Raw genomic sequence first — 57,671 nt, 5'->3', positions numbered from 1 at the left:
GGCAGCGTGATGCGCTGCGAAGCGGCGTCGATGCCGGCGATCTGCGCGAGCAGCGTATTGACCGCCGAGCGCGCCATTTGCTGGAACGGCTGGCGAATCGTAGTGAGTGCGGGATGAAACTGCTCGGACATGGGAATGTCGTCGAAGCCGATCACGGAAATATCGTCGGGCACGCGCAGGCCCGCTTCCCTGACCGCGGCGATCACGCCGAACGCGCTCTGGTCGTTGGCCGTGAAGATCGCGGTGGGCGGATCGGAAAGATTGAGCAGGTCGAAGGTGACGTCGAACGCCATCATTTGCGAGAGATCGCCTGCGGCAACCAGCGCGTCTTCGCGCGGCAAGCCGAGCTTGGCGAGCGTGTCGCGATAGCCGCGTTGACGGTCGCGCACACCCTCGATGGTTTCGTCGCCGGCAAGGAAGGCAATGCGCTTGTGACCGAGTTCCGCGAGATGTTCGACCGCGAGACAGGCGCCGCCGTAGTTGTCGACGGAGACCGAAGGAAAGCCCGTGAGCGTGCCGCGCTGATCGACCACCACCACTGGCACTTTGGCCGTGGCGAGCGCTTCGAGGCAGAGCGATTCGCGCGGCAGGATGGCGAGAATGCCGTCCGAAAACTGTTGAATCAACCCAAGCAGGTCGTGATGCGTATGGCGGTCTTCGTCGAACACGGTGTACACGAGCATTTCCATGCCCGCGCCGCGTGCCGCGCGGCCCGCGCCGAGCACCAGTTCGCTCGAGAACTGCGTGTCGAGCGTGGGTGTGATGATGCCGATGATGCCGTTGCGCCCGCCGGAGAGTTTCTGCGCGGTCCGGTTCACGACATAGCCGATATCGGAAGCGATTCTCAGCACTTCGTCGCGCGTTTCGCGCGACACGCCCGGGCGTCCGTTGAGCGCGCGCGACGCGGTCATCTGCGACACCCCGGCCAGCTTGGCGACGTGCTCAAGCGTGGGAGTTTGCCTTGCCATGCGTGGTGTGGGCTTACGAGAGGTCATGTCTGCGAAGACTCGCTCGTGACTCGCTGGTTACTCCGCGGGTTAGGCGCTGGTCACGTTAGCGATACCGTTTATGTGCTGGCTATTCTATCAGATGCGCAGTTTTTCAAATGTCCACGTGTACGCAAACCTTGCGCGGGGCGCAAGCTCACGCCGGGGGCTCACCAGGAAAATCCCGCATAGCCGGAGTTCACGTCTCGGCTTAACATCCACTAACGTTAAGGCTAACGTTAAATCCTCAGGTAACACAGGTAGCTCTCAAAATTCCATAAGAGGGGACACAAACATGGCGTACCCAGGTTTCTCCAAGGCGCGGGCGGTAGCCGGCGCCACGGCACTGCTGTTCTCGTTGTCTGCAGTCGTTTCGAACGCCGTTGCGGCGGATTCCAAAACCATCACGGTATGGGATCAGCAGACCAATGCGTCGTCGAGCAAGATCATTCGTGACGCGTCGGATCGCTTCGAAAAGTCGGACCCGGGCTACAAGGTCGAAAATTCGCACGTCCTGAACGAGGCCTACAAGACGAAGCTGAAGGTCGCATTCGGCGCGAACCAGCCGCCGTGCGTGTTCGAGAACTGGGGTGGCGGCGGCCTGCAGGAGTATGTGAAGTCCGGCCAGATCGTCGATCTCACGCCGTACCTGAACAAGGACCCGGCGTTCCGCAGCCGCTTCATGCAGTCGTCGTGGAACGTCACGACGTTCGGCGGCAAGACCTACGGTGTGGCAGCCGAAAACGCGGCGGCCGCCGTGATCTTCTACAACAAGGAAGTGTTCAAGAAGTACGGCATCACGCCGCCGAAGACGTGGGATGAGCTGATGCACGTCGTCGATGTGCTGAAGCAGCACAACGTGGCCGCGTTCTCGCTGGCGAACAAGAACAAGTGGACCGGCTCGATGTACTACATGTACCTCGTCGACCGTATCGGCGGTCCGCAAGTCGTGAGCGACGCGATTGCGGGCAAGGGCAAGGGCTTCGAAGATCCGGCGTTCGTCGAAGCCGGCAAGCGCATTCAGGAGCTCGTGAAGGCCGGCGCGTTCGCGCCGGGCATCAACGGTCTCGACTATGACTCGGGTGCTTCGCGCCGTTTGCTGTATACGGGCAAGGCTGCGATGGAACTGATGGGCGCCTGGGAAGCTTCGACGATCGCGAACGAGAATCCGGCGTTCTCGAAGGATCTCGACTTCTTCCCGTTCCCGAGCGTGCCGGGCGGCAAGGGCGATCCGCGCGACCTGATCGGCACGGTGGGCGACGGCTTCCTGAGCATCTCGGCCGAGTGCAAGACGCCGGACGCCGCCTTCAAGCTGATCCAGGCGCTGACCGACGACCAGGCAATGCAGGCACGCGCCTCGGATGACCACAAGCTCCCGCCGGTCAACAACGTCAAGATCGACGATCCGTTCACGCAGCGTTTGCAGCAGCTGCTGGCCGCCGCGCCGAGCGTGCAGCTCTGGTACGACCAGGCACTGCCGCCTGCGCTGGGCGAGCTGCACAAGGACACGACGCAGGCGCTGTTCGGTCTGTCGGTCACGCCTGAGGCGGCTGCGCAGCAAATGGAAGCCGCTTCGAAGAAGGGCGGCTGATCTTTAGGGCCTGTTATCAATGTGAACAGGCCCTAACACTCAAGAAAAGTCCGGCTGGCGCCGCGAGGCGCCGGCCGGCAGACAAGCTCGTGAATATCGCACTTTCCGCTACACCTGAACGCCGGCTGAAGCTATCGTCGCAAACGCTCGTCACGGTCGTGTTTCTGGCGCCGTCGCTGCTGCTGCTGGCCGTGTTCCTGCTTTATCCGCTCGTTTCCAGCCTGCGGCTGTCGCTGCTCGACTGGAATGGCCTTGGCAATACCGCCCGCTATACCGGGCTCGCGAACTGGGTGCGGCTTGCCCACGACACGGTGTTCTGGCAATCGCTCAAGAACAACGTGATTCTCGCGGCCGCCTCGATCGTGATCCAGCTTCCTGTGGCGCTCGCGCTCGCCGTGCTGCTGGAAAAGGCCGGCCGTGGCTCGCGCGTGCTCAAGGTGCTCTATTTCCTGCCGCTGCTCATGTCGAGCGTGGCGATCGGCGTGCTGTTCAAGCAGATCTACGATCCGAATTTCGGACCGCTGAACGTCGCGCTGCAGGCCTTCGGCCTGGATGGTCTCGCGAAAGACTGGCTGGGCGACCCGCATTTCTCGCTGGGTGCGACGATCGCCGTGATCATCTGGCAGAACGCGCCGTTCTACATGATCCTGTTTCTCGCCGGCCTCTCGTCGATGCCGGCCGAAGTCAACGAAGCCGCGCTGCTCGACGGCGCTTCCGAGTGGACCATTTTCTGGCGCATCAAGCTGCCGCACCTGCAAGGCACGGTGCGCACGGCGGTGATTCTCTCCGTGCTCGGCTCGCTGCGTTACTTCGATCTCGTCTTTGTCATGACCGGCGGCGGCCCCGAAGGCTCGTCCGAGGTGATGGCCACTTACATGTATCGCACGGTGTTCAGTTCGTTCCAGCTCGGCTACGGCAGCACCATCGGCTCGGCGATGTTCCTGATCGTTATCGCGGTGGCGGCGGTGTCGATGTACTTCACCCGTCGCTACGCAACCGAGGTTTGAACCATGAAGAAGAAATTCCGCTTTCCGCGCGTGGGAATTCCACTGCTCGCGCTGATCTGGCTGGCTGTCACGACGATCCCCTTCATTTTCATGGTTGTGTCGAGCTTCAAGAGTCAGGAAGAGACCTTCTCGACGAACGTGTGGGCGCCGCCGGGGCACGTGTTCTTCGGCAACTACGCGGCAGTGCTGCAGGGGCCGTTCTTCACGTATTTCCGCAACAGCGTGTTCACGGTGGGCGTTTCGGTGGCGCTGATCGTCATCATCAGCGCGATGGCCGCCTATGTGTTTGCGCGCATGCGCTTCAAGCTGAACAAGTTGCTCTTCGGTCTCGTGGTCGCGGGCATGATCGTGCCGCTGCATGCCACGCTCGTGCCGATCTATCTGCTCACGCGTAACCTCGGTCTCTACGACACGCCGTTCGCGCTGCTCGGCCCGTATGTGGCCCTCAGTCTGCCGGTGTCGATCTTCATCCTGACCGAGTTCATGCGCCAGATTCCGCGTGAGCTGGAAGAGGCCGCGCAGCTCGACGGTTGCAGCCCGTTCCGCATTTTCTGGCGTATTTTCTTCCCGCTCTCGGGGCCGGGGCTCGCCACTGTGGCGATCTTCAACGGCATTGGTCTCTGGAACGAGTTCATCTTCGCGTACATGCTCACGTCGACGGCCGAGCACCGCACGCTGCCGCTCGCGATCTGGGACTTCATGGGGCAATACGCGTCGAACATACCCTCGATGCTGTCCGTTCTCGTGCTCACGTCGTTGCCGCTGATCGTTGCCTACGCATTCGGTCAGGAGCGCGTGATCAAGGGGATGATGGCCGGCTCGCTCAAGGGCTGATTTGCATCGCACACCGAACTTCGCATAAAACGATATGGCAAGCATTTCCCTCAATAACGTACAGAAAGCCTACGCGAGCGGCAACGCGGTGATTCGCGACGCCAACCTCGAGGTCGGCAAGAACGAGTTCTGCGTGTTTCTCGGCCCGTCGGGCTGCGGCAAGTCCACGCTGCTGCGCATGATCGCCGGGCTCGAATCGATCACCGACGGTGAGCTGCGCATCGACGGCCAGCGGATGAACGAGGTCGAACCCGCGAAGCGCAAGGTCGCGATGGTATTCCAGAACTACGCGCTCTATCCCCATATGAGCGTGTACGAGAACATGGCATTCGGTCTGCGTCAGGCGAAAATCGACAAGGCCGTGATCGACAAGAAAGTGCGCAGCGCCGCAGCGGCGCTGCAACTCGATACGTATCTCGAACGCCGCCCGGCAGCGCTCTCCGGCGGCCAGCGCCAGCGCGTGGCGATCGGGCGTGCCATTGTGCGCGAGCCGGGCGTGTTCCTGTTCGACGAACCGCTGTCGAACCTCGACGCCGCGCTGCGCGTGCAAACGCGTACCGAAATCGCGCGTCTGCACCGCGAGTTCAGCGAAGCGAGCGCCGTGTACGTGACGCACGACCAGGTCGAAGCGATGGCGCTGGCCGATCGTATCGTGCTAATGCAGGCGGGTACGCATATGGAGCGCAACGGCAGCGTTGCACAGGTGGGCGCGCCGCTCGATCTGTATCACCATCCGAAGAGCCGCTTTGTCGCGGGCTTCATCGGCTCGCCGAAGATGAACTTCTTCGCCGGCACCGTGGTGGGCGGCGACGACGGCGGCGTGGTCATCGACCTGGAAAGCGGTGAGCGCGTGCGTGCGCGCGTGGACGGCTCGCGTGCGCGCGCCGGCATGAAGGTGACGCTCGGCGTGCGCCCGGAACACTTGCGCGTGGCTGTTGATCCGCGCAATGAACAAACGTTGGCGAGCCGCGTGAAGCTGGTTGAGCACATGGGCGAGCACAGCTATATCCACGCGACGCAAACGGGCCCGGCTGCGGTGACGCTGATCGCCAAGGTGCCCGGTGACAGCCCGTTGACGCACGATGAAGCAGTCAACCTGGCGCTGCCCCCCGAGGCTTGCCACGTTTTCGACGATCACGATATGGCGCTGCGACGTCTGATCTGAGCGGAGCGCGGCTTTTGCCGCGCGGCTGCGCAACGCCAATTTCAAAAGCACAACTAAGCAGACGGTGAGGAAAAAAGCCGTCTGGTGCAATACCAGGGAGTCAATCGATGTCGCTTGAACACACCACTGAGGTTGCGGTTTATCGCCGCGCCGATGCGCCGACCGAGCAACGCGTGGCCGATCTGCTCGCGCGCATGACGCTCGACGAAAAAATCGCCCAGCTTCACGCCGCGTGGCTGAAGCTGTCCGCCGACGGCGACCACAAGGCGCGCTCGATCGATTTCGCGCAAAGCGCGAACAGCCTCACGGTGGACCAGATTCTGGCGCATGGTCTTGGCCAGATCACGCGCCCGCTCGGCACGCACACGGTCGATCCGAAGGAAGGCGTGCGCGCGCTCAACGAGCTGCAGCGCAAGATGGTCGAAGACACGCGCCTGGGCATTCCCGTTATGTCGCATGAGGAGTGCCTCGTGGGCCTGATGATCAAGGACGCCACGCTGTTTCCCTCGCCGCTGAACTACGCGGCGACGTGGAACCCGAGCCTCGTGGGCGAAGTGGGGCGCATTATCGGCGAGCAGGCGCGCTCGATCGGCTGCCACCAGGGGCTCGCGCCCGTGCTCGACGTCTCGCGCGATCCGCGCTGGGGCCGCACCGAGGAAACGCTCGGCGAAGATCCGTATCTGGTCGGCGTGCTCGCGTGTCACTACGTGAACGGTCTGCAAGGCGAGCGGCGCGATGTGCTCGCCACGCTCAAGCACTTCGTCGGCCACTCCGCGAGCGAAGGCGCGCGCAATCACGCGCCCGTGCACGTCGGCCCGCGCGAGCTGAACGATGTGTTCCTGCTGCCGTTCGAAATGGCGGTCAAGCTCGCGCACGCGGGCTCGATCATGCCGGCGTACCACGATATCGACGGCGTGCCCTGTCATGGCGACCGCGCGCTGCTGCACGATACGCTGCGCGAAAAGTGGGGCTTCGAAGGCCTCGTCGTTGCCGACTACGCTGCCGTGGATCTGCTCTACAGCCATCATGCCGTGGCGCACGACAGCGCATCGGCGGCGGCGCTCGCGTTCAATTCGGGGCTCGACGTCGAACTGCCTGGGCACGAGTGCGCTGTCCATTTGAAGGAAGCGCTCGAGCGCGGCGAGATCACGGAAGCGACGATCGACACCGCGGTTTCGCGCGTGCTGCGCACGAAATTCCAGCTTGGCCTGTTCGAGAACCCGTACGTGGACCCCGAGCGCGTGGATGTGAAGGGCACGGCGGCGGGCGATACGGCCTACCAGGTCGCGCTCGAATCGGCGGTCCTGTTGCGCAACGAAGGCGGCGTGCTGCCGTTGCGTGCCGATGGCGCCCAGAAAATCGCCGTGATCGGCCCGACTGCCGACGACCCGCTCGCGCTGCTCGCGGGCTATAGCTTCCCGGTGCACCTCATCAACTCGGGCGAGCAGTCGGTCGCTTCGATTGCCACGCCGCTCGGCGCATTGCGTGCGCTGCTCGGCGAGGCGCGCGTGCTGCATGCCAAGGGCTGCGACATCATCAAGGAGCGCCGTGCGGGCGCGCCGGTTTTCCCGGGCGATGTGTCGCTCGACCTGAGCGGCAGCGCCAACCGCGACGAATTGATCAGCCAGGAGACCGATGGCATTGCAGGCGCCGTCGAAGCCGCGCGCGCGGCGGGCGTGGCCATTGTATTCGTCGGCGATCTGGCGGGGTTGTTCCAGTCCGGCACGGTGGGCGAAGGGTCCGACACGGACAGCCTCGAACTGCCGGGCGTGCAGCTGCAATTGCTCAAGGCCGTGGTCGAGAGCGGCACGCCAACCGTCGTCGTGATGACGGGCGGCCGTCCGTACAACCTCGGTGGTCTCGAAGATCGCATCGCCGCGCAGATCATGGCGTTCGCACCCGGCGAGCGCGGCGCCGAGGCGCTGGCCGATCTGCTGGTGGGCCGCGCCAATTTCAGCGGCCGCATGCCGCTCTCGGTGCCGAAGAGCGCAGGCGCCGTGCCGTATGTGTACAACCATCGCCTCAAGAGCGCGGGCACGCCGATCGCCTACCACTTCGGAAGCCGTTATCCGTTCGGTTTCGGCCTGGGTTACGCGCCGTTCCGCTACAGCGATCTCGCGGTGGCGCAGAGCGAAGTCGCGCTTGAAGACGGCACGGTCGAACTGAGCTTCACGGTTGAAAACATCGGCGAGCGCGAAGGCACGGAGATCGTGCAGATCTACGTGCGCGATCAGCACGCGTCGGTGGCCCGGCCGGTGCGCGAGCTGAAGGCGTTTGCGCGCGTGCCGCTCGCGGCGGGCGCCTCGGCGCGCGTGCGCGTGACGCTGCCCGTCGACATGCTCAATTTCACCGACGCACGCGGCGAGCGTATTGTCGAGCCGGGCGCTTTCGATTTGATGGTGGGCAGTTCGAGCCGCGACATTCATCTGCGCGGCACGGTCACGGTTGCGGGCGACGCGGCGCGAACGCTCCCGCGCGACTGGCGCATGCTGAGCGCGGTCGAGGTCGTATCGTAAAGGCAGGACACGCAGCAGGTCAGGGTGGCGAGCTATTGATGGCTCGCCGCTCTGTTTGGGGTTCTACAAGTCAAAACTGGAATATCTGATGTCGTACGCAATCTATCCGAGCCTGGCGGACAAAACCGTCGTTATCACCGGCGGCGGCAGCGGTATCGGCGCTGCGGTTGTCGAGGCGTTCGCGCAGCAGGGCGCTCGCGTGTTCTTCCTCGACGTGGCCGAACAGGATTCGCTGGCCCTGCAGGAAACGCTTCGGCATGCGAAGCATCCGCCGCTGTTCAAGCGTTGCGATCTGCGCAGCGTCGACGCGATCGAAAGCGTGTTCGCTTCGATTGTCGAAGCGGCGGGCCCGATCGACGTGCTCGTGAACAACGCGGGCAACGACGACCGCCACGATATCGGCGAACTCACGGGGCAGTACTGGGACGAGCGTATCGCCGTGAACCTGCGCCACCAGTTCTTCTGCGCGCAGGCCGCCGCGCGGGGCATGCGCGAGGCGGGTCGCGGCGTGATCCTGAACTTCGGGTCGGTGTCGTGGCATGTGGCATTGCCGAACCTGCCGATTTACCTGACCGCGAAGGCCGGCATCGAGGGGCTCACGCGCGGTCTTGCGCGCGATCTGGGCAGCGCGGGCATTCGCGTGAACTGCATCATCCCGGGCGCCGTGAAAACGCCGCGCCAGATGAACCTGTGGCAAACGCCGGAGAGCGAGGCGAAGGTGGTGGCGGGGCAGTGTCTGCCCCTGCGCATCGAGCCCGAGCATGTCGCGCGCATGGCGTTGTTCCTCGCTTCCGACGACGCCTCGCGCTGCTCGGGCCGCGATTACTTTGTCGACTGTGGATGGTACGGAGAATGACGATGCCGGTTCCTGTGTGCGTATGGCCCATCGGCGCGGAGCTTGCCGAAGGGCCGCTGTGGCAGGCCGCGGAAGACGCGATCTATTTCGTCGATATCAAGGGCCGCCAGATTCATCGCCTCGTGGTCACGACCGGGGTGCGCACGACGTGGTACGCGCCCGACCAGGTCGGCTTTCTCGCGCCGCTCGGGGACCGGGTTTTCGTGTGCGGCATGCCCGACGGCCTGTATCGCTTCGATGCGGTGAGCGGGGAATTCGACAAGCTGGTGGACGTCGAGCCGCATTTGCCGGGCAATCGTCTGAACGACGGTTTCGCCGATGCGCAAGGACGCTTGTGGTTCGGCTCGATGGACGACGCCGAAGAATCGCCGACCGGCACGCTGTACCGCGTGGACGAAGGCGGCACGATGAGCGCACAGGACAGCGGCTATGTGATCACCAACGGCCCGGCCATGAGCCCGGACGGCCGCACGCTCTATCACAACGACACGATGCGCCGCGTTGTCTATGCGTTCGACGTCGCCGTTGACGGCACGCTGTCGCGCAAGCGCATCTTCACCGCGATTGGCGGCGAAGGCCACCCGGACGGCATGGCGGTGGACGCCGAGGGCTACGTGTGGGTCGCGCTATTCGGCGGCTGGCGTATCGACCGCTATTCTCCCGAAGGCGAACTGGTCGAGCAGGTGGCGTTTCCTTGCGCGAACATCACGAAGCTCGCGTTCGGCGGGGACGATCTGCGCACCGTGTACGCCACGACTGCGTGGAAGGGGCTCACGGCCGCCGAGCGCGAAAAGCAGCCGCAGGCGGGTGGCTTGTTCTCGTTTCACTCGCCGGTGCCGGGCCAGGCTCAGGCACGCTGCGCGGCGGCCTTCGCGCGTTAAGCTGTATTGACCGTATCGACCGTATCGATCGCATCGACCCTATAAGACTAAAGTCCGATGCCCGGGGCGTGCTGCAGTGTTAGGCTCCGAGAGCACACGCCATGGTCCCGGACCGGCGCAACAAGCGTGGCACCTGATCGTTTCAAGGGGACTACCATGCTCTATCGATCGAATACGTGCATGTCGTTCGCGCGCAGCCTTGCGCTCTGCGTCGCGGCCATTGGCGTTTATGCCGCCACGGCACCCATCTGCCTGGCCGCCGACACTCAGGCCTCCGCCGCTTCGGAAGCCATGCCAGCCGGGGCATCCGTCGATACGGAAAGCGGCACGATCAGTCTGATCGATCGGAAGAATGCGCTGATCGTCGTGACCGTGCCGGGGCGCGACGACCTGAGCTTCAGTGTGAAAGAGCATCCGGACGTGCTCGATGTCGTCAAGGTCGGCGACAAGCTTACAACCCACTATCTGGAGCCGTATGTCACCGGTTTGACGCCCGCCAACGGCGTGGCGATCACGCGCCTGAACCACACCGCAAAAATTACGCAGCACTCCTCCGGCGCCGACAACGAAAACTTCCAGGTGCTCCGCGTCTTTAGCGGCGTGGCGCAAGTCACAGCCGTCGACCGCAAGCTCAACCTCCTGACCATCGTGGACAAGTCGGGCACTGCGCGCTCCATTCGGGTGAGCCGCCCCGATCTCGTCGAGGTGATGCAGACCCTCAAGCACCATAGCCACGTGAAGATCACGTACGAATCCGAGATGACCGTCACCGTCGCCCGTTAGCGGCATCGTCGCGCGCAGTCGATAACTTTTTTTTAGTGGACCGATCCGTTTTCGTTTGCCCATCCGTCTTTAGCATGCCGGTTGCAGTGTGCACCGGCTTCGGCGAGAACAGGAGGGCGCGATGGAGACGATGCAGAATCAAACGGTGCTGATTACCGGAGGCAACCGGGGATTGGGTCTTGCCATGGTGGCGGCGTCTTTTTGCGCGCTATGTACTGGACCGGGCGCCCTTGCGAGCGATCTAGTCCGACCCTAAAATTCTGGCAGCGCGTTGCTTCAATGCATCGTGCCTGGTCTGATGTAAATCGTATGATGCTCACGCCAATTTCCCCCATTGGTTGCTAGCTCAACCAAAACCCCTCACCCACCGCATTCCTAAAGTTTTCCTTACAGCCTGCCGTTATCGCAGTTGGGCGGCGGCGCCCGTTGCTTTCGCACGGCCGTACGACGCGGACTTGACAGGGCGCGAGGGGCGAAAACGTCTGGCGCGCGGTACGACCGACGGTGACGCATGTGAGCTCCCGCAACGAAATCTACTCTTTGCCGCGTGGCAAGCTGGCCCGTTGGTTGACCGAGCCCGGACAGGACACGCCGCACGAAATCCGTGTCGCCCTTGTCGGCACCTTGTTCGGAACCCTGCCGATCTTCTTCGGCGGCGTGTCCAATACCGTGGCCGTGGCGTGGCTCCTGGCACGCCGCCATGGAACGCTTCCGTTCAAGTTCTGGCTCATCGCCGAGATCGTCGTCTGTATGGTGCGGCTTGCCATTCTTACCCTTTCGCGCCGCCGCGCGAGGGAGGGCAAGAGCACGCCCACCGACGTCTATATTCTCCTCGCGCCGTTGTGGGGCGCGACCGTGGGCTACGGCGCGCTCGTCAGCGCCATGAGCCGGGACTGGGTATCCGCCACGCTCGCCTTCCTTTCCGCCGCCGCCATGGTGGGCGGCATCTGCTTCCGCAATTTCGCGGCGCCGCGGCTCGTGGCGGTCATGATCTGCCTTTCGCTCGGCCCGTGCTGCATCGGCGCGCTGCTGGGCGGCGAGCCGGTGCTCCTGCTCTCGCTCCTGCAAATTCCCTTCTATCTGTTCGCCATGAGCGCCGCCGCGCGGCACCTGAACGCCATGCTCATCTCGACGATGAAGGCCGAACGGGAAAACAGCCATCGCGCGCGCCACGATGCCCTCACGGGGCTGCTGAACCGCGACGGCCTCTTCAGCGCGGCGGGACCGGCGAGCGCGACGCCCCTCAAGGCGGGCATGACGGTGTTCTTCGTCGATCTCGACGGCTTCAAGCTGGTCAACGACGCGCATGGCCACAAGGCCGGCGACATGCTGCTCGTGCAGGTCGCGAGCCGCCTGCGCATGCTGGCCAGCGCGGGCGCATGGGTGGCCCGCATGGGCGGCGACGAATTCGTGATCGTCGATCCTCAGGCGGACCGGGCGCCGCGCGAAAGGGCGAGCCTCGTGACCGAAGCGATCGAGCGGCCCTTCGAACTGGCGCCCGGGCTCCTGGTGAGCGTTGGGGCGAGCGTCGGCTTCACGACGGTCGCGGCGAACGAGCTGGACGTCGATCTGGTTCTGCGCCGCGCCGATCTTGCGATGTACGCCGTCAAGCGCGAAAAGGCGCCGGGCGAACCGGTCCCGGCGGTTGAAAGACCCGCATGAACGCGTCGCGCGCGCCAGGTTCGCGAGGTGCGATGGCGAGGGCGTCGATATCGCCCGGCTCGAAGCCCTCTGCCACGCGTTGGCCGCCCAGGGGCCGCCACGACCCCGTGCTTCTTGAGCGCCTTTTGTCTTGCTCGCTTCGTGCGCTCGCATCATGACAGCGCCGTGCTCGACCCCGATGGCACATCGAGTGGACCGAATCAGTTCATCGCGCGCGTGGGTGTGCAAACGCGGATCTAAACTCAAACTAATCGACGCCTAACTTTTCCCCGGAAAAATATCGTTTATTTTTCCGGGACTGAAATGACATCATCTCCGCCCCGCAAGCCTGTGGGCGGCACGCCGCGTCACATTCCGTTCATAACCCTTTTGCCGACCCCGCCAATTGTCGGGCCGCACGCGTTTCTTTTTTTGATGTTAATTTAAACGCCATTCCCGATTGGCCATTTAAACGGCGATTTTCCCCATTTTTTGGTGTGAAATTGCCGAACAATGGCTTTTATTATTCGCCCCACTCAAAACAGTCATCGAAACATGAACGACCGTTCTCCCAATCTTGCGCCCGCGCCGCTTCAAGAGACGACACTGCGCCAGTGGTTGTCCGTCTTTGCCGTGGCAATCAGCGCATTCGCGTTCGTGACGTCCGAGTTCCTGCCGGTTGGTTTGCTCACCGAAATCGCCCGCGAGCTTGGCGTGACGCCGGGCACCGCTGGCCTCATGGTGACCACGCCGGGCGTGATGGCCGCGATTTTCGCGCCGGGCCTCATGATGTTTGCGGGGCGCATGGATCGGCGCCACGTATTTTTGTTGCTCACGGCCATGCTGCTCGCGTCCGATATCGTCTGCGCACTTTCGACGAATTTCGCGCTCATGCTCGTGGGCCGCGCGATGCTCGGCGCGGCGCTCGGCGGCTTCTGGACGCTCGCAACGGCCGCAGCGGGGCGCCTCGTGCACACGAGCGACGCCGCGCGCGCAACGGCCATCATCCTCACCGGCGTGACCTGCGCAACGGTGATCGGCGTGCCGCTCGGCACCTTTATCGCCGGGCTTGCCTCGTGGCGCATGTCGTTTTTCGTGACAGGCGGTCTTGTCGCGCTGGCGCTGATCGCTCAGGCATTGCTGGTGCCGTCGCTGCCTTCGGCTGCCGCATTGCGTCTTGCCGATTTCGTCATGCTGTTGCGCCGCCCGCATGTGCGCCTGAGCATGCTGATGGTCGCGCTCGTGTTCGGCGCGCATTTTTCGACGTACACGTTCATTGCGCCGCTGCTTCAGCAAGACTTTACGATGAGCGCGATCACGCTGCTGCTGCTCGCATTCGGCGTGATCGGCTTTTTCTCGAACGCGTTGACTTCGGCTTTCGTCGCCACGCGTTTGAAGTTCGCCGTGGCGACGATGACGGCGCTGCTGTTGTGTGCGCTCTCGGCGATGATCCTGCTCGACCACGTACGCGTTGGCGAGATCGCGGCGATGCTGATGTGGGGTGTGGCGTTCGGCGCGATTCCGCTGTGCTTTTCCGTGTGGATTCAGCGTGGCACAGCCGATCAGGCCGAAGCGGGGTCGGCCATGTTCGTGAGCGTGATCCAGGTGGCGATCGCGCTTGGCTCGTCGGTGGGCGGCGCGATCGTGGACCGTGCCGGCATTCGCGCCGATCTGGTGCTCGGCTGCGCGCTCGCGGTGTTCGGCCTCGTGACGTTGCAGCGGCTTGCGGCAATGGAGCGGCCCGCGCGTGTCGCAGCGCTCGACCGCGAATGCAGCCCTTCCCTCGACTGAAACGAGTCGAGTGAGCGAAGGCGGCGAGCCATCGCGCTCGCCGTGCCATGACGTGCCACGGCGCGCCAAACGCGCACGCCCGTTCTGTGTCTGCGCAAAAATACTCAATGCTATTGGATCACGTTAGCGCAGCGCGCTGCGCCAACGTTTGCGAACGAGCGTGAACGTTCGTCCGTAACAGCTCGCCGGTCAGCGCGTGCCGCGCTCGAGTACAGGTTTCCTCAAGTGATGCCCGATTTTGGCCGATATGCAATCTGGTTCCCCTGCGTCAAGGGTTTGTGTGCCTGGTTTGCGACTCCCGAACTGAAAGCGAGCGTTACGTGCACGGATTCAAGTTTGCCTGGCTGCTGTCCGGTTTGATCGGCATGCTCCTGCTCCTGGGTTGCGATCAGCAGAACAGCGCCCAGAGCAGCAAGGCCGCGCCGGCACGGACCACCATCACCGCATTGATCTGGGCGCCGGACTGGCCGCAGGAAATGCTCCAGATCGCCGCCGAGTTCGACAAACTCAATCCGGACGTGCACGTGAACGTGCAGTTCATGGTCGGCAATTCGGTCGAGGAGAACATCAAGCCACGCGTGGCGGCCGGCACGCTGCCGGACCTCGTCAGCATTAATCCGAACGCCTATGCGGCCGAGCTGGCCGACCAGGGCGTGCTCGCCGATGTCCGCGAGAGCGCCGCATGGAAGCACATGCTCGATCCGCTCAAGTCCGACTGGACCAGCCGCGACGGCAAGGGATTCGGCATTTCGGGCGGTGTGGCGACGACGATGATCTATTACAACCGCGCCATGTTCGCCAAGGCCGGTATCGATACGCTGCCCGCGAATTTCGATGAGTTCCTGGCGGTATGCGCCAAGCTCAAGCAGGCGGGAATGATTCCGGTGATGTGGAGCGGCGGCTTTCCGAACATGCTCGGCAACGGGCCATTTGCATCTGGCTTCGCCAACAATGTGGTCGCGCACGAGCCGCATTGGAAAGAGAAGATGGCGGACGGCACGCTGAACCTCGACACGCCGCAGGTGGCCGATATCTTCGCGAGGATCGCCCTGATTCCCGAGCGCGGTTACGCGCAGCCGTCGTTCATGACGACGGGCTACGACGAGGGCATTCGCCTGTTCAAGGAAGGCAAGGTGGCGATGGCGTTTCAGGGCAGCTGGGCCGCCGGCCTCATGCTCAATGGAAACGATTTCTCCGTGGGCGTGTTCGTGCCGCCATGGAACGCGCGCGGTGAACGCGTTGTGCCGGTGTTCGGCAGCGAAACGGGTTTTGCCGTTTGCGAAACGCCCAACAAGGCTGCGGCCATGCGTTTTCTGGAATTCATCGCCGGCAAGGGATTCCCGATTCTACAGAGGAAACGCCACAACGTTTCGCCGTTTCAGCAAGGCATGGGCACCGTGGTCAGCGACGTGGAGATCGTCGAGTACACGAATGCGGTCAGCCGCTATCCGGTCACGGCGAGCCCCTATTATTCGTCGCTTCCTTCCAACACGATTGAGCTGGTGCATAAATTGATGCAGGATGTGCTGCTCAGGAAAATCACGCCCAGGCAGGCTGCGCAGCGCCTGGACCTCTCGGTCAAGACTGAAGCGAAGATGCACTACAAATGAATTCGATCTCCGCGTCGCTGCGACGCGCTTTCGATTACCTCTGCCAGGATTTGCTTCGACGCGTCGAGATTCGCTATCGGCTGATTGCCGCTTTCATTCTGTTGGCGCTGTTGCCCATTATCATTTCGGGCTGCATTTCCTATGTGAAGTCGGTTGCGGCGATCAAGGAAAACGCGGAGATCTTTTCGAAAGAGGTGGTGCGGCAGGTTTCCAGAAATGTCGAGCTGCGCATGCAGCAGATCGAATCGGAAAGCAATCTTCTCGTGCTTTCGGATCGCGTTCAGGGCGCACTGGCGAGAGCGGCAAGCGGCGGCGCCAGAGAGCAGAGCGAGGCGCGCGAGGACATGACGCGTTTGCTGCTGGAGCACTACGGGTCGGTCGATTTCATCAATCAAAAGTATTTGCTCGACCAGAAAGACCAGATTCTGGATACCCAGGCTTTTGCGCAGTTGACTACCGGAGTGACGGCGCTCGTCGGCCTCGCGCAAGAGTCGCAGGAACGCACCTACTGGGGCAGCTACGACGATGGGGTGGGGCAGCAAAACCTGGGGATGGTGCGCGCCATCTACAACAAGAGCGACAACACGAAGATCGGCAGTCTGGTTCTGGTCGTTCGCCCCGAATACTTTTCGACGATCTTCAACGACGTTGCGGCAGGCAGCGGGACTGAGATCTACGTATTCGACGCGAGCGACAACAAAATCATCGTAGTCCCGAATCATGCGGCGTCGCCCAATCCGGGCGCCACGCCCGAGCCCGGCCTGATCGCGGATATCGTCCGCCATCGCCTATCGGGCGAAACGAGCCGGTTCGTCAATTTCGCCGCGCAACACGGCGGTCATTATCTTGCCGCTTACGCCCGAATTCCCGGCACGAGCTGGTTCGTGGTCAGCACGATTGCCGAACAGAGTCTCACTGCGGAGGCGCAGGCCGTACGCAACCAGATCGTGGTGGTCGGTATTTCCGGGTTTCTGCTTTCCATTTTTCTTGCCTGGTTTATTTCAATCAGTATTTCGGCGCCGTTGCAGGACCTGGTGCGCCGGATGCACGACACGGGCGAGGATGCCGGCGCCGTCGAGGACGAAGGCGCGCAGGAGGCGGCTTCGGCCGGAGGGCCGGACGAACTGGCCCGGCTGGCGCAGCGCTTTGAGCGCATGCGTGCGGCAATCAGGCAGAAGATTCAGAAGATCAACGAAATCAATGCGACGCTCGAGCAGACGGTCGTCGACCGAACGGCGGAACTCGTCGCCCGCGAACGGGAGGCGCGCACGCTGATCGATAACTCGCCCGATACGATCACGCGATATGACCGCGAGCTGCGCCGCACGTTTGCCAATCCGGCCTTTTGCACCTCGGCGGGATGCGATCTCGCCAGCGTGCTCGGCAAGCGGCCTTCGGAGCTTCCCGGCGGCGCGAATGCGCTGGTCTACGAACGGAAGATTGCCGATGTCATCGCGACGGGAAAAAGCGCGCAGTTCGAACTGAGGTGGGCGGGAAAGGACGGGCAGGAGCAATGTACCCACATTCGCATTACGCCTGAGATCGACCGTTCCGGGCATGTCAGTTCCGTGCTCGCGGTGGGGCGTGACCTCTCCGACCGGATGGCGTTCGAGGCCACCATCTGGAAACAGGCCAATTTCGATGCACTGACGGGGCTTCCGAACCGGCAGCTCTTTCACGACCGTCTGACCGAGGAGGCGGCGCTCGCGAGCCGTTCGGGAAGGCGCGTGGCCTTGATGCTGATCGACCTCGATCGCTTCAAGGAAGTGAACGACTCGCTGGGCCACGATCGCGGCGACGTGCTGCTGATCGAAGCCGGGCGCCGCATTAGCGCGTGCGTGCGCAATCTGGACACCGTCGCGCGACTGGGCGGCGACGAGTTCACGGTGATCCTGCCCGATCTGGAAGACATGGAGGCGGTCGAACAGACCGTGCGCAGCATCAATCGCAAACTGACCGAGCCATTCAAGCTCGGCGCGGACGAGGTCTACATTTCGGCGAGCATTGGCGTGACCGTCTTCCCCGACGACACCGTCGAACTCGATGCACTGTTCAAGAATGCCGACCAGGCCATGTATGCGGCCAAGAACGCTGGACGCAATCGCTTCAGCTACTTCACGCCCGACATGCAACTGGAGGCGCAAACGCGCCTGCGCCTGACCAGCGACCTGCGTGCCGCGCTTCCTCGCAATCAGCTTCGGCTGCTCTATCAGCCGGTTGTTGACCTTGCAACGGGACAAGTGCGCAAAGCGGAGGCGCTGATACGCTGGCTGCATCCCGAGCGGGGCATGATCAGCCCGCTGGAATTCATTCCGCTCGCGGAAGATACCGGCCTCATCATTCCGATCGGCGACTGGGTGTTCAGGCAAGCCGTGCAACAGGCGCGGCTCTGGCGCGAGCACTATGATCCGTCGTTCCAGATCAGCGTGAACATGTCGCCGGTGCAGGTCCGCCAGGACAGCATGGTTGGCGCGCGGTGGCATGACTACCTCAATCGCGAGGGCGTGCCGGGACAAAGCGTGGTGGTGGAAATTACCGAGGGTCTGTTGCTGCAGGCTGAATCGAATATCGACGAGCGGCTGCTGGATTTCCGTCTTGCGGGCATCGGCCTTTCGATCGACGACTTCGGCACCGGCTATTCCTCGCTTGCCTATCTCAAGCGCTTCGATATCGATTACCTGAAAATCGATCGTTCGTTTGTCCAGAACCTGAGCGTGGACGAAAACAACCAGGTGCTATGCGAGGCGATGGTGGTGCTTGCACACAAACTCGGCATTCAGGTCATCGCCGAAGGCGTGGAAACGGTCGAGCAACGGGATTTTCTCAAGACCATGGGCTGCGATTTCGCGCAGGGCTATTTGTATTCCAGGCCTGTCGCGCCAGAGCAGTTCGAACAGCTGGTCTGGCCGGTGGTCGCGGAAGGGGCGCCTGGCGAGCAGGCGCGAAGCGATAGCTAACGAAGGTATGCGGTAGCTTCGGTTCTGGCATGTCGAGATAAAAAGTAAGCGACCCGAAATAACCAGCCGGCATATAAATCGACGCGTTCAGGTGTACTGTACGAAGACGTACGGAACACGAATGTTTTTTCGCTCAGTCTACGGTCTGCATTGACGTGTGCCTGTATACACCGAGCAGGCTGCGCGAGGGACCCCAATGAACGCGCTGAACGATGAACGGCAGCTTGATGAATTTGCGCAGGTAGACGTGCAGGGTGCGCAAGCGCTCGCCCAGTTGATGGACGACGACGGCGTGGGTGTGCTCTACGACATCGTGCCACCCGCAATTCTCGCAAAGCTTCGCAATGGCGTAACCGAATTGGTCGAGCAGAACGGCGCCCGATACTTCGGCTTTAACGGAGCGCCATGGATAAGCGGCACCTGTCTTGCCCCGCTTTTCGAAGATGCGGGGCTGCACGCGTTATTGCGCCAGCTGTATGTGCGCAAGATGGGGACGCCGCCGCCCAGCGACGCGATTTTCCCGGTCATGCGGGTGCTTTCGGGAGAGCAAGGAATCCGTCACTCGAACAATTTCCACTACGACTCGTATGCCGTGTCGATCTTGCTGCCGGTTCTGATTCCGAATGACCCCGGCGAGCGGGCAGGCCACCTCGTGATGTTCCCGAATCTACGCAATGCGCGGCGCTCTGTGATCGCCAATATCGTTGAGAAGGCAATCGTGGAAAAGCTGCTTGAAAAGATCTGGCGCTTGCCGCGGGTTCAGAAATGGCTTTCGGCGAAAGTCGTGACGTTGCAGCCGGGTAATCTTTACTTCATCTGGGGTTTGCGCTCGTTGCACGCGAATCAGGCCTGCGCGCCCTCCAGCATTCGGTGCACAGTGCTGTTTCACTTCGGCGACCCGCACGAAGGCAGTGTATTCAAAGGGCTCAGCCACCGGCTGCACGCCATGAAGCTGCGGCGCATGGCGCGCGATTGACCTCGCGCGCCGCCGCCACGTTTACTGCGCGAGCCAGCCGCCGTCCACCTTGAGTTCGGCGCCGCGCATCTCGTTCGCCGCCTCCGAGCACAGAAACGCCGCTACGCCGCCAATCTGCTCGACCGTCGCAAAGCTTCCAGACGGTTGCTTTTCGCCGAGCAGTTTCAGCGTGGCGTCTTCGGCGGAAATCGCCTCGCGGTGGGCCAGATCGTCGATCTGCTTCTGCACGAGCGGGGTGAGCACCCAGCCCGGACAGATGGCATTGACGGTCACGCCGCTGCGCGCCGTCTCCAGTGCGGCGACCTTGGTGAGCCCGATCACGCCGTGCTTGGCCGCGACGTAGGCCGACTTGCCGACCGAGCCCACCAGCCCGTGTACCGAAGCGATATTGATCACGCGTCCCCAACCCGCCGCGCGCATGATGGGAAGCGCCGCACGCGTCGCGTGAAATGTCGCGCTCAAATTGATCGCGATGATCTGATCCCAGCGCTCAACCGGGAAGTTCTCGATCGATTCGACGTACTGAATGCCCGCGTTGTTGACAAGAATATCGAGGCCGCCGAACGTGCTCGCCGCAAAAGCCACGAGGGTTTCGATTTCGGCAGGGCGGCTCATGTCCGCGTTGTGATGTGCTGCGCGCACGCCGGTTGCTTCGATCTGCGCAAGTGCGGGCGCGGGGTCGCCGAAACCGTTCAGGACGATATTGGCGCCAGCGCGGGCCAGCGCCGTCGCAATGCCGAGACCGATGCCGCTGGTCGATCCGGTGACGACGGCCGTTTTTCCGGCGAGGGAGAGCGTGTCGGGGAGGTGCATGAGGAAGCCTCGAATGAGTGCCGGTTAGACGATGCCGGTCAGATAGAACACGGCAATGACGAAGAACACCGCGAGCGTCTTGATGATGGTCACCGCGAAAATGTCGCGATACGACTCGCGGTGCGTGAGGCCCGTGACCGCGAGCAGCGTGATGACCGCGCCGTTGTGCGGCAGCGTATCCATGCCGCCGCTCGCCATGGCCACCACGCGGTGGAGCACTTCCATGGGAATATGCATGGCCTGAGCGGTCTTGATGAAGGTGTCCGACATGGCGGCGAGCGCAATGCTCATGCCACCCGAGGCGGAGCCTGTGATACCCGCGAGCGCGGAAACCGACACGGCCGCATTCACGAGCGGATTCGGAATCGCTTTGAGCGCATTGCCGATCACGATAAAACCGGGCAACGCCGAGATCACGCCGCCGAAGCCGTACTCCGACGCCGTGTTCAGCGTGGCAAGCAGCGCGCCGCCCACAGCGGTTTTCGTGCCGCTCGCGAAGCGTTCCTTCACGCGGCCAAACGCCGTGACGATAACGAGCAGAATGCCGAGCAGCAGTGCGCCCTGAACGGCCCAGATGGCCACGACGCTTTTAACGGGCACTGTAACGGGTGCGTGAATGCCGGGCAGCACGTCCGGCGCGACGGTGAAGCTGTCGCCGTACCACTGCGGAATCCACTTCGTCAGCAGGAAGTTGGCGACGCCAACGAGCACGAGCGGCGCAATGGCCAGCGCCGGATGCGGCAGATTGCCCGTTTCGACGCGTTCCGGTTCGTTCACGAGCGACGTGCCATAGCCTTCGCCCTTCGCCATGGCGCTGCGGCGGCGCCATTCGAGGTAGGTGAGACCGACCACGATGATAAAGACCGAGCCGATCACGCCGAGCCACGGTGCGGCCCACGCGGTCGTCTTGAAGAACGTGGTGGGGATGATGTTCTGGATCTGCGGCGTACCGGGCAGTGAATCCATCGTGAACGTGAAAGCGCCGAGCGCGATGGCGCCGGGCATCAGGCGCTTGGGAATGTTGCTCTGGCGATAGAGTTCGGCCGCGAACGGATACACGGCGAACACCACGACGAAGAGCGAGACGCCGCCATACGTGAGCAGCGCGCAGACCGCGACGATCACCGCATTGGCGCGCGAACGGCCAATGTAGCGGATCGCGGCGGCCACGATGGCTTCGGAGAAGCCGGATAGTTCGATGACCTTACCAAATACCGCGCCAAGCAGGAACACAGGGAAGTAGAGCTTGACGAAGCCGACCAGCTTTTCCATGAAGATGCCCGAGAAAACCGGTGCGACGGCGGCGGGATCGATCAGCAGGACGGCGCCTAGCGCGGCGATGGGCGCAAAGAGAATGACGCTGTAGCCGCGGTAGGCGACCAGCATCAGGAACGCCAAAGCGGCGATCACAATCACAAAGGACATCTTGTCTCCAGTTCGTTTATTCGTGCAGGTCTGTTTGTTGTTTGCGCGCGCCGTAGCCGGCGCGACCGCGCTATAGAGCACGATATGTGCCAGCGGCCGGGGAGCCTTGCGCGCAGCGGCGCGTCAGGGGGCAGCACACGTACGGGATGTACGGGGAGAAGGTTGCAACGGCTACGTGTCTCGAAACTGAGACGGCTTTGGCGGCGAAGCGCGCCGCCGCCCGCACTCCCTCGCGTAGAGCGCCGGATTGTCGGAGTGCGCGAGAATCTCAGTTCTGAGATAATGCGTCCCGAAAATGAGAATCCACGGGCCGCAAGGGACCATCAGCGGCCACAAGCGGCCACAAGCGGCCAGGACCGAAGAAAAGAACCGAATGGAAATCGAAACGACCGCGCTGCTGGCCGACTACGACCACGTGCGCAAACTGGCGATGCAATCGCTCTTTCAATCGCTCGACAAGTTCAGCGAAGGCACCGTGATCGTCGATCGCAACGCGCGCGTGGTGTGGATCAACCGGCACTACGCGGCGCGCTTCGGCTTTGACGATCCCGCGGCGGTGATCGGTCTCGATTGCGAAAGCGTCATTCCGAACAGCATGATGCGCGACGTCGTGAAGGGGGGCGAGCCCATTCTGCTCGACATTCTCGAAACCGATAAAGATCCGATCGTCGTTACGCGTTTGCCGATCAAGGACGACAACGGCGAAACGATCGGCGCAGTCGGCTTCGTGCTGTTCAACGAACTCAAGGGACTGTCGCCGCTTTTCAGCCAGTACGCGCGGCTGCGCGCCGAACTGATCAGCACGCGCCAGTCGCTTGCGCAGGTGCGTCGCGCGAAGTACAGCTTTTCAAGCCTGATCGGCACCAGCGCCGCAAGCCTCGAAGTGAAGCGTCAGGCACGCCGGGCCGCGCGTCTCGCCTCACCGGTGCTCCTGCTCGGCGAAACGGGCACGGGCAAGGAACTGCTTGCGCACGCCATACACGGCGCGTCCGGACGCGCGGATGGGCCGCTTGTGACGGTGAACGTCGCGGCGATTCCCGACACGCTGCTGGAACTGGAATTCTTCGGCGCGGAGGCGGGCGCGTACACGGGAGCGGAGCGCAAGGGGCGTATCGGCAAGTTCGAACTGGCCCAGGGCGGCACGCTCTTTCTCGACGAGATCGGCGACATGCCGCTCGCGCTGCAGGGGAAATTGCTGCGGGTTTTGCAGGAGCAGGAGTTCGAACCGCTCGGGTCGAATCGCATCGTGCGTACCGACGTGCGCATCATTGCGGCGACGTCGGCCGATTTGCCCGCGCTCGTGGCGCAGGGCCGCTTTCGCGCGGACCTTTATTACCGGCTCAACGTGCTGATGATTCGCGTGCCGCCGCTGCGCGAGCGCCTGGCGGACATCGAGGCAATGGCCTACTCGATTCTCGACAAGCTGGCGGTGGAAAGCGGCGCAGGGCATCTCGAACTCGACAACGACGCGCTGGCGGTGCTGTGCGCGTATGGCTGGCCGGGCAACGTGCGTGAATTGCGCAATACGCTCGAGCGCGCGGTGCTGTTATCGGATAGCGAGCGTATCGATGCGCGCTCGCTCGCGCGTTTCATTGGCGACGGGCGCGGGCAGCGCGACGGGAACGAGGCGCGCGACGCGGCGGCGGATTTGCGCGATCGGCCCGACCACACCAGTGCGCAGCCGTGCCAGCAGTACGACGACGCGATGCGCGATTTCGAGCGCCGCTTTCTGACCGATGCGTTGCGTGCGGCAGGCGGCCAAGTGGCGAAAGCCGCCGCACAGACCGGGATGGCGCGCGCCACGCTGTATCGGCGTATTGGTGCGCTCGGTATCGAAGTTTGATGCTGTTCGTCGAAACTTACGTGGCAATCAAGCTGCGCAACGCGTGCTGCGCAGGGCCTTCCGGTTCGCGTGCCAGATAATCAAGTGTCCTGAATAACCTTCTTTGGCCCGTTATCATCAGGGTTTACCCCGATCAATTTATGCAATGCGCACGCCGTAATACTTGATTCTTACATCGAGGCGGACCCGTTGGAGATGAGAACGCTAACGTTTGCGCACAAACTACGGGTAGGCGGCGCTTCTGTGTCCACTTCTTGGGGCAATTGCGCTCGCATCACGCTCGCCGCTTTAATCGGCGTCCTCGCGGGATGCGGAAATGCCATTTCCGACTCAGACGTCCAGTTCGTCACGGCCGCAATGCCAACGCAGTTCGAGGCGTTCCGCATGTACGGCGCAGTCCCCGTTCGCGACGGCTCAAACGGTTTGTCCTCTCATGGTCCAGCCAGGCTCCAGCAGGGCTGCGAAGCGGTCATTCATTCGCCACGGGGCGCTTATCGCGAGTCGGTGGTCCTGGATGGCGGATCGGCAGAGTACTTCGAACTCGATGTTTCTCGCACGCCCGACGGATGGGTCGTGACAACCGACGGCCTTGCCGAACCGAGCAGCAATTCGGTGGGGCTTCGCACCCAGTTCACGAACTGCCTGACTGCCATTAAAGACAAGCTTCGGGCACAGCCAGACAAGGTACAGTGAGTCACGGCATCTAGTTTCTTCCTGACGTGAGCACGCAGGACCATTAACGGCGAACAGAGAGTCCGCAACGAATCGCCGCACTTGCCGACATGGCACCAGCTCGCGCGCGTGAGCATCCCCTCGGACATCGAGCGCAGCCTTGCGTTCATCAGGTGTTACGCTACCCGTGGAATTGATGGGACATGTGGACGGTGCGCCTTGAGGCATCTACACGGCCTGCACGCAATGACACCGTTGTCTCTCATGGAGCATACGGCCCTTCGAGGTGAATGCTCAGGTCAGATGGAGCGCAATGGCATGCACGTTGAAATCACCCTTGATCTGCTTGCGGCCTTGGCCCTCGGTGCGCTGATTGGCCTGGAGCGGCAGTGGCGGCAACGTTTCACAGGCATTGCCACCCACGCACTTGTGGCGCTGGGCGCAGCGACGTTCACGACGCTACCTTTTCTCCTTGGCGTCGAGGATCAAGTGGTGCGGATGGCCGCGCCGGTCGTGACCGGCATTGGTTTCCTGGGAGGGGGCGTCATCATACGCGACGGTCTGAGCGTGCGCGGACTAAGCACGGCAGCGACAGTCTGGGGCACGGGTGCAGTGGGCGTGATCGCCGGCAGTGGATTTCTCTCCACTGCTCTCATTGCCACTTTGCTGATCATTCTCTGCAACCTGGCGCTGCCACCGCTCGCACGCCTGATCTACCGTCATGCTCCTGTTGAACCCAGCAGCGAGCGCTACTACATCATCGAAGCGGTCACACAGTCGCAACAGGAAGCCCTGATCCGGGCCACGTTGCTGCAGCGTCTGGATGCCAACGGACTCTCGCTGCAGAGCCTGGAAAGCCACGCACTCAAGACCGGCGGGCAGGTCGAGGTCAACGCCGTCGTATTCGCGTCCCGGCAACAGGATAGCCAGCTGGAGGTGCTGGTCGGCGAACTGGCGCTTGCGCCCTATGTCTCGGCGGTTAGCTGGTCGGTAAGCGACGGGCCGCAATGATAAAAGTCGCGCATTGGAGGCGCGCTCCCAGGTCATCGGTCGGTCACGGGCGCGCCAGAACCTACTCCGAATAGAAACCCGAACCTACCAGACCGGGCACTCCGTCAATCTTGACTGCCTTCACATAGGTCCACTTATGCGATGGCTGAGTCTGCCCCGGCCGTAGAAACATGTAGTCGACCCAGCCCGACCCTGTCGTTTCAGCCGTCCGGATCATGGCGTCATGAAACAGCTTGCCGTTAGCGTCTTTCTGGCCGTGGACGTTCGTCCCCTCACGGGATGGGAAGGCGGGGTTCAGCAAGACATTCGCGTTCAGATCATAGACAAATAGATAGGTATCCTCATGGAACCACTCACTGCCTTTCACTCTAAACCCGGAAAACGCGGCTTTGCCTTTTTGGTCTATCAACGCGGCGGCTTTGTCGACCAACGCTTCAGTTTGTTTCGCTGCTTCGGACGGCGGAGGAACTGACTGAGCATATGCAGGTAACGTGGAGCAGAGCAATCCTGCCAGTAGCAGGATGCCGACGAAGAGGGCATTGCCAGTCATCGCACGATCTCTAACCATCATTTTCTCCTCGCGCTGAAGTGCTGGGTCTGTGCCGCCTCGGCGCGTGTCTGTGGGCGAGAAGCACCCACCTGCATGCAAAAGACTAGTCCAGGCAGCGGTCACCCGCCGAGAATCCTTCTCCCTATGGCATTGGACCCTTAATAATCAGGGACATAGTCTTCCGCGCATCCGGTTATACCCTGGGTCTATTTCACCCGCGGGAGGACTCTGGTATAACTGCGCTCCCAAGCTGATTACGTTTTAGCACGGCAAAAAACCGCGGATGCGGGAAGCCGTCGAAAGGGAGTGCAATGGCGCGCGTAGTGGTGGTGGGCAGCATCAACATGGACATGGTCGTCACGACCGACACGTTTCCCCGGCTCGGCGAAACGCTGTTCGGCACGCATTTTTCGACGCATCCGGGCGGCAAGGGCGCGAATCAGGCGGTTGCGGCGGCGCGCCTGGGCGCCGAGGTCACGATGATCGGCTGTGTGGGCGCAGACGCCTTCGGCGGCGAAATGAAAGCGACGCTCGCGCGCGAAGGCGTCGATATCGCCCACGTGAGCACGGGTCGCGAAGCGACCGGCATTGCATCGATCACGCTATCGGGCGGCGACAACGCGATCATCGTCGTGCCCGGCGCGAACCACGAGCTTTCGCCCGAAGACATCGACCGCGCAAGCGCGGCGATTGCACAGGCCGACGTCGTGCTCGCGCAACTCGAAGTGCCGTACGCAACGGTGCTGCACGCCGCGCGGTGCGCCCGCGAACACGGCAAGCCCTTCTTTCTCAATCCCGCACCCGCAGTCGAACTGAGCAGCGAACTGCTCGAGTTGACCTCGCTGCTCACGCCAAACGAGCATGAACTCGCGACCGCGCTGCAAACGCCAGAAGGCGCGTGGGCCGAGGTCATCGCGCGCTCGCCCGTGCGCATTGCCATGACGCACGGTAAAGATGGCGCGTATTACGCCAACCCCGACGCCAACCCCGACGCCAATGGCGCGCTCGTGCATCAGCCGGGCTTCGCGGTCGATGCTGTCGATACGACTGGCGCGGGCGACACCTTCAACGGCGCGCTGGCGGCGTTCTGGCATCTCGGCATGGGCGAGGCCGTGCGGCGCGCAAACGCTGCGGGCGCGCTTTCCGTGACGCGCGCCGGTGCGCAAGGCGGCATGCCCACGCTCGCCGAGCTCGAAGCCTTCCTGAACACGCAAGCCTGAGATTCGCAGTGAAAAAACACGGACATCTGAATCGTGACATCGCACGCGTGCTGGCCCGCATGGGCCACACGGACAGCCTCGTGATCGCCGACTGCGGGCTGCCGGTACCCGACGGCGTGGAATGCATCGACGTCTCGCTCGCGGCTGGCGTGCCCGACTTCTTCGCCGTGCTCGACAGCGTGCTCGCCGACTTCAAGGCCGAGCGCGCCGTGTTCGCGAGCGAGGCGCACACGCACAACGCAGCCGTGGTGGCGCGCTGCCGCGACATGGCGGCCGCGCACATCGCCGTGGAAAACGTGCCGCACGAAGAGTTCAAGCGCCGCTGCCGCGAGGCGAAAGCGGTGATCCGCACCGGCGAGTGCAGCCCCTATGCGAATGTGATCCTGCATTCGGGCGTGATCTTCTGAGAGGTCCAGGATGCAAGTGATGATGCAGGGGATCGGCAAGGCGTTCGGTCCGGTTCGGGTGCTCGAAGGCGTCGATTTCCGCATCGAGGCAGGCGAGATCCACGCACTGATGGGCGAGAACGGCGCAGGTAAATCGACGCTCATGAAGATTCTGAGCGGCGTGCATCAGGCCGACGCGGGCGAGATCCTCGTCGATGGGCGCGCGCTGCAAATCCGCAGCACGGTCGAGGCCGAACGCGCGGGCATTGCCATCATTCACCAGGAATTGAACCTCATCCCGCAACTGACGGTGATGGAGAATCTGTTCCTGGGCCGCGAGCCGAGCCGCTTCGGCATGGTCGATACCGCGACCATGCGCAAAGAGGCGCGCAAGTGGCTCGACAAGGTCGGCGCGCAGCGTATCGACCCGCAGACGGAGGCGGGGCGCCTCTCGATCGGCCAGCAGCAGCTCGTGGAAATTGCCAAGGCGCTTTCGCTGAACGCACAAGTGCTCGTGATGGACGAGCCCACCGCCGCGCTCACGAACCGCGAGATCGAAACGCTGTTCGAGATCATGCAGTCGCTGAAGGCGAGCGGTGTGGCGATCGTCTACGTCTCGCACCGCATGGAGGAGATCTTCCGCGTGTGCGACAAGATCAGCGTGTTGCGCGACGGGCATTTCGTCGGCGAGCGCGCGATTCGTGAGACGGATTTCGACGAGATCGTGCGGCTCATGGTGGGCCGCGAGATTGGCGAGCGTTTCCCGAAACGCAGCCATGCGCCGGGCGAGGTGCGCTTGCGCGTGGCCGGTCTTGCGGACGAAGGCCATATCGAAGGCATTACGTTCGAGGTGCGCGCGGGCGAGGTGCTCGGTATCGCCGGTCTCATGGGCGCGGGCCGCAGCGAGATTCTGCGCACGCTGTTCGGCGCGAACCGCAAAACCGCCGGCACGGTGACGCTGGACGGCAAGGCGCTCGACGTGCGCGACGCGTCCAGCGCGATTGCGGCGGGTATCGGCTTCGTCACGGAAGACCGCAAGCGTCAGGGGCTCGTGCTCGGCATGTCGGTGCGGGAAAACGCGACGCTCGTGCATCTGGACCAGTACGCCACGCTAGGCTTCGTGAACGAGCGCGCGGAACGCAGCGCTGTCGACGGCCTCATCAAGCAGTTGCGCGTGCGCACGCGCGACGCGGAACTCGACGTCAAGGCGCTGTCGGGCGGCAACCAGCAGAAGGTCGTGTTCGCGAAGTGGCTCGCGCAGCCGCCGAAAGTGCTGCTGCTCGACGAGCCCACGCGCGGCGTGGACGTGGGCGGCAAGGCCGAGATCTACACGATCATCAATCAGCTTGCGCAGCAGGGCGTTGCCATTGTCATGGTGTCGTCCGAACTGCCCGAAGTGCTGGCCATGAGCGACCGCATTCTCGTCATGCACCAGGGGCGCCAGAACGGCATCTTCGAGGCGGCCACGGCTAACCAGGAACTGATCATGACGGCCGCGGCCGGCGGCCAGGTGGGCGCGGCGCACGCCGTCGCCGTTTGAGCGCTGGCGCTTACCCATTCATTGCAATCTCGAGAGACATGACATGTCGCAAGTGACCCTCACCCCCGGCAGCCGGGCGACGCTGCAAAAGCTCGGACCCTTCGTAGCACTGCTGATCATTGCCGTGGCGCTCTCGATCGTGAGCCGCGATTTCCTCACGGTCGACAATCTGCTCAACGTGATGCGCCAGGCGTCGATCAACGCGCTGATCGCGTTCGGCATGACGCTCGTGATCCTGCTCGGCGGCATCGATCTTTCGGCGGGCTCGGTGCTCGCGCTTTCCTCCGTGATCATCGCCACGCTGCTCAGTTCCGGCACGCCCGCTATCGTCGCGACGCTCGCCGGTCTCGTGGCGGGCGGCGTGATGGGCTTTGCGAACGGTCTCGTCATCAGCAAGGGCAAGGTCGCGCCGTTCATCGCCACGCTCGGTTCGATGACGGTGCTGCGCGGCCTCGCGCTCGTTGTCTCGAACGGCAGCCCGATCAGCAGCTTCAACAGCGACTTCTTCTCGCTGCTCGGCGGCGGCTATGTCGCGCGCCTCGTGCCGATTCCCGTCGTGCTCATGCTCGTGATGTTCGGCGTGTTCTGGGTGCTGCTGCGCAAGACCGTGTTCGGCCGCCATATCTATGCAACCGGCGGCAACGCCGAATCGGCCAAGCTTTCCGGCGTGAAGGTCGACCGTATCCAGTTGTGGGTCTACACGATCGCGGGTGTCATGTCGGCGCTCGCCGGCGTGGTGCTGACCTCGCGCCTGAACTCCGCGCAGCCGACCGCGGGCACGGGCTACGAGCTCGACGCGATTGCGGCGGTCGTGCTGGGCGGCACGAGCCTCACGGGCGGCCGCGGCTGGATCTTCGGCACGCTCGTGGGCGCGCTCCTGATCGGCGTGCTCAACAACGGCCTGAACCTGCTCGACGTGTCGTCGTTTTATCAGCAGGTCATCAAGGGCATCGTGATCCTGCTCGCCGTGCTGATCGATCGCGGCAACAAGAAGTCGTCGTAACTGAATGGCCGCGTCGCGCAATGGTTGCGCGACGCGGCAACGTCTTATCAGTAGCTATCCTTAATTTTTAACTCCACACACTCCACATATAACGAGGAGGAAGACTATGCATAAGCACAACTCGCCGTCGATCTCGAAGCTTCTTTCGGCGCTCGTCGCCGGTTCGCTCGCGCTGGGCCTCGCGGCCTGCTCGAAGGAAGGCCCGGGCAGCACCGATGCGAGCGCAAGCGGCGCATCGGCGGCGGCACCCGCTTCGGGCGGCGCGGTCACGGTCGGCCTGTCGATCTCGACGCTCAATAATCCGTTCTTCGTTTCGCTCAAGAAGGGCGCCGAAGACGAAGCGAAGAAGGACGGCGTGACGCTCATCACCGTAGACGCGCAGAACGACCCCGCGAAGCAGCAGGCGAGTGTGGAAGACCTGATCGAAAAGAAGGTCAACGTCATCCTCATCAACCCGACCGATTCTTCGGCGGTGGCCAACGTCGTGAAGGAAGCGACGAGCAAGGGCATCAAGGTGATCTCGCTCGACCGCAGCGTGAACGGCGCCGAAGTCAGCTCGCATATTGCGTCCGACAACAAGGCCGGCGGCAAGATGGCCGCCGACTTCCTCGCCGAGAAGCTGGGCGGCAAGGGCAACATCGTCGAGCTGCAAGGCATTCCGGGTTCGTCGGCGGCCAACGAACGCGGCGCCGGTTTCGACGATGAAATCGCGGCGAAGGGCGGCGTGAAGATCGCCACGAAGCAGCCCGCAGACTTCGATCGCGCCAAGGGCCTTTCGGTGATGGAAAACATCATTCAGAGCAACAAGGACATTCAGGGCGTGTTCGCGCAGAACGACGAAATGGCGCTGGGCGCGGTGAAGGCGCTGCAGGCGGCAGGCTTGAAGGACGTGGCCGTGGTCGGCTTCGACGCCACCGACGACGCGATCGCCGCGGTCAAGGCCGGCCAGATGGCCGCCACCGTGCAGCAGCAGCCCGAACTGATCGGCCAGTATGGCGTGCAGACCGCGAAGCAGCTCGTCGACGGCAAGCCGGTCGACAAGTTCATCCCCGTGCCGTTGAATCTGTACAAGCAGTAAGCGCATTTTCAGGCGCGCGCGCGCGTAGTACCATCTGACGCGAAGAGTTTCGCGTCTGCGCGCGCCTCGGAAGCACCGGGCGCCCCGTGCCACACGGGGCGCTTCGTTTGGGGTTCCCCTTCCTCACGGCCGCAGCGCCGCCTCTTCGCTCTCGCGTTCACGCGATCCCCAACCCACACCCAGCAGGAACGCCGCGTGTCCCAGTTCGAGCGTCTGACTATCGACGACATTGCCCGCCTCGCGGAGGTCTCGCGCACCACGGCCAGCATGGTGCTCAACGGCAATGCCGAGCGCTACCGCATTTCGGCGGCGACGGTCGAGCGCGTGCTGCAGGTGGCGCGGGACCATCATTTCACGCCGTCGCAATCGGCACGCGCGCTGCGCTCGCGGCGCAGCAACACGATCGGCCTCGTGATTCCCGACCTGACCAACTCGGCGCACGCCGCGCTCGCGCAGGCCATGGAGTGGCAATGCCGCGAGCGCTACCGGTATCAACTCGTGATCGTGACGAGCGACGAAGATCCGGTGCGCGAGACCGAGGGCATTGCGCATCTGGTTGCGCAGCAGGTGGACGGCGTGGTGGTCGTGCCGTGCACGGCGGACGCGCCGCGCTACGACAAATGGGTCAAGCGCTTGCCGATCGTGTTCGCCGATCGCCGCGTGGCGACAAGCGCCATTCCCTACGTGATCACCGACGCCGCCGAAACCGTGGCCGCTTTGGTCGGTGAGACGATCGAGCAAGGCGCGCGTGAAGTGGTGTTTTTCGGCGGCCAGCCGGAACTCTCGCCGAGCCGCGACCGCCTGGCGGGCTATCGGCTCGCGCTCGAGCGGCATGGCGTGATGGAGCAGGACGACTGGGTGTTTCAACGCGACTATCAGCGCGAGTCGGGCTATGCGCTGATGAAAGCCTGGTTCGAGGCGCATGGGCGCTATCCCGAGGCGCTTTTCGCCGGCTCCATTACGCTGCTCGAAGGCTTGCTGGAGTTCGTGAACGAAGCGCACCAGCTCGCACAGGCGCCGGGCCGCGTGATGACGTTCGACGATCATCAACTGCTCGACTGTCTGCCGCTTCGCATCGACGCTATCGTGCAGGACAGCGGCCAACTCGCTGAACATAGCCTGCGCTGCGTCTTTTCGCTGCTCGAGGGCGATGGCGCGCCCGAGTCGATTCAGGTGCCCGCGCAGATTCACTATCGGCAGCGGCGCGGGCAGCCTGCTCGCACGTAGACGTTTTCCTGCAGGGGCAAGCCGACGGGAGTATCGTTGCGCAGGTGATCCACGAGAGCAGGACACCCCATGACGCGCCTTGACAGCCCCATTGATGCGGAGTGCTTCGACAACGAATGGCTCGAAGCAGACGGCGCTGGCGGATTCGCCTCCGGCACCGTGGGGACCGCGCGCACGCGCCGCTATCATGCGCTGCTGCTCACGGCGAGGCACCCGCCCACGGACCGCGTGGTGCTCGTGAACGGTGTTGAAGCCTGGCTCGAGGACGGGGAGCGCAAAACGGCGCTGACCATGCAGCGCTACGCGCCGGATCTGCTTTCTCCGGATACGTCGAAAAGCATCGCAAGCTTCGACACTTCCCCGTGGCCCACGTGGCGCTACCGGCTGGACAGCGGCGGTGTGCTCACAACCGAGGTGTTCGTTGCGAAAGCGAGCCGCGAGACGGTGCTGCGCTGGCGGCTCGAAGCACCGTCCGGAGCAGGCGGCCTGGTGCTGAAAGTCCGCCCGCTGATCTCGGGCCGCGATTACCACGCGCTGCACCACGAGAATGCCGCATTCAATTTCGATGCCCGGATTGACGGCGAGCACGTGCGCTGGCAACCGTATGGCGATTTGCCTGCCATTGTCGCCCACTCGAACGGCCGCTATACCCATGCGCCGGATTGGTACCGCAACTTCTGCTACACGCGTGAACGGGAGCGCGGGCTCGACTGCATCGAGGATCTCGCGACGCCTGGCGTGTTCGCCTTCGATCTCGCCAAAGGCGACGCCGTTTTGTTGTTGCGCGCGCAACCATTGTCCAGCACGAACGATACCCAGCAGGAAGACAACGAAAGCGCGGCGAGCCGCGCACAACTGCTCGCCGGTTTCGAGGAAGTGCGCCGGGCGTCGCTCGGCTCGCGTCTGCAACGTTCGGCCAGCGCCTATGTCGTTTCGCGCGGTGACGGCCGCACGATCGTCGCGGGCTATCCGTGGTTCACCGACTGGGGCCGCGACACGTTCATTGCCATGCGCGGTCTGCTGCTCGCGAACGGCCGCTTTGAGGAGGCTGGCGCGATCCTGCTCGAATGGGCGGCGACGGTGTCCGAAGGCATGCTGCCGAACCGCTTTCCCGACGCGGGTGGCGTGCCCGAATACAACTCCGTCGATGCATCGCTGTGGTTCGTCGTGGCGGTGCACGACTATTTCGCGGCGCAGAACGTGCCGCCCGAAGCGCGGCGTGTGCTGCAAGGCGCCGTGAACGCGATTCTCGAAGGCTACGCGCGCGGTACGCGCTTCCAGATCGCAGCCGACCCGCGTGACGGCTTGCTGCGAGCGGGCGTGCCGGGCGTGCAGCTCACCTGGATGGATGCGAAGGCGGGCGACTGGGTGGTCACGCCGCGCATCGGCAAGCCGGTCGAAATCCAGGCGCTGTGGATCAACGCGCTGCGCATCGTTGGGGCATGGGACACGCGCTGGCGCGAACTCGATGCGCGCGCCAGTGCCGCGTTTGCCGCGCGCTTTGTCGATCCGTCTACGGGCGCGCTGTTCGACGTGGTCGACGTCGATCACGTGGCGGGTACGGCCGACAGCTCGATTCGGCCGAACCAGATCTTTGCGGCGGGCGGTCTGCCGTTCGCACTGCTGGCAGGCGATGCGGCGCGCGCGGTCGTCGCGCAGGTTCAAGCGCATTTGCTCACGCCCATGGGGTTGCGTACGCTTGCGCCGTCGGACCGCGCGTATCGCGGGCAATACGGTGGCGGCGTGCTGGAGCGCGACGGCGCCTATCATCAGGGCACTGTCTGGCCCTGGTTGCTCGGTCCTTTCGTTGACGCCTGGTTGCGTGTGAACGGCGATACGGCGGCGCAACGCGCGTTCGCGCGCGAGCGTTTCATCGCACCGCTGCTCGCGCATCTCGACCACGCCGGGCTCGACCATATTTCCGAAGTCGCCGATGGCGACGCGCCGCACCGGCCCGGCGGCACACCGTTCCAGGCATGGTCGCTCGGCGAACTGCTGCGCGTTCTCAAGCGGCTCGGCGACGCCGATTAGCCCGCACACATTGCCCGCTCCGCGCGCCGGGCAGGCAAACCGCGCTAGCATGGGAGACTCGTGGCGCCTGAGTGCCACCCGTTGTCCCAAGCCCCACCTTGGCGGCCCCACCTCGGCGGCCCCAATTCAAGGAGATGCCCATGCTGCAGCGCGCCGCCGGCCTCATCCACACGGTCGAAGGCCAACGCCTGTACTCGGCCGATTACGCTCGCTGGCAACGCTGGGGGCCGTACCTCAGCGAGCGCCAATGGGGTACGGTGCGCGAGGACTACAGCGAGCACGGCACCGCGTGGGACTACTTCCCGCACGATCACGCGCGCATGCGCGCCTATCGCTGGGGCGAGGACGGCCTGGCCGGGTTCGCCGACGAGCGGTTGAACTGGTGCTGCTCGATCGCGCTGTGGAACGGCCACGATCCGATCTTGAAGGAGCGTCTGTTCGGCCTCACGAACGAGGAAGGCAATCATGGCGAGGACGTGAAGGAGCTGTACTTCTACCTCGACAGCACGCCGACGCATTCGTATATGCGCATGCTCTACAAGTACCCGCAGGCGGCGTTTCCCTACCAGGACCTGATCGACGAAAACGCGCGGCGCGGCGCCGGTTTGCCCGAGTATGAAATCCTCGATACGGGTGCGTTCGACGACGAGTGTTATTTCGATGTGCAGATCGAATATGCAAAGCACACGCCGGAAGACATCGTGATGCGCGTGAGCGTCGAGAACCGCGGCGGCCAGCACGCATCGATCGACGTGCTGCCGCAGATCTGGGCGCGCAACACGTGGTCGTGGAAGTCTGCGGGAGACAAGCCTTCACTCACGCTCGTGTCGTCGCCGGACGGTGAGCACGTTGTCGCGCGCTGCGGCACGCACGAGCCGCTCATCGTGACGGCCGCCGCGCAAGAGGGCGCGCGCGTCGAGTGGCTGTTTTGCGAGAACGAGACCAACGTCAAGCGGCTATTTGGCATGGACGGCGCCGGCCCGTTCAAGGACGGCTTCGACGACTATGTCGTGCACGGCAACAATGGCGCGATCCGGCGCGACACCGGCACGAAAGCGGCTGCGCGCGTGCATTTCGAGATCGCGGCGCACGGCCGCGCCGTCGTCACGTTGCGCTGGCGCCCCGTGTCCGAGGCGAAAGAAGAGGTGGCGCTAGACATCGAACATCTCTTCGCGCAACGCATCGCCGAAGCGGACGCGTTCTACGGCGCGCTGCAGCGCGACATCGAGAGCGCCGACGCGAGGCTCGTGCAGCGCCAGGCGCTGGCGGGCATGCTGTGGTCGAAGCAGTACTACCAGTACGACGTGAACCGCTGGATGGAAGGCGACCCGCTGCAGCCGCCGCCGCCCGCAAGCCGCCTGCGCGGGCGCAATGCGGACTGGCGGCATCTGTGCAATGCGGACATCCTCTCGATGCCCGACAAGTGGGAGTACCCGTGGTATGCATCGTGGGACCTCGCGTTTCAGGCGGTCGCGTTCGCGCTGGTCGATCCGATGTTCGCAAAGAAGCAGATGCTGCTGCTCGTGAAGGACCGCTATCAGCATCCGAACGGGCAATTACCCGCATACGAATGGGCGTTCGGCGACGCCAACCCGCCCGTGCACGCGTGGGCGGCGTGGCGCGTGTACGAGATCGATCGGTCGATCACCGGCAAGGCAGACCGGGAGTTTCTCGAACTCATCTTCCACAAGCTGCTGCTGAACTTTTCGTGGTGGGTGAACCGCAAGGACGCGGACGGCCACAACATCTTCCAGGGCGGCTTCCTCGGACTCGACAACGTTGGCATTTTCGACCGGTCGTCGCCGCTGCCGACGGGCGGCCACCTCGATCAGGCGGACGGCACGGCGTGGATGGCGGCTTACGCGCTCGACCTCATGCGCATCGCGCTCGAACTCGCGTTTGCGAACCACGTGTTCGTCGATATCGGCGTGAAATTCTTCGAGCACTTTTTGTATATCGCGGGCGCGGTGAGTTGCGACGACGGCTGCGACACGGGCTTGTGGGACAGCGTCGACGAGTTCTTCTACGACAAGCTGAGGCTGCCGGACGGCACCAACGTACCGCTGCGCATGCGCTCGATCGTCGGACTGATTCCGTTCTTCGCCGTGCGCGTGCTGGAGGAGCGGGTGCACGGCGGCTTGCCGGGGCTGCGCGACCGGCTGGTCTGGTTCCTCCAGCACCGGCCCGACCTTGCGAGCCTCGTGTCGCGCTGGAACGAACCGGGCAAGGGCAATTCCTTGCTGCTCTCGCTATTGCGCGGGCACCGCATGAAGGCGCTGCTGCGGCGTATGCTCGACGAAGCCGAATTTCTCTCGGCCCATGGCGTGCGTGCGCTTTCTCGCTGCCATCTCGAGGAACCTTTCGTTTACCGCCACAACGGCTGCGATTTCCGCGTCAAATATTTGCCCGCCGAATCGGACTCGCGCGTGTTCGGCGGCAATTCGAACTGGCGCGGTCCGGTGTGGATGCCGGTCAACTATCTGCTGATCGAGTCGCTGTACGAATTCCACCGCTACTATGGCGACGATTTTCGCGTCGAGTATCCAACCGGCTCGGGCAAGAAGCTTTCGCTCGCTCAGATCGCCGACGAACTCGCGCGCCGCGTCACGACGCTCTTTCTGCTCGACCGCAACAACGAGCGCCCGGTGATGGGCGCGTACCCGCTGCTGCAGGCCGATCCGCGCTGCCGCGATCTCGTGCTGTTTCACGAATACTTCCACGGCGACAACGGGCGCGGCGTCGGCGCTTCGCACCAGACCGGCTGGACAGGTCTCGTCGCGCTGATGTTGCAGCCGCGCATGATGAGTCCGTCGGGCAACGTGCCGGTCGCGGGCGAGGTCGAAGATATGGAGGCGGTGAAGTGATCTCCATTCGCATGTGTTCGCTTCTACCCGGCACTCGCCGTCTGTAGACGTTGGTCGCGAGATGACACCCGCCATGCCCAACCTTCGCAAACATGGCGCAAACGCCTTGCAGAGAAGCGTTTGAGCGTGCTGGCACATTCGATGCATGAACGCCGACCGGTAGTTGGACTCCACCAACTGCGGCCGGGTCGAGGTGCATCATGTCGAGCGTTGTGGATCGCGGGCCAGGCGGCCTGTCGCAGGTGTGGTCTCTGATCGGGTGGATCGCCCGCGCGCCAAGAGCGCTATGGCCTTTCGTGCTCCCCTGGTTCATCCTGATCCTGGTCGCTCCATTTTGCTTGCTCGTCATTTCCGGCGCGCGCACACAGCACGTCCTGGTGCCGCCGGTGGAAGCGCCAACGGCATTCGTCAATACCGGCTATGCCCCGGAATTCCTGGCACAACGAATTCTTGCCGCCATGCGTGGGATCAGCAGCGAAAGCGACGCGGTCCCGCACGATGCTTCGCTGGCCGATAGCGACAGTCCGGATATCAAGATTCCCGGCGAGGACATGTCCTATGCCTCGATTGTCGGTTTTCTGAAATTGACGTTTTTCCGCGACAAGCCGGACGTGATCGTCCATATCGGCATTACGCATACGGGTGACAGCGCGGATGCCTATGTCGCCCATATTCAGATTGAAAACGGCCCGTTCAACGCCATGCACGACGACGTCGCGTTCAGCGCCAGTGACTTCGACAAGTCGATGCAGGACATCGCGGCCAGGGTCATGCGGCTCGTCGAACCGAATACACTCGCCAGCCATCTCTTCACCAAGGTGCAAAAGACGCGGTGTTCGCTGGACCAATGCGACTATGGCGAGATCGACGCGATCTATGACGATGTCCTCGGCAGGCCAGGCTCGCGGGAACGCTTGTGGGCACTCGCGGGAAAAGGGTGGCTGCTGCTCAGGCAAAACCGCGCCGAGGAGGCGGAACAACTGACACGCGACGCACTCTTGCTGTACCCGCACTCGGGCGTTTTGCGAGCCAACCTCGGCATTGCGCTCGAGCAGGAGAAGCGAATCGACGCGGCGATCAGGGAGCTTCGGCTGGGTGCCCGCGAAAAATTCAGTACGGCGGAGAACCAGCGCTTGCTCGGCGACGTGTTGTTGCACGCGCACCGGTATGACGAAGCCCTCAGCGCATTCCGCCGCGCAAACACCATGCACGAGGACGATGTGAACATCCTCCATGACTGGGGTGAGGCGCTCGTCGACACGGGACAAAACGAGGCGGCGATCGCCAGGCTGTCCCGCGCGGTCGAACTGCGGCCGGACCTCGCGCCCTCGTATGAACTTTGGGGGCAAGCGCTCGAAAACGAAGGTGACCTGTCTCACGCGGCTCAGAAGTATGCCGAGGCCGACAAGCGTGACAGTGGCGCGCTCTCGCCGCACGAGAAGCAACTGGCGCTGCTGGGCGCGCCGCACAAGCCGCCGGCATCGGCGAATGTGCTGGTGTCGGGCGCTCACGCGTAGCGCGCGTTGCCCGCCGCCCGCTTTTCGCTAGCTAGTTCAGTCATTGCGATCGCACGCGACATCTCCCCTATTTCTTCGCTGGAATAAACGCCGCGTCCTCCTCGTTCTTTGTCCGTTAGTCCCGTGGACTGAAAGAGGAGTGCGGTCATGAAGCCTCTACTCGCCGTATTCGGCGTCGTAGCTTGCGGTGCGGCCATCGCGACACTCGTGTCGTGTGGCGGCGGTTCCAGTTCCAGCGGCAACTCGAACAGTACGAGCACGCCGGTCCAGTCGTCGTTCGCAGTGACGGCCCTCGTTTCGGATGGCGCAGTGGCGGCCGCGCACACGGACGCGAATTTGAAGAACCCTTGGGGGGTCGCCTTCAATCCGAACGGTTTTGTCTGGGTTGCGGACAACGGCACCAATGTCGCGACGCTGTATGACGGCAACGGGGTGCCGCAATCGCTGGTGGTCGCGATTCCCGCCGGCAACAACGGTTCGGCTTCGCCCACGGGCATCGTCTTCAACGGCACGCAGAGCTTCACGGTCACGGAAAACGGCAAGTCTGGTGTCGCAGCGTTCATTTTTGCGGGCGAAGGCGGCACGATCACCGCGTGGGCGCCAGCGGTCGGGCCCACCAATGCGTTCGTCATGTATGACGATGGCACGGGCGGCGCCGTGTACAAGGGGCTCGCGCTCGCGACGATGAACAACGCCAACCTCCTCTACGCGACCGACTTCCACAACAACAAGATCGATGTGTTCAATACCTCGTTCAGCAAGGTCACGACGCCCGGCGCCTTCACGGACCCGCTCATCCCGGCCGGCTTCGCGCCGTTCGGCATTCGGGCGATTGGCTCGAATCTGTTCGTCACCTACGCGAAGCAGGACGCGGCCAAACACGACGATGTCGCCGGCGCGGGGCTCGGCATGGTCGACGTGTACGACACGTCCGGCAACCTGAAGCAACGCTTCGCGTCGGGCGGTGCGTTGAACGCGCCATGGGGCATCGCGCAAGCGCCTTCGAACTTCGGCACGATGAGTGGCGCGATACTGATCGGCAATTTCGGCGATGGCACGATCAACGCGTTCAATGCAGCGAGCGGCCAGTCGATGGGGCCGCTCGTTGCGTCGAACGGCAGCGCGATTGTCGAGCCCGGTCTGTGGGGCATTGCGTTCGGCAACGACCTGAGCAATCAGCCCTCCAATACGCTGTTTTTCGCGGCGGGGCCGAATGACGAGGCCGATGGTGTGTATGGAAGGATCGATCTGAACGCAGCGCCGAGCACAGGCACGGCTACGGGCACCGGCACGAGCACCGGCACGAGCACGGGCGCAGGGACCAGCATGGGCATGTAGCGCTCAACGTCCGTGCGCTGACTCGATGCCAAGCAGGATGAGGTCGATTCCAGCGAGAAAGTCGGCGCGGTCGTCGTGCTCGCGCAACTGTCTGGCCACGCTGCGGGTGAACGGATAGTCTTCGGGATCGAGCTGCGACCACACCGAGGCGACCTCGTCCAGAAAGTGGGTTCGATCGGCATCTTGCGCGCGAGCGATCTGCGCATTCGCCGCGTTCTGGCCGCTCACGCCGAGGATATAGCTCAGCAATGCGGACGCCGTTGCCCACTGCGCGTCGTCAGGCACGTCGAGTGCGCGAATCTGCTGGCCCAAACGTTCAAGAATCCGAACCATTGCCGATTGCGCCGGGTTTCGCGCGAGCACCGAACCCACCCACGGGTGGCCGTCGATCGCGTCGAACAGACCCAGCGCGAGGGCGCGAATTGCCTCTCGTGGCGTGGCGCCCGGCAATGGCGCGTCCATTGTGAGAGCCACGATGGCGTCGCAGGCGGCGTTCAGCAGATCGCTCTTGTTTTCGACATGCCAGTAAATCGCGCCGGGACCGGTGGCAAGCCGCTCGGCCAGCGCGCGAAACGTCAGGCCGCTTTCGCCGCTGCTATCCAGAAGCGCGATCGACACCTCGATGATCCGCTCGCGCGAGAGCGAGTCCTCACGCCGTTGAACGCTCCGCGCCTTCTTGACCATGCATCCTCTTGACGTCTCTGGAACAATGTTCCATATTACTATGGAACATTGTTCCAGAGGAGCAGGATGAAGACATCGATTGCAATCATCGGCGCGGGACTCGGCGGGCTCATGCTCGCTCGGGTCCTCCACGTTCACGGTATTGCTTCGACGATCTATGAGGCGGAAGCCTCGGCGAATGCGCGAGCGCAGGGCGGCATGCTCGACATTCACGAGAACAATGGGCAGCTCGCGCTGAAGGCAGCCGGACTCTTCGACCGGTTCCTCGAAATCATCCATCCCGGCGGGCAGGCGACGCGGGTTCTCGACAAGGGTGGCCGGGTCCTTTATGAGCAGCCGGACGACGGAACAGGCGGGCGACCCGAAGTCCCGCGTGGAGAATTGCGGCGGATTCTGCTCGAATCGCTGCCTGCCGGCGCGGTGCGCTGGGGACAGAAAGTCAACACGGTGTCTCCTCTCGGCGGTGGCCGGCACGTTCTGACCTTTGCTAACGGCTCGACAGTGACAACCGATCTCCTGGTGGGGGCCGATGGCGCGTGGTCGAAAGTCCGCCTGCTCTTATCTGACGCGAAACCGGCCTATGTCGGCACGGCATTCATCGAGACGTATCTGTTCAACTGCGACACGCATCACAAGGCGAGTGCCGAAGCGGTTGGCGAAGGTTCCATGTTTGCGCTCGCGCCGGGCAAAGGCATCGTCGCACACCGCGAGCCGGGCGGCGTGCTGCACACGTACGTACAGCTGAACCAGTCTCAAGACTGGATCGACAGCATTGAACGGTCCGACCGGGCAGCCGTTCTGGCCACGGTTGCGAATGCGTTCGATGGCTGGGCGCCGGCGCTGACTGCGCTCATCACCGATGGCGAAACGGCCCCCGTGTTTCGCCCGATTCATGCGCTCCCCGTGGCGCACAACTGGCCGCGCACGCCTGGCGCGACATTGCTTGGCGATGCGGCGCACCTGATGATCCCATCTGGCGAAGGGGCCAACCTGGCCATGCTCGACGGTGCAGAACTCGCAAAGGCCATTGCCGCGCATCGCGGCGACGTAGAAGCCGCGCTCCTTGCGTGCGAGACAGCGCTTTTCCCTCGCAGTGCGTGCGAAGCGGCGGCGGCAAAAGCGGTGCTCGATGTCTGTCTCGGCGGCGATTCGCCGCGGAGTCTGGTCGACTTCTTCAAGTCCCATCAACCGTAGCCGCATGCCGCTTCGCGGCCTCGTTGCCTGATTCGTCAACAGAGTGTCCCAAATAGGGCACTTGCATCTTTAAACTCCGACTCATAGAATCCGAGTTATGCGTTGCGCAGGCGCGACGCGGATCACACGACGGAGATTGCGGCGCGAGCCACGCCCGAATTCACGTATCCCTGCATTGGAGAAGCAAAAATGTCGAAGCGTATTCTTGTTATTGGGGCCGGCTTCGCCGGCATGTGGAGCGCACTCAGCGCGGCGCGGCTGCTCGATGAAGCAGGGCGCACGGACGTGGAAATCACGCTGGTCGCACCCGACCCGCATCTGCATGTCCGTCCGCGTCTGTACGAAGAAGGTCCTGCGAATTTCAGGGCGCCGCTCACAGAGATCTTCGAAGCGACTGGTGTCAAGTTCATCCAGGGCACGGTCGAGCGCATTCACGTGGAGCGTCGCGCAGTGGATCTGACCGGCGCAGACGGCCAGCACACTACGCTCGGCTACGACCGCCTCGTGCTGGCGACCGGCAGCCGGCTGTTCCGCCCGTCGATTCCGGGCCTCGCCGAACACAGCTTCAGCGTGGACCAGACCGACGAAGCGGTCGAACTGGAAGTGCACATCGGCAGTCTGTCCAGCCAGCCAGAAACGCTTGCGCGCAATACGGTAGTGGTGGCGGGCGGCGGATTCACCGGCATCGAGACCGCAGCGGAAATGCCGGCACGCCTTCGCGCGGCGCTGGGCGAGCACGCAAACGTGAAGGTGGTCATCGTCGAGCGTAACAATGAGATCGGTCCGGACCTGGGCGCAGGCCCGCGCCCCGTTATCGAAGAGGCATTGGGCTCGCTCGGCGTGACCTGGAAGCTCGGCGCGGGCGTCGCTTCGGTGGATGCCGGCGGCGTCACGACAACGGACGGCGAGCGCATCGAATCGAACACGGTGATCTGGACCGCGGGCCTGCGCGCAAGCGCGTTGACCGCACAGATTCCGGGCCAGCTCGACGCCATGGGGCGTCTTCACGTCGATCGCAACCTCGCGGTGGAGGGCGTGCCCGGTGTCTACGCAACGGGCGACGTCGCTCGCGCGGCCACCGACGACGAAGGCAATCACACGATGATGTCGTGCCAGCACGCGATGAATCTGGGGCGCTCGGCAGGCCATAACGTCGCCGCCGATTTGCTCGGCCTCGAGCAAATTCCGTATAGTCAGCCGAAGTACGTGACGTGTCTCGATCTGGGCCCGTGGGGCGCGGTCTATACGGAAGGGTGGGAGCGCGAAGTGAAGTTGCAGGGCACCGAGGCGAAGAAGCTCAAGCACCAGATCAACTCCGAGTGGATCTATCCGCCGCGTGCGGACCGTGAGCAGGCGCTCGCCGCAGCAGATCCGCTTCGCATCGTGGTTGCGTGATCCGTTAGGAAAGCGACGGATTGGGTCAAACGCGGAAGCCTCGGTGAAGGCTTTCGCGTTTTTTCTTGCACGCCAGAAGGGTTCGCAAAGCGGCGCTGGCTATCCGCGACGATTGGCGGCGCGTTCCGTGAACCAGTCCACCACGTGATGGTGATAGCTGGCAGGCGCCTTGGAATACGCGCGGGTGGCGAGATCGGCAAGCGAGTGTTGCTTGAGTTCCGCGCGCATGGCGCGCTCGGCGCCCTGCATCACGGCGTGTATCGAGCAGGTGCCGCGTGTGGCCCACGCGGGCGGCTCGTCGTTGAACACCGCACATTGGCTGCGCACCTCGCGGCAGTCGAAGAGCGCCTTCTCGCCGTCGATGGCGTCGACCACGTCCAGCACCGAAATGTTTCGTGCGGGTTTCGCGAGCCTGAAGCCGCCGCGTATGCCTTCGGTCGACTCGACGATGCCGGCCTTGGCGAGGCGCGTGAAGAGCTTGGCGGCGTAGTCGACCGGCACCCCCTGCATTTCCGCGAGGTCGCGCACGCTCGCCTCGCGCACGCCGGCAGACGTGCCGGCAAGATAAAGCAGGCAATGCAGTCCGTATTCGACGCCCGTGCTGATATGTGACATGGTTATACGACGACTTTGTGTATCGGAGTTGTTAGGGTAGCGTAGTGCGGCGCCGAAGTCACCTCCTGCGTCGTCCGTTACTTCATCTGCGGTGGTTGTGCGCGGGCATTGTGGCGGTTCCAGGCCACCGTGGACGCGACGCGCAAAATCCTGTGCGAACATATGCGTGCAAGTGGCGCTTTTCCTCGGTAGACACGACCCGAAGGAGGCAGCATGAACAGAAACGGTGCGAGCGGCCCATTGGGCACCCTCGGCGCGATAGCGTTCGTTGCCATCGCAAGCTGCGCTGCCAGTGCTGGCAGTGCGTACGCGCAAACCGGCCTGAACGACCCGCCAGGTGTGGCCGTGCAAAGAGTCTCGGCATCGACGCCCGGTACCCGGCCCGATACTTCGATCGTGCGTGACGTGCGCCGCGCCATCAGGCGCGTGCCGGATCTCGACGATTCGGACATTCACATTCGGGTTAGCCATGGCGTCGTCACGCTCACGGGCTCGGTGCCGGAGACCTGGCAAATCTCCCGAGCCGCCAATGCGGCAAGACCGGTACTGGGCGTGACGGCCGTGAGGAACCAATTGAAGGCGCAGAAAGAGGGGGCGGCCAGCGAGTAGCGTCTCGCAGTGCTTCCTGGCAACTGTACCTGGAAATCACGCTCTTTGATCGATACGTTAGTTAACAAACCGTCGTGAAGCGCCCTCGGCGATTGATTGCGCGGGGATGTGATGGCGGAATTTGTACTTCAGGACGGTTTTGAGTAAGCAGAGCGAAAGAATGCGAGGAGAAATGGCCCAGGCTGACCATGGTGTGACCCGCGCCCAAAGCGAAAATGGGATGAGGCATAGGGGGATGACTCCTTCCGAAGGTGTGGCTCCGGTGACCCTGAACCAGACCGGGTCCCGGTCGGAAGTGGAGATTTCCCGCCTGGTTGAGTTGTCAGGCGAGGCCGATTCCCTTGCCTGACGGACGAATTCGGTACCCATTCGTCGAACATGACGATGACGCAGTTGCTAGAAAACGTGGCGGATACCCAGCATGACCGCTGTCGTGGCCATGCCAGGCGCCACGGGCTGGCCATAGGTAAGTGGCTGGGTCATTGTTCCCCGGTTGTTCACGTGCCCCACCTGGCCGTAGACGAGCGTAGCTTTCGACAGGCTGTACTCCGCGCCGGCTGCCACTGCGGTCGACTTGTTGGCCGAGTTGTTGCGGTCTTTCAGGTAGTACACGCCGCCGGTAACCTTGAAGGCAGGCGAGAACTGGTAGCCGAGGCCGCCCGAATACAGATCGAGATTGACCTGCTCAGACTGCGCCGGATTCCTGCCGTTCGAATATGATGCGGAAACCGAGAATGCGTGGAACGTATAGAGCGCTCCCACGTAGAAAAGGCGGTTATTGGCGAGTCCGGCAGGCACCGTTGTCGGGCCGGGATTCGTATCGTGGCCAAGGTAGTAGCCAACCGCAAAACGAAGGCCATAGTTCGAGTATTTCAGTACGGCGGACTCCCGCGTGTTCCCCTGGAAGCTGCCCGGTACGCCTCCGGGTGCATACTCGAGCGCGGCGGACAGGCCGGCGAACTTTGGCGATTCGTAGACAATTGCATTGCTGTCGTACAACGCGCCGATTGGCCCGTTGGTGCTGATGCCCTGCCAGCCCGCAGCCTGGTTCATGCCGAGCCATGCAGTCAGAATGCTGCCGAAATACTGAGCCCCTCGTACGTCGGTCTCGGCCATTGCATAGGTAATCGGTACGATCTGGCGACCGAAGCTCACTGTGCCGAACGGTCCCGATACACCTACGGTCGCGATCTGGTTGAACAGTGCGGCCACGCCCGGCGTATCGCCCAGGTTGAATTTGCCAGTGCCGCTGTCGAACTCACCTTGCAATCTGAAATTGACGCGATACCCGCCGCCGATGTCCTCTGATCCCTTGAGTCCCCAGTAGCTTGCATAAATGCCGCCATCCTTGTAGCGAAAGACCTTGCCGAGGTTCGTCGCCGTCGGGCTCAACGTGGCCGCCGAAGTGCTTTGATACAACATCCCGGCATCGACGACACCGTACAGCGTCACTGACGATTGTGCGTGTACTGCACCACCTGTTGCCGCTAAAGCGGCCGCGGCTATCCATTTCACTTTCATTGCGTCTCCGGTTTTTTTGCTCTAAAACAGTCTTGCGACTGCTGTGCGTGCTGAACACGTTGGATGCTTCGCTTCCATGCCAACTGCGCTCGTCGAAGGTTTTCTAGCTACGTTCTTATTGGTTCGACATACTAAGAAAATAAAAAATGAATAAAAAAGCAGAGTTGCCGCGCCTACTGTCCGTGCAAATAGAGGTACCCAATAATCCAGGCGACGGCACCAATCGGGATCGCCGTTCGGGCTAACGTGATCCGGCGTGTCGGCTGAACACGCTTCATGTCGTGGTCTACGCAATCGCGCGTCGCGACCAGAAAAACGCGGAACGTGTTGGCCGCAACGGCGGCGAGTCCCAATGCAGCCTTGACGAGAACGAGCGTTGGAGCCGGCCACATGCGCATCAGCAGCAGCACCCCCGTGACCATAGTGGTCGCGATCAGCGGCGCCTCCACAAAGAGACCGATCCTTCCACGCATGGCGGCGACGATGGGGCGCGAATCGGGTGCTCTCGCTTGCGCCTCGTTAGCTGCTTTCACCGCTAGAACAACAAGCCATGCGGCGACGGCAACGCCATGCAGTACCTGCAAATTCATGTTCCATCCTTCACGGTGTGCACGTACGCAGCGGTTGGTGCATGCCGCCAATGCATGGCGTCGGCCAAAACACTGTTCCGGTGCAGCAGGCGCCTCCGGCTATTTGCGAACCCTCTCGCATACTTCCCCCGTTGTGCGAGCGTTTTACGCACCGCCAAACGGTTTCTGCACGGTCAGCTTGTTGGTCACGGAGGTCACCCCCGCAACGCCCTTCGCGATCTGCGCAACCTCATTGACCTGCGAAGCGTCCGCGACTGTGCCGCTCAGCGTCACCGCGCCGCCTCTTGCGACGATGCTGATATTGCCGGCGCTGATCGCCTTGTGCTTGCCGATGGCGGCATACACCTGCCGGCGCAGCGCACGATCGGCTTTCCTTGCGCTGACGGGGGGCGCTGCGCTTTGCGTAACGGATGCAGCCGGCAGACCCGCAGGTACACTGGCGGTCTGGCCTGGCTGCGACCATGCGCTGCTGGACGCGGCCAGCGTCAATGCGGCAATCGTCAACGCGCGTGCCTGAATACTTTTCATCAATACTCCTATTGTTGTGACGGACGGAATCAGCAGGCGTGGTGGATACCGATCAAGGCACGCGTGCCTTGCCAGAAATGGCTAGCTGACCTTGCGCTGCAAGTTTTGCCAGTACTTTTCCTTGACCGCGCGCCGCAGTACTTTGCCGACCACCGAGGTCGGCAGTTGCTCGACGAACACCAGCGACTTCGGCGCCTTGTAGCTGCCGAGCTTTTCCTTCGCATGCGCGATCAGTTCGGCGGCCTCGACCGAGGCGCCGGGACGCAGCAACACTTCCGCATGCACAGCCTCTCCCCACTCAGGATGGGGAACGCCGACCACAGCGGACATCATGACGGCCGGATGGGAGGCCAGTGCCGCTTCGACTTCGATCGCGTAGACGTTGAAGCCGCCGCTGATGATCATGTCCTTCAACCGATCGACGATGTACAGGTAGCCGTCCTCGTCGATGTAGCCGAGGTCGCCCGACTTCCACGCCCCGTCGGCAAACTCGGCGGCCGTCGTTTCCGAATTGTTGTAGTACCCCTTGATGACGGCACGGCTGCGGATGTGGATTTCGCCTGACTGGCCGGTTGGCAGCGGGTTGCCGTGCTCATCGGTCACGTAAATTTCGACGCCTGGCGTCGGCCGGCCAGCCGAGGATAGACGTTGGATGCCGCTCTCAGTCTGCTGTCCGGTCTCGTGCTCGTGCTCGGGCTTGTCGAGCGTCGACACGAACATGGGGACTTCGGTGGCGGCGTAGACTTGCGCGAAGATGGGACCGAAGCACTTGATCAGGTCTTCGAGCCGGGTGGGACTCATCGGTGCTGCACCGTAGATCAGGGTGTTCAGCGAAGAGAGATCGCGCGGGTTGTGGTGCTGCAATTCGAGCAGACGGTATAGCACGGTCGGCACCAGGAACGAATGTGTCACGCGCTGCTGTTCGACCGTTTGCCGCCATTGCTCGAGATCGAGCTGATTGAGCGTCAGGTTGGTGCCGCCGGCATAAAAAGTCGGTAAGAAAACGACCAGCGTGCCATGCGAGAGCGGCGCCACATGCAACGTGCGTGTGCGGTAATCGAAGCCGAAATCCGGGTTGCTGAAACCGCCGTCGCGGCAAGCCATCAGATTGTCGATTGAGTACATCGCGCATTTGCCCTGGCCAGTCGTGCCGCCGGTGAAGCGCAACATGAAGATGTGCTCGTCGTCGTCCAGTTCGACGTTGGCGTCGAGTTCGGAGGCCGTGTCGACCAGGCTCCAGAACGCACGCACGCCGGGGCGCGCGGCCTGCTCCGGCGCCGGGTCGTCCATGACGACGATCTCGCAGCCAGCTGCGCGCAACATGGCGTAGTAGCCATCGAGCAGGCGCGTTTCGATGAATACGACCTTCGGCTTGACCAGTTCGATCTGACGCGCATGTTCTTGCGGCGCGTCGCGCAGGTTGGTCATGACCACCGTGCCTTCCTGCTTGAGGACAGTTGGCAACAACATCAGGCTCAGGTTGTCGTTATCCAGGATGAGCAGAAACTTGTCGCCTTTGCCGACCCCGAGCGTGTTGCGCAGCACATCCGCTATGCGGTTGGTCAGCAGATGGTATTCGTGGTAGCTGTAGCTGCGGCCGCGCTCCACATTGACGATCGCTTGCCGGTCGCGAAAGCGCAGCGTCATCAGTCGCATGATGCGGCAAAAGTTCATCTTCATGGACTTGTCTCCTTGGTTCTTTTGCCCTCCCTCTTTTTAGAGGAAGGGCAGCTCTGTCGCTAGTGCAGCGCGATTAGCGCGCGCGCAGGCGTGACGCTGCGTCCAGGCGGATCGTGTGCGCGTTGAGGTAGGCGTTTTCGATGATGAAAGCGCAGCAGTGCGCGAACTCGCGCATGTCGCCCAGGCGCCTCGGGGCTTCGATCTGCGTCTTCAGCGCGGCTACGATCTTTTCATCGAGTGTCTGCACCATGGGTGTCAGGAACAGGCCGGGCGCAATGGCGTTGACACGGATGCCAACGTCACCGAGTTCCCGCGCAGCCGGCATGTTCATGCCGAGCAGCGCCGCCTTGGAGGCGGCATAGGCGACTTGTCCGATCTGTGCCTCGTAGGCGGCACCCGAAGAGATGTTGATGATCACGCCACGTTCCTCGCCGGCCTCTGCTTCGTTCGTGACCATCTGCTCGGCGCATTTCGACATGACGTTGAACACGCCGTTGACGTTGACGGCCGTCACTTGTGCGAACTTCGCCAGCGGCGTGGCCTGGCCGTCCTTGCCGAGCACCTTGCACGGTGTGGGCAACGCCGCGCAATTGATGCAGACGTGAACCGTGCCGAAGCGGGCAGTCACAGCGGCGACCGCGTTCTGGACCGATTCCTCGCTGGCAACGTCGGTTTGCACGAACATCGCCTGGTCGGCGCCGACATCCTCGAGCGCCTTGGCGCCGGACTCGGCGTTCAGATCGAAGATGGCAACGCGCGCGCCTTTTTCCTGTACCAGATAGCGTGCCGTGGCGAGGCCGAGGCCCGAAGCGCCGCCGGTAATGACAATGACTTTTCCTTCAATACGCATGACATGTCCTGTGGATTTTGAATGCGCCTCAGCGCCTTAGAACGCAGGCACGCCAGTCAAGGCGCGGCCGATGATGAGTTGCTGAATCTGGGTCGTGCCTTCGGGAATCGGTGCGACGATCGCCTCGCGCGCGAGCTTCTCGACGAGGAATTCGGTCGTGACGCCATTACCCCCGTGGATCTGCACGGCCTGGCGGGCGATTCTCACGGCTGCCTCGCAGGCGAAATACTTGGCCATTGCCGCTTCCATTTCGGCCGGTACGCCGGCTTCGATCATCGACGCTGCGCGGTAGGTCAACAGGCGCGCTGCGTCGACGTTGGTCGCCATTTCGGCCAGCATCGCCGCGATCAACTGGTGACCCGCGATAACCTTGCCGTGCTGGCGGCGATCCTTCGCATAACGAATCGCTTCTTCGAGCGCGCGGCGACCGATGCCCAGCCCCTGGGCGGCGACGAATACGCGCGACCGTTCGAACAGCGAGAGCGTATTGCGCAGTCCCTCGCCTTCATTGCCGATCATGTTGGAGGCCGGCACGCGCACGTCGGTCAGGAAGATCTGTGCGGTGGACTGGCTGTTGAAGCCGATCTTATGGATGCCGCGGACTTCGTAGGGGTGTTCTTTGCGGTCGAGCAGAAAGTGGGTGAGCCCCTTGCGCGGGTCGTCGCTAGTGCGGCAAGTGCAGATCAGGAAGTCCGAGTACTCGCCATTGCTGATCCAGGTCTTTTCGCCGTTGATGATGAAATGATCGCCATCGCGGCGCGCCCGCGTTCTGATCTCCAGTACGTTCGAGCCGACGTCCGGTTCCGAAATGCCCATCGAGACGAAACTGTCTCCGCTCAACAGGCCGGGCAGGTAGCGTTCACGCAAATGCGGTGGGGCAACCTTCTCGAGCAGCACTACGCCAAACGAATTGATCAGCACCGGCACCGACAGGTCGGCCGAAGTGGTAGCCACCTCCTCGAACAGCATCAGCGAAGTCAGCCAATCCAGGCCCATGCCGCCGTTGGCTTCGCTTGCGATGCCCGAAACCAGCCCGAATTCCGTCAACCGACGCATGATTTCGGCCATCTTGTCGCGCGGCACGAACTTGTCGCGGTATTGCTTGCTGAAGATCGGATCGATCTCGGCGTCGAGGAAGCGCCTCAGTCCGTCGATGGCAGCCTGTTGCTCTTCAGTGCGAAATACGTGTCCCATTTTGGTATCCTTATTGTTTCGCCAGTATGTTGACGCCGACTACGGCCTCTTCGATGCCATACAGGCCGCCGCCGTTTTCCTGAATGGCGATGCGTGCGTCTCGAACCTGACGCTGTCCAGCTTCGCCGCGCAACTGCGTCACCAGTTCGTGGATCTGGCCTAGACCGGTAGCGCCGATCGGATGGCCTTTCGATTCGAGCCCGCCGGACGGATTGACCGGGATGCGCCCTCCGACTGTGAATTCGCCACGTGCGGCCGCGGGGCCGCCTTCACCGAACGGCACGAGCATCAGCGATTCGGCGTTGAGGATTTCGCCAATCGCCGAGGCGTCGTGCACTTCGGCAACGTCAACGTCCTCGGGCGCGACGCCGGCCTGTGCGTAGGCCTTCTTCGCCGCGAGGTGCGCGATGATTTTTTGCGGCTCCTCGACACTGCGCGTCGTGCCGGTCTGAATCACGCTGGCCAGCACGCGCACGGCGCGGCCGGAGGCGCCCCGCAGCCGCTTCAGGCCGGCGGCGGTGCACAGGAGAGCGGCGGCGGCGCCGTCGCTGATCGGCGAGCACATGGCCGTGGTCAGCGGGTAGGTGATCGGCGGCGAAGCCAGCACCTCGTCGATCGTCATGGGCTGCTGGAATTGCGCCAGAGGGTTATGCACCGAGTGCTGGTGGTTCTTGGCCGCGACCGCGGCGAGCTGCTGCTGCGTGGTGCCGTATCGCTTCATATGATTGCGGCAGATGGCGGCGTAGACGTCCATGAACACGCTGTATGGACGATCGGACATCGTGCCGGGCGGGGGCTCCACGCCTTCGCCCAATGCCAGCAGCGTCTTCTTGTTGTCCTCGACAGTCGAGACGTCCCAGCCGCCATCGAACGCGGCAAACATCCTGGCCTTGTCGGCGATGTGCATTTTTTCCGCGCCGACGGCGAGGGCTACGTCGCAGGCTCCAGCCCGCAGCGCCTGCACAGCCAGGTTGAATGCGGAAGAGCCGGCGGCACAGGCATTTTCAACGGTGAACACCGGAATGCCTTCGATGCCGATGCGGCGCATGGCGATGGGCCCAGGAATCGCGGTCTGCCCCTGGAACTGACCGTTGGTCAGCGTGGCATAGAATGCCGAGCCGATGTCGGCAGCCTCTGCGCCGGCATCTTTCAAGGCCAGGGTGACGGCCTCACCGACCATGTCGTATACGCTGCGTTCGAGCAAGCGCCCGAACGGGGTCATGCCGACACCGGCAACATAGATATCGTTCATGTCATTCCGGAAAGAGGGATGAGAAGTGCAGGATGAAGGAGTGGGGCGGCTCAACGGCCCTGGAATTGCGGCGCGCGCTTTTCGGCGAATGCCTGCAAGCCCTCCTGCAGATCAAAGCTGCGCAGATGGCGACGCAACATGACTTGCTCATGCAGCAACGCGTCGTCCCGGCTCTTGTCTGCGGACACGCGCGCGACTTGCTTCATGCGCCGCAGCACGACAGGGCTCTTTCCGGCAATCTGCCCGGCGAGTTTCATCGCTGCATCGGCCAGTTCGCCATCGGGATGGACTTCGGATACGAAGCCGTAAGCCTTCATCTCGGCTGCCGAAAGCGTCTTGCCGGTGAACAGCAGATACATGGCGACGTTCTGAGGAATGAGGCGCGGCAAAACCGCTGCGCCGCCGGCGCCGGGATAGACGCCAAAGTTGGCATGAGCGTCCCCGATGGCAGCGCTTTGCGCAGCGATGACGATGTCGGCGCACATGGCCATCTCCAGCCCCCCGGCCATGGTTATGCCGTTGAGTGCTGCGATCACCGGCTTGGGGAAATTGCGCAGGCGCGCAAGCGTTGCGTCGGCACGGTCGAGGAAATCCGCTTCGCCGGCCTCTGTGTTCTGACTGGCCAACACTTCCTTCAAATCTGCGCCGGCGCAGAATGCGTGGCCAGCGCCGGTCAAGACCAGGACGCGAATGTCATCGTCAGCGGCGATCTGTGCCAGCCGGCGGTCCAGTTCGGCCAGCAGCGCCATATTCATCGCGTTCATCGCCTTGGGGCGATTCAGTGTCAAACGCGCAACCGCACCGGTTGGTTCAAACAGCAAGGTTTCTTCGGTCATAACGTCTCCGGGTGATGCATGAATGTTGTCGTGGCGGCGAGGCACAAACCTGTCCGCAGCAGGAAGTGATATTAGGCAGGGGGCGAAGACCGCGCGGCTCTTTGGAACGAAAAGTGCATTCCGCAAAGCGATCCACAGTCGTCGTTCGTGGAACGCGCCTGTGAGAAGCGACTGTGGAAGGAGGGGCGTCGTCCCGGCACGGACGAAGGGCGGCGGCCGCAAGCGCGCCTTGACTCGTTCAATGGCGGTGTAGAATCGACCGCACCACCGTCTGTCAACATCGCCGCGCCTTGAAATCCGACCGCCAACCCTCCATCGTCGCAAGGCAGGAAGCGACGACCATAGCGGGCTACTGCTCGGCAATCGCCAAGACTCTGCAAGCCAGCGGAATGGACAGCGAGCGCATTTTTCGCTCCGTCGGCGTGCCACCCCAGATGGTGAACGGCCCGATGGTCCGGCTGCCTGTTGCCACCCTGACCCGGCTATACCGTGCCTGCGTGGAGGCCACCAACAATCCGTATTTCGGCCTCTCGGTCGCCCGGCACATCCATATTTCCAACTTGCATGCGCTTGGCTACGCGCTCGCCGCCAGCAGCACGCTGCTCGACTTCTGTCGCCGGCTGGAGCGGCACTTCCGGCTGGTGTCGCAATCGGCGACCGTTCTTGTCATTGAAGAAGGCGACACAATCGCCGTACGCGCCACCGATTTCAGGATCGAGGTTTGTGGCGAGACTGAAGATGCCTTCGTCGGTTTCCTGGTGCAAACGATGCGCATGTTGTACAAACCGGGGTTCAACCCGCTGTCCGTGGCATTCCATCGTGCAATGCCGCGTGAGGGCGACGAGCCGTACCGGGCCTTGATGCGAGCGCCGATTAGTTTTTCGAATCGGGCCACGACGCTGACTTTCGACAGACATGAGTTGATGCAGCCGCTCGGCGGCGCCTGCCCGGAATTGGCGCAAGTCAACGACAATATCGCGAATCAATATCTTGCACGCCTGGACAAGAGCGACGTGGTGACCGGTGTCACGCAGAAAATCATCGAATTGCTGCCTTCCGGAGAGTGCAGCAGGGAGAAGGTAGCCGAAGCGTTGTGTGTGAGCCCGGCGACTTTGCAGGTGCGGTTAGCGCAGCGCGGCACCCATTTCCTGCAGATCATGGACGACACGCGCCGGGAACTGGCCTGCAATTACATCCAGCAGCGAACCGGCTCCGTAACCGAAATTGCTTTCTTGCTTGGATTCACCAGCACCAGCAATTTCGCGCGCGCATTCAAGCGATGGACCGGAAAATCGCCAACGCAATTCCGGGACGATTGAAACGAGCAGAAGGTTTTGGCGAGCAACAACGCTCAGTCGATGCCGTCACGCTTACTGGCTCCTGTGCGAGACCGGACGCGACGGGGCAACCCGGACTTCTCGATTCGTGACTGAAATGCCGTGAGCGGCCAGTTCTGCCTTATCGACCCGCCGTGTGATAGCGCCGCCTCGACAAAAGTAGCTACATCATGGTTTTCCGCCTTGGGACCGAGTTTCACGCGAGTTTTTGTATTGTGTTCTTCGATTTGAACGATCGGCTCGACACTCGTTCACCTTGCATCGCCTCGTTCATACCTCAGGTAAATCCCTCATAGCTGCTCCGCGGGGCGCTGCCTAACATTCGCGTTGTTACCGATAACGTTGCAAGTGGTTAGAAACCACCCGGACGAGCGTCACATCACAAGGAGACCAGCAATGCGTCCTTCGAGGACTTCGATACGCGTGCTCTGCGCAGCTGTGGCCGTTGGCACGCTCGCATGGACCGCGGGCTGCGCGAACAACCCGACGGTGGCGGCCCACGACGGGGCGCCGCTCGCCGCGGCGCCCGCTGAAGCGTTGCCGCCACTGCGCAGTGTGATGGCTGCGCACTTCAAGGTCGGCGCGGCGATCGAACCCGATTCGATCGGCAGTCCCGCCGACGCGGCGCTCATCGCCGCACAGTTCTCGAGCCTCACCGCCGAGAACAAGATGAAGCCGGGCACGATCGGCGTTGCGGAAGGCCAGTACAACTTCGAGCCGGCCGACCAGATCGTCGCGTTTGCTCAGGCGCACGGCATCGCGGTGCGCGGCCATACGCTCGTTTGGCACTTCAAGGCGGGCGACTGGACCGAAGCGCCGGCCTGGTTCTTCGCCGGCGATCCAAAAGACCCTCACTATCACGACATCGTGGCGAAGCGGCTCGATCGATATGTAACCGACGTCGTCACACACTTCCGCGGCAAGGTCTATGCATGGGACGTGGTCAACGAAGTGATCAGCGACGACCCGCATCAGGTGTATCGCGAAGACAGTCCGTGGTATCGCGCGCTCGGCAAGGACTATATCGCGATCGCTTTGCGCGCGGCGCGCGCGGCGGACCCGAACGTGAAGCTCTATATCAACGAGTACAACACGGACGATCCGGGCAAGCGCGCGAAGCTGCTCGCGGTGATCCGCGATCTCCGCGCGCAGGGTGCGCCGATTGACGGGGTCGGGCATCAAATGCATATCAGCGTGAAATGGCCACCGCTGCCGAACATCAAGCAGGCGTTCGACGACGTCGCCGCACTCGGCCTCGAAAACCAGGTGACCGAGCTCGACGTGAGTCTCTATACCGATCCGGGCGAATGCTGGAGCAATCCGCATGCATGTCTGCCGGACCTCGGCCATCCCGTGCCGAACGACATCATGCGTGCGCAAGCCGAGCGATATCGTGCGGTGTTCGCTCTGTTCGAGCAGGAGCCGAGCATCAAGGCGGTGACGTTCTGGGGCTATTCGGACAAGCATACGTGGCTGACGTCGACGCCGGTGCCGCGCAACAACCTGCCGTTGCCCTTCGATGCGAACCTGAAGCCGAAGGCTGCGCTGTGGACGATCGTCGATTCGTCTTATCAGCCGTAACGTCACGCTTCAAGCCGGAGAGCAGATGACCTCCGCTAGTGTGCGGGCCATCAAGGCTCGTCGGAGCCGACCTGCTCGAGCGCGTTCAGAGTGGCCTCGAAGCCGTCGGGCTGACCGTGCGCGGTTTCATGCGTGCGCGGTGGCGACCTGGCAACCGGCGGCGGCATCTTGCCGATGCCACCGATTCAGTATGCACCCGTGCGTGGGTTGCCAGCGACCACCGGCCGCTCGGGAAGACGACGACAAGGCGTCGAGACGCGCAGCGCGAAGCCGAACCTGTTTTCTGCGCGGAGAGTTTAGCCCGCGTTTGACCGTGTTCGAGAAGGTGGAACAACAATCTCGACGTTGCCCGTCTCAACGTCGTAGACCAGACCCGAGACCGTGTACCCCCCGAAGGCACCGGTGTTCGCCCGGAAGGCTGCCACATCGAGCGCCACAGCTTTATACGGGTCGTTGATTTCCAGGCTTGCGAGTTCATCTATCGCCACACCCATATATGCTGCCAGACGCCGCGGTTCATGACAGTAGCACCGCTTAATGCCGCAGTCGGTATGGTGCAAGACGATGAGGTTCCAGTCGGGGCCAATGTCCCCACCTGCGGCAACGGCTACTGTGCGCAGAATCCCGAGCGTTTCAAATACAGCAGGATTCACTCGACCGCCGACGTTACGGAAGATCCCCGCCTCGCCGGGCGCGAGCTTGAATATATCCATGGGATCGACGCGCGGGTCTACGCATCCAATGATTAACGTTTTGCTTGTCGGCATCATCCGGAGGTCAGGATTGAAGCTCTTTTCGGCAAACTCGACGTTACGGCGCATCAGGGTGTCGATGTAGTCCATGACGTTCTCCTTGTCTGAAGCCGACTGCATCAGATCGTGTTCAGCGGGATTCTGAGGTAGCGCTTGCCGTTGCTTTCCACAGGTGGAAGTGCACCGGCCCGCATATTCACCTGCATCGCTTGAAGAATCAGCTTTGGTAAGGCCAGCGTTGCATCTCGTGCGGTGCGTGCCGCGACGAACTCGCCCTCTGTGATCCCATCACGAGCATGTACGTTTGCGATGCGTTCGGCCCCGATGGTTGTTTCCCAGGCATAGGTGTCGCGGCCGGGTGCTTTGTAGTCGTGACTCAAGAAAAGTCGCGCTTCGTCGGGAAGGCAGAGTAAGCGCCGGATGGAGCGGAAAAGTTGCCGCGCGTCTCCGCCGGGCAGGTCGGTTCTTGCAGTCCCATAGTCCGGCATGAACAACGTATTGCCGCAGAATACGGAATCACCGATTACGTAGGCGACACCGGCTGGCGTATGGCCAGGCGCGTCAAGCACCCTGCACCCGATCGAGCCGATTATGAATTCCTCGCCGTCATCGAATAGATGATCGAACTGTGAGCCGTCGCGCGCAAACTCCGGCCCGGCGTTGAACAGGTCGCCGAAGATTTGCTGCACCGTCGTTATGGCACGCCCGATTGCGAGCGTGCCGCCGACACGAGCCTGCAGGAAAGGCGCGGCGGACAGGTGATCCGCATGCGCATGGGTCTCGAGCAGCCATTCAGTCGAAAGGCCCTCGGATTCAATATACGCAACGATGGCCTCGGCGGACCTCGATGAATATCGGCAGGTTGGCGCGTTGAAGTCGAGCACGGGGTCGATGATCGCTGCCGCAAGCGAAATCGGATCATGAACGACATAGCTCGCGGT

Annotated in this window: 47 protein-coding genes (2 of these 47 running past the window's edge); 31 read left to right on the top strand and 16 right to left on the bottom strand. The window is 62.8% G+C overall.

Features of this window, described 5'->3' with window-relative positions; genetic code table 11:
• Nucleotides 1-968: the 5' portion of a LacI family DNA-binding transcriptional regulator gene (locus tag U5A52_RS20420; protein WP_321911278.1), read on the bottom strand. It extends 82 nt beyond the left edge of the window; only the first 968 of its 1,050 coding nucleotides appear in the window; its start codon is at nucleotides 966-968; its stop codon lies beyond the left edge, outside the window.
• A gap of 313 nt (nucleotides 969-1,281) precedes the next feature.
• Between U5A52_RS20420 and U5A52_RS20415 the strand changes: the two genes are divergently transcribed.
• The 13 genes from U5A52_RS20415 to U5A52_RS20355 all read left to right on the top strand — a co-directional run bounded on the left by U5A52_RS20415 (nucleotide 1,282) and on the right by U5A52_RS20355 (nucleotide 19,594).
• On the top strand, nucleotides 1,282-2,577 hold the full coding sequence (locus U5A52_RS20415) for an extracellular solute-binding protein (protein WP_321911276.1): 1,296 nt from the start codon (nucleotides 1,282-1,284) through the stop codon (nucleotides 2,575-2,577).
• A gap of 89 nt (nucleotides 2,578-2,666) precedes the next feature.
• Nucleotides 2,667-3,584, top strand: coding sequence for a sugar ABC transporter permease (locus tag U5A52_RS20410; RefSeq protein ID WP_321911275.1), 918 nt, complete (start codon nucleotides 2,667-2,669; stop codon nucleotides 3,582-3,584).
• Nucleotides 3,585-3,587: 3 nt separating this feature from the next.
• Nucleotides 3,588-4,418 (top strand): carbohydrate ABC transporter permease, encoded by an 831-nt coding sequence (locus U5A52_RS20405; protein ID WP_321911273.1) that lies wholly within the window; start codon nucleotides 3,588-3,590, stop codon nucleotides 4,416-4,418.
• 34 nt (nucleotides 4,419-4,452) lie between these two features.
• Nucleotides 4,453-5,583 carry a sn-glycerol-3-phosphate ABC transporter ATP-binding protein UgpC gene (locus tag U5A52_RS20400; protein WP_321911271.1) on the top strand — a complete coding sequence of 377 codons (1,131 nt, stop codon included), beginning with the start codon at nucleotides 4,453-4,455 and terminating at the stop codon, nucleotides 5,581-5,583.
• Between the two features lie 107 nt (nucleotides 5,584-5,690).
• Nucleotides 5,691-8,099, top strand: coding sequence for a glycoside hydrolase family 3 N-terminal domain-containing protein (locus tag U5A52_RS20395; RefSeq protein WP_321936021.1), 2,409 nt, complete (start codon nucleotides 5,691-5,693; stop codon nucleotides 8,097-8,099).
• Nucleotides 8,100-8,187: 88 nt separating this feature from the next.
• The gene (locus U5A52_RS20390) at nucleotides 8,188-8,955 is read left to right on the top strand and encodes an SDR family oxidoreductase (RefSeq protein WP_321911268.1); all 768 of its coding nucleotides are present in this window, start codon (nucleotides 8,188-8,190) and stop codon (nucleotides 8,953-8,955) included.
• A complete protein-coding gene (locus U5A52_RS20385) occupies nucleotides 8,952-9,836 on the top strand; it encodes an SMP-30/gluconolactonase/LRE family protein (RefSeq protein ID WP_321936020.1) in 885 nt (294 codons plus the stop codon). The genes U5A52_RS20390 and U5A52_RS20385 overlap by 4 nt, the downstream gene beginning before the upstream one ends.
• A 180-nt stretch (nucleotides 9,837-10,016) precedes the next feature.
• Nucleotides 10,017-10,619, top strand: coding sequence for a hypothetical protein (locus U5A52_RS20380; RefSeq protein WP_321911265.1), 603 nt, complete (start codon nucleotides 10,017-10,019; stop codon nucleotides 10,617-10,619).
• A 513-nt stretch (nucleotides 10,620-11,132) separates the two neighbouring features.
• Nucleotides 11,133-12,281: a GGDEF domain-containing protein gene (locus tag U5A52_RS20375; RefSeq protein WP_321911263.1), complete on the top strand. Its 1,149-nt coding sequence runs from the start codon at nucleotides 11,133-11,135 to the stop codon at nucleotides 12,279-12,281.
• Nucleotides 12,282-12,815: 534 nt separating this feature from the next.
• Nucleotides 12,816-14,051: an MFS transporter gene (locus U5A52_RS20370; RefSeq protein WP_321911262.1), complete on the top strand. Its 1,236-nt coding sequence runs from the start codon at nucleotides 12,816-12,818 to the stop codon at nucleotides 14,049-14,051.
• Between the two features lie 365 nt (nucleotides 14,052-14,416).
• Nucleotides 14,417-15,661 (top strand): ABC transporter substrate-binding protein, encoded by a 1,245-nt coding sequence (locus U5A52_RS20365; RefSeq protein WP_321936034.1) that lies wholly within the window; start codon nucleotides 14,417-14,419, stop codon nucleotides 15,659-15,661.
• Complete coding sequence (locus tag U5A52_RS20360; RefSeq protein WP_321936019.1) at nucleotides 15,658-18,618, top strand: EAL domain-containing protein; 2,961 nt, start codon at nucleotides 15,658-15,660, stop codon at nucleotides 18,616-18,618. The genes U5A52_RS20365 and U5A52_RS20360 overlap by 4 nt, the downstream gene beginning before the upstream one ends.
• Nucleotides 18,619-18,814: 196 nt before the next feature.
• Nucleotides 18,815-19,594: a hypothetical protein gene (locus U5A52_RS20355; RefSeq protein WP_321936018.1), complete on the top strand. Its 780-nt coding sequence runs from the start codon at nucleotides 18,815-18,817 to the stop codon at nucleotides 19,592-19,594.
• Nucleotides 19,595-19,615: 21 nt separating this feature from the next.
• Here U5A52_RS20355 and U5A52_RS20350 read toward each other — a convergent pair whose 3' ends face one another.
• Entirely contained in the window at nucleotides 19,616-20,407 is a 792-nt protein-coding gene (locus tag U5A52_RS20350) for a 3-hydroxybutyrate dehydrogenase (RefSeq protein ID WP_321936017.1), read from the bottom strand.
• Between the two features lie 24 nt (nucleotides 20,408-20,431).
• Entirely contained in the window at nucleotides 20,432-21,832 is a 1,401-nt protein-coding gene (locus U5A52_RS20345) for a GntP family permease (RefSeq protein ID WP_321911255.1), read from the bottom strand.
• 373 nt (nucleotides 21,833-22,205) lie between these two features.
• Between U5A52_RS20345 and U5A52_RS20340 the strand changes: the two genes are divergently transcribed.
• The 3 genes from U5A52_RS20340 (at nucleotide 22,206) to U5A52_RS20330 (ending at nucleotide 25,358) form a co-directional block, all read left to right on the top strand.
• Nucleotides 22,206-23,675, top strand: a complete 1,470-nt coding sequence (locus tag U5A52_RS20340) for a sigma-54 interaction domain-containing protein (RefSeq protein WP_321936016.1) — start codon at nucleotides 22,206-22,208, stop codon at nucleotides 23,673-23,675.
• A 243-nt stretch (nucleotides 23,676-23,918) separates the two neighbouring features.
• Entirely contained in the window at nucleotides 23,919-24,368 is a 450-nt protein-coding gene (locus U5A52_RS20335) for a hypothetical protein (protein ID WP_321911253.1), read from the top strand.
• A 297-nt stretch (nucleotides 24,369-24,665) separates the two neighbouring features.
• Nucleotides 24,666-25,358, top strand: a complete 693-nt coding sequence (locus U5A52_RS20330; protein ID WP_321936015.1) for an MgtC/SapB family protein — start codon at nucleotides 24,666-24,668, stop codon at nucleotides 25,356-25,358.
• 61 nt (nucleotides 25,359-25,419) lie between these two features.
• Here U5A52_RS20330 and U5A52_RS20325 read toward each other — a convergent pair whose 3' ends face one another.
• Nucleotides 25,420-25,908 (bottom strand): cache domain-containing protein, encoded by a 489-nt coding sequence (locus U5A52_RS20325; RefSeq protein ID WP_321911248.1) that lies wholly within the window; start codon nucleotides 25,906-25,908, stop codon nucleotides 25,420-25,422.
• A gap of 311 nt (nucleotides 25,909-26,219) precedes the next feature.
• Here U5A52_RS20325 and rbsK point away from each other — a divergent pair, with 311 nt between their 5' ends.
• From rbsK to U5A52_RS20275, 10 genes are all read left to right on the top strand, one after another.
• Nucleotides 26,220-27,128 carry a ribokinase gene (gene rbsK, locus U5A52_RS20320; RefSeq protein WP_321911247.1) on the top strand — a complete coding sequence of 303 codons (909 nt, stop codon included), beginning with the start codon at nucleotides 26,220-26,222 and terminating at the stop codon, nucleotides 27,126-27,128.
• 8 nt (nucleotides 27,129-27,136) lie between these two features.
• Entirely contained in the window at nucleotides 27,137-27,535 is a 399-nt protein-coding gene (gene rbsD, locus U5A52_RS20315; RefSeq protein ID WP_321911245.1) for a D-ribose pyranase, read from the top strand.
• A 10-nt stretch (nucleotides 27,536-27,545) separates the two neighbouring features.
• Entirely contained in the window at nucleotides 27,546-29,054 is a 1,509-nt protein-coding gene (locus U5A52_RS20310; protein ID WP_321936014.1) for a sugar ABC transporter ATP-binding protein, read from the top strand.
• A gap of 43 nt (nucleotides 29,055-29,097) precedes the next feature.
• Nucleotides 29,098-30,057, top strand: coding sequence for an ABC transporter permease (locus tag U5A52_RS20305; RefSeq protein ID WP_158762149.1), 960 nt, complete (start codon nucleotides 29,098-29,100; stop codon nucleotides 30,055-30,057).
• A 106-nt stretch (nucleotides 30,058-30,163) separates the two neighbouring features.
• The gene (gene rbsB, locus U5A52_RS20300) at nucleotides 30,164-31,135 is read left to right on the top strand and encodes a ribose ABC transporter substrate-binding protein RbsB (protein WP_321936013.1); all 972 of its coding nucleotides are present in this window, start codon (nucleotides 30,164-30,166) and stop codon (nucleotides 31,133-31,135) included.
• 195 nt (nucleotides 31,136-31,330) lie between these two features.
• On the top strand, nucleotides 31,331-32,362 hold the full coding sequence (locus U5A52_RS20295) for a substrate-binding domain-containing protein (protein WP_321911239.1): 1,032 nt from the start codon (nucleotides 31,331-31,333) through the stop codon (nucleotides 32,360-32,362).
• A gap of 69 nt (nucleotides 32,363-32,431) precedes the next feature.
• The gene (locus U5A52_RS20290) at nucleotides 32,432-34,393 is read left to right on the top strand and encodes an amylo-alpha-1,6-glucosidase (RefSeq protein WP_321936012.1); all 1,962 of its coding nucleotides are present in this window, start codon (nucleotides 32,432-32,434) and stop codon (nucleotides 34,391-34,393) included.
• Between the two features lie 134 nt (nucleotides 34,394-34,527).
• Nucleotides 34,528-37,257, top strand: a complete 2,730-nt coding sequence (locus U5A52_RS20285) for an MGH1-like glycoside hydrolase domain-containing protein (RefSeq protein WP_321936011.1) — start codon at nucleotides 34,528-34,530, stop codon at nucleotides 37,255-37,257.
• A gap of 200 nt (nucleotides 37,258-37,457) precedes the next feature.
• A complete protein-coding gene (locus tag U5A52_RS20280; protein ID WP_321936010.1) occupies nucleotides 37,458-38,774 on the top strand; it encodes a tetratricopeptide repeat protein in 1,317 nt (438 codons plus the stop codon).
• 147 nt (nucleotides 38,775-38,921) lie between these two features.
• Nucleotides 38,922-40,112, top strand: a complete 1,191-nt coding sequence (locus tag U5A52_RS20275) for a TIGR03118 family protein (protein WP_321936009.1) — start codon at nucleotides 38,922-38,924, stop codon at nucleotides 40,110-40,112.
• A gap of 3 nt (nucleotides 40,113-40,115) precedes the next feature.
• Here the strand turns inward: U5A52_RS20275 and U5A52_RS20270 are convergent, their stop codons facing one another.
• Nucleotides 40,116-40,796 carry a TetR/AcrR family transcriptional regulator gene (locus U5A52_RS20270; RefSeq protein WP_321936008.1) on the bottom strand — a complete coding sequence of 227 codons (681 nt, stop codon included), beginning with the start codon at nucleotides 40,794-40,796 and terminating at the stop codon, nucleotides 40,116-40,118.
• Nucleotides 40,797-40,862: 66 nt separating this feature from the next.
• Here U5A52_RS20270 and U5A52_RS20265 point away from each other — a divergent pair, with 66 nt between their 5' ends.
• Complete coding sequence (locus U5A52_RS20265; RefSeq protein WP_321936007.1) at nucleotides 40,863-41,990, top strand: NAD(P)/FAD-dependent oxidoreductase; 1,128 nt, start codon at nucleotides 40,863-40,865, stop codon at nucleotides 41,988-41,990.
• Between the two features lie 189 nt (nucleotides 41,991-42,179).
• Complete coding sequence (locus tag U5A52_RS20260; protein WP_321936006.1) at nucleotides 42,180-43,385, top strand: NAD(P)/FAD-dependent oxidoreductase; 1,206 nt, start codon at nucleotides 42,180-42,182, stop codon at nucleotides 43,383-43,385.
• A gap of 99 nt (nucleotides 43,386-43,484) precedes the next feature.
• Here the strand turns inward: U5A52_RS20260 and U5A52_RS20255 are convergent, their stop codons facing one another.
• Nucleotides 43,485-44,000 (bottom strand): Rrf2 family transcriptional regulator, encoded by a 516-nt coding sequence (locus U5A52_RS20255; RefSeq protein ID WP_321911222.1) that lies wholly within the window; start codon nucleotides 43,998-44,000, stop codon nucleotides 43,485-43,487.
• A gap of 213 nt (nucleotides 44,001-44,213) precedes the next feature.
• Here U5A52_RS20255 and U5A52_RS20250 point away from each other — a divergent pair, with 213 nt between their 5' ends.
• Nucleotides 44,214-44,609, top strand: a complete 396-nt coding sequence (locus U5A52_RS20250; RefSeq protein ID WP_321936005.1) for a BON domain-containing protein — start codon at nucleotides 44,214-44,216, stop codon at nucleotides 44,607-44,609.
• 396 nt (nucleotides 44,610-45,005) lie between these two features.
• Here U5A52_RS20250 and U5A52_RS20245 read toward each other — a convergent pair whose 3' ends face one another.
• The 8 genes from U5A52_RS20245 to U5A52_RS20210 all read right to left on the bottom strand — a co-directional run bounded on the left by U5A52_RS20245 (nucleotide 45,006) and on the right by U5A52_RS20210 (nucleotide 53,060).
• On the bottom strand, nucleotides 45,006-46,130 hold the full coding sequence (locus U5A52_RS20245; RefSeq protein WP_321936004.1) for a porin: 1,125 nt from the start codon (nucleotides 46,128-46,130) through the stop codon (nucleotides 45,006-45,008).
• 173 nt (nucleotides 46,131-46,303) lie between these two features.
• The gene (locus U5A52_RS20240) at nucleotides 46,304-46,720 is read right to left on the bottom strand and encodes a hypothetical protein (RefSeq protein ID WP_321911216.1); all 417 of its coding nucleotides are present in this window, start codon (nucleotides 46,718-46,720) and stop codon (nucleotides 46,304-46,306) included.
• 144 nt (nucleotides 46,721-46,864) lie between these two features.
• On the bottom strand, nucleotides 46,865-47,248 hold the full coding sequence (locus U5A52_RS20235; protein WP_321911214.1) for a BON domain-containing protein: 384 nt from the start codon (nucleotides 47,246-47,248) through the stop codon (nucleotides 46,865-46,867).
• An 81-nt stretch (nucleotides 47,249-47,329) separates the two neighbouring features.
• The gene (locus tag U5A52_RS20230; RefSeq protein ID WP_321936003.1) at nucleotides 47,330-48,928 is read right to left on the bottom strand and encodes a class I adenylate-forming enzyme family protein; all 1,599 of its coding nucleotides are present in this window, start codon (nucleotides 48,926-48,928) and stop codon (nucleotides 47,330-47,332) included.
• 73 nt (nucleotides 48,929-49,001) lie between these two features.
• The gene (locus U5A52_RS20225; protein WP_321936002.1) at nucleotides 49,002-49,778 is read right to left on the bottom strand and encodes an SDR family NAD(P)-dependent oxidoreductase; all 777 of its coding nucleotides are present in this window, start codon (nucleotides 49,776-49,778) and stop codon (nucleotides 49,002-49,004) included.
• A 36-nt stretch (nucleotides 49,779-49,814) separates the two neighbouring features.
• Complete coding sequence (locus tag U5A52_RS20220) at nucleotides 49,815-50,972, bottom strand: acyl-CoA dehydrogenase family protein (protein WP_321936001.1); 1,158 nt, start codon at nucleotides 50,970-50,972, stop codon at nucleotides 49,815-49,817.
• A gap of 10 nt (nucleotides 50,973-50,982) precedes the next feature.
• Nucleotides 50,983-52,224 (bottom strand): thiolase family protein, encoded by a 1,242-nt coding sequence (locus U5A52_RS20215; RefSeq protein WP_321936000.1) that lies wholly within the window; start codon nucleotides 52,222-52,224, stop codon nucleotides 50,983-50,985.
• Nucleotides 52,225-52,274: 50 nt separating this feature from the next.
• A complete protein-coding gene (locus U5A52_RS20210; RefSeq protein ID WP_321911206.1) occupies nucleotides 52,275-53,060 on the bottom strand; it encodes an enoyl-CoA hydratase/isomerase family protein in 786 nt (261 codons plus the stop codon).
• A 290-nt stretch (nucleotides 53,061-53,350) separates the two neighbouring features.
• On the opposite strand from U5A52_RS20210, the gene U5A52_RS20205 reads away from it, so the two are divergent.
• Nucleotides 53,351-54,379: an AraC family transcriptional regulator gene (locus U5A52_RS20205; protein WP_321935999.1), complete on the top strand. Its 1,029-nt coding sequence runs from the start codon at nucleotides 53,351-53,353 to the stop codon at nucleotides 54,377-54,379.
• A gap of 414 nt (nucleotides 54,380-54,793) precedes the next feature.
• The gene (locus U5A52_RS20200) at nucleotides 54,794-55,978 is read left to right on the top strand and encodes an endo-1,4-beta-xylanase (RefSeq protein WP_321935998.1); all 1,185 of its coding nucleotides are present in this window, start codon (nucleotides 54,794-54,796) and stop codon (nucleotides 55,976-55,978) included.
• Nucleotides 55,979-56,274: 296 nt separating this feature from the next.
• On the opposite strand, the gene U5A52_RS20195 is transcribed toward U5A52_RS20200, so the two are convergent.
• On the bottom strand, nucleotides 56,275-56,820 hold the full coding sequence (locus U5A52_RS20195; protein WP_321911203.1) for a carbonic anhydrase: 546 nt from the start codon (nucleotides 56,818-56,820) through the stop codon (nucleotides 56,275-56,277).
• Between the two features lie 29 nt (nucleotides 56,821-56,849).
• On the bottom strand, nucleotides 56,850-57,671 hold the 3' portion of the coding sequence (locus U5A52_RS20190) for an MBL fold metallo-hydrolase (RefSeq protein ID WP_321911201.1). 102 nt of this gene lie beyond the right edge of the window; the window shows 822 of its 924 coding nt (coding positions 103-924); its start codon lies off the right edge, out of view — the gene reads right to left on this strand; the stop codon is at nucleotides 56,850-56,852.

The organism is Paraburkholderia sp. J8-2, from assembly GCF_905220195.1.
Lineage (GTDB): Bacteria > Pseudomonadota > Gammaproteobacteria > Burkholderiales > Burkholderiaceae > Paraburkholderia.
Note: the sequence above shows the minus strand (reverse complement) of the source record. Positions and strands in the feature narration are given on the sequence as shown.

Bases quoted from the DNA above. Each gene is read 5' to 3' on its own strand.
- U5A52_RS20280 (WP_321936010.1), top strand. From the start codon at position 37,458: ATGTCGAGCGTTGTGGATCGCGGGCCAGGCGGCCTGTCGCAGGTGTGG.
- U5A52_RS20230 (WP_321936003.1), bottom strand. From the start codon at position 48,928: ATGAAGATGAACTTTTGCCGCATCATGCGACTGATGACGCTGCGCTTT.
- U5A52_RS20385 (WP_321936020.1), top strand. From the start codon at position 8,952: ATGACGATGCCGGTTCCTGTGTGCGTATGGCCCATCGGCGCGGAGCTT.
- U5A52_RS20330 (WP_321936015.1), top strand. From the start codon at position 24,666: ATGCACGTTGAAATCACCCTTGATCTGCTTGCGGCCTTGGCCCTCGGT.
- U5A52_RS20355 (WP_321936018.1), top strand. From the start codon at position 18,815: ATGAACGCGCTGAACGATGAACGGCAGCTTGATGAATTTGCGCAGGTA.
- U5A52_RS20395 (WP_321936021.1), top strand. From the start codon at position 5,691: ATGTCGCTTGAACACACCACTGAGGTTGCGGTTTATCGCCGCGCCGAT.
- U5A52_RS20350 (WP_321936017.1), bottom strand. From the start codon at position 20,407: ATGCACCTCCCCGACACGCTCTCCCTCGCCGGAAAAACGGCCGTCGTC.
- U5A52_RS20325 (WP_321911248.1), bottom strand. From the start codon at position 25,908: ATGACTGGCAATGCCCTCTTCGTCGGCATCCTGCTACTGGCAGGATTG.
- U5A52_RS20275 (WP_321936009.1), top strand. From the start codon at position 38,922: ATGAAGCCTCTACTCGCCGTATTCGGCGTCGTAGCTTGCGGTGCGGCC.
- U5A52_RS20365 (WP_321936034.1), top strand. From the start codon at position 14,417: ATGCTCCTGCTCCTGGGTTGCGATCAGCAGAACAGCGCCCAGAGCAGC.
- U5A52_RS20400 (WP_321911271.1), top strand. From the start codon at position 4,453: ATGGCAAGCATTTCCCTCAATAACGTACAGAAAGCCTACGCGAGCGGC.
- U5A52_RS20370 (WP_321911262.1), top strand. From the start codon at position 12,816: ATGAACGACCGTTCTCCCAATCTTGCGCCCGCGCCGCTTCAAGAGACG.
- U5A52_RS20390 (WP_321911268.1), top strand. From the start codon at position 8,188: ATGTCGTACGCAATCTATCCGAGCCTGGCGGACAAAACCGTCGTTATC.
- U5A52_RS20220 (WP_321936001.1), bottom strand. From the start codon at position 50,972: ATGGGACACGTATTTCGCACTGAAGAGCAACAGGCTGCCATCGACGGA.
- rbsB (WP_321936013.1), top strand. From the start codon at position 30,164: ATGCATAAGCACAACTCGCCGTCGATCTCGAAGCTTCTTTCGGCGCTC.
- U5A52_RS20250 (WP_321936005.1), top strand. From the start codon at position 44,214: ATGAACAGAAACGGTGCGAGCGGCCCATTGGGCACCCTCGGCGCGATA.
- U5A52_RS20260 (WP_321936006.1), top strand. From the start codon at position 42,180: ATGTCGAAGCGTATTCTTGTTATTGGGGCCGGCTTCGCCGGCATGTGG.
- U5A52_RS20225 (WP_321936002.1), bottom strand. From the start codon at position 49,778: ATGCGTATTGAAGGAAAAGTCATTGTCATTACCGGCGGCGCTTCGGGC.
- rbsK (WP_321911247.1), top strand. From the start codon at position 26,220: ATGGCGCGCGTAGTGGTGGTGGGCAGCATCAACATGGACATGGTCGTC.
- U5A52_RS20340 (WP_321936016.1), top strand. From the start codon at position 22,206: ATGGAAATCGAAACGACCGCGCTGCTGGCCGACTACGACCACGTGCGC.
- U5A52_RS20290 (WP_321936012.1), top strand. From the start codon at position 32,432: ATGACGCGCCTTGACAGCCCCATTGATGCGGAGTGCTTCGACAACGAA.
- U5A52_RS20405 (WP_321911273.1), top strand. From the start codon at position 3,588: ATGAAGAAGAAATTCCGCTTTCCGCGCGTGGGAATTCCACTGCTCGCG.
- U5A52_RS20245 (WP_321936004.1), bottom strand. From the start codon at position 46,130: ATGAAAGTGAAATGGATAGCCGCGGCCGCTTTAGCGGCAACAGGTGGT.
- U5A52_RS20285 (WP_321936011.1), top strand. From the start codon at position 34,528: ATGCCCATGCTGCAGCGCGCCGCCGGCCTCATCCACACGGTCGAAGGC.
- U5A52_RS20240 (WP_321911216.1), bottom strand. From the start codon at position 46,720: ATGAATTTGCAGGTACTGCATGGCGTTGCCGTCGCCGCATGGCTTGTT.
- U5A52_RS20255 (WP_321911222.1), bottom strand. From the start codon at position 44,000: ATGTCACATATCAGCACGGGCGTCGAATACGGACTGCATTGCCTGCTT.
- U5A52_RS20380 (WP_321911265.1), top strand. From the start codon at position 10,017: ATGTCGTTCGCGCGCAGCCTTGCGCTCTGCGTCGCGGCCATTGGCGTT.
- U5A52_RS20415 (WP_321911276.1), top strand. From the start codon at position 1,282: ATGGCGTACCCAGGTTTCTCCAAGGCGCGGGCGGTAGCCGGCGCCACG.
- U5A52_RS20195 (WP_321911203.1), bottom strand. From the start codon at position 56,820: ATGGACTACATCGACACCCTGATGCGCCGTAACGTCGAGTTTGCCGAA.
- U5A52_RS20215 (WP_321936000.1), bottom strand. From the start codon at position 52,224: ATGAACGATATCTATGTTGCCGGTGTCGGCATGACCCCGTTCGGGCGC.
- U5A52_RS20200 (WP_321935998.1), top strand. From the start codon at position 54,794: ATGCGTCCTTCGAGGACTTCGATACGCGTGCTCTGCGCAGCTGTGGCC.
- U5A52_RS20235 (WP_321911214.1), bottom strand. From the start codon at position 47,248: ATGAAAAGTATTCAGGCACGCGCGTTGACGATTGCCGCATTGACGCTG.
- U5A52_RS20265 (WP_321936007.1), top strand. From the start codon at position 40,863: ATGAAGACATCGATTGCAATCATCGGCGCGGGACTCGGCGGGCTCATG.
- U5A52_RS20345 (WP_321911255.1), bottom strand. From the start codon at position 21,832: ATGTCCTTTGTGATTGTGATCGCCGCTTTGGCGTTCCTGATGCTGGTC.
- U5A52_RS20270 (WP_321936008.1), bottom strand. From the start codon at position 40,796: ATGGTCAAGAAGGCGCGGAGCGTTCAACGGCGTGAGGACTCGCTCTCG.
- U5A52_RS20310 (WP_321936014.1), top strand. From the start codon at position 27,546: ATGCAAGTGATGATGCAGGGGATCGGCAAGGCGTTCGGTCCGGTTCGG.
- U5A52_RS20360 (WP_321936019.1), top strand. From the start codon at position 15,658: ATGAATTCGATCTCCGCGTCGCTGCGACGCGCTTTCGATTACCTCTGC.
- U5A52_RS20305 (WP_158762149.1), top strand. From the start codon at position 29,098: ATGTCGCAAGTGACCCTCACCCCCGGCAGCCGGGCGACGCTGCAAAAG.
- U5A52_RS20210 (WP_321911206.1), bottom strand. From the start codon at position 53,060: ATGACCGAAGAAACCTTGCTGTTTGAACCAACCGGTGCGGTTGCGCGT.